Here is a 47,327-nt window from a genome sequence, read left to right as displayed (position 1 = left end):
CCCGTGTGAAAGTAGGTCATCGCCAGACACCTTATGCAGACCCCCGAGACCGCAAGGCTCGGGGGTTTTTGCTTTGGCGCCGCGCGGTGGGGCGGCGATACCGCAGGTGTTCATCCACGCTCGATGCCGTGCGGCTCAGCCCACCACATCCTTGGGTTTGAAGCGGGCGTTGACGCGTTCCCAGGCGGCCTGGGCGGCGCGCTGGCCACCGTCCTGCCATTCCACCCCGGTGCCGCTCGCAAGATAGCGGGTGTGGAGTTCCGGTTCCCATTCGTCGAACGTGCGGCCGTCGTTCAGGCTGCCCGCCTCGTAGCCCAGCCGATAGGCCGGCTCGTAGTCGGTGTAGCGCTGGTCGGGCCGGGCGAAATCCTGATTGGCATGATGTTCCCGCCAGTATTCATCCTCGACCGACGGATCGAATGCCTGCGCCGTTTCCTTGCCGATCAGCCCGCCGGCAACGGCGCCGATGGCGGCTCCGGCCACGGCCCCCACCGGACCCAGGGTGGCGCCCGCCGCGCTGGCGGCGAGGATGCCGCCCAAGCCGGCCGCACCGCCGGTGGCGGCTCCCAGGGCCGTGGCGACGGCATGGTTGCCGGTGTTCTGGCGGCGATGCGATGAAGTGGTTCGATGTTGCATGATGCGCCTCCTTGAAAGGCTTGCTGTGCCGGCTGCGCTGCAAGCAACGTGCCATGCCTGGAACCCTTCTTGCTGCGAAATGGGCAATGCGGCCATTCGCCGCCCCATCAGGAGTTCGTCATGACCCAGCAGCAATCCCATCCGCCCCGGCCGGCTGCCGCGCATCGCCAGCCGGTTCCCGCCGAGAAGGAAACCGCCTCCAACGAAGCGGATCGCAGCAACTTCGAAGCCAACTATCCCGACGGCACCGCGCCCAGCAGCGGCCCACGCACGCCCAAAGGGCCGGGCAAGCTCTGAGCGTGCCGGTTTTACAGCGTACCGCGCAAAAAATGCACTGCGCCACGCCGCGCTCCGACATTGCATCGATGATTCGAAAGCGTCGTTTCCTTCGCAAGCGGCGTCCCAGACCGGAGGCCATGCCATGCCCGACCGCCTGACGTTCCCGTATCACAGCCCCCACCTTGCCGCGCCGGAGTCCCAGCCCGACGCCACGCCACCGTTACCGCCCGATCCCATTCCCGCGCCGGCGCCAGCGGAGCCACCGCGCCCCGGCCCCTTGGGGCCGCCAGTGGAAGAGCCGATCCAGGTGCCGCCGCATCGGCCGAACCTGCCGCCCACCGAGCCGGGCAACCCGCCCGCGCACGATCCCGAGCCCGACGTGGTGCCGGACCCGATCGATCCGCATCGCACCCCGCCACCGATCGAAGAACCCTCGCATCCGCCGATGACGCCGCCGTTCGATCCACCGCAGGACGCACCTTACTTTCAGGGCTCCGCCCGCCCTGCGCTACGGTGTAGACAGGGGCTGACCTTGCCCGCCAGCCGCTTTGCACGAAGCCGCGCCATGCCGTGCCGGACGGCGCGCGATTCGGCGCAGTGCCTCTGATCGCTACGGACAACAAGGAGCCCGCGGATGTTGAACAAACTCCAATGGTGGCAGGACGGCGTGGTGTACCAGATTTACCCGCGCAGCTTCATGGATGGCAACGGCGATGGCATCGGCGATCTCGCCGGCATTCGCCAGCGGCTGGATTACCTGGCGTGGCTGGGTGTGGACGCGATCTGGATTTCGCCGATCTATCCCTCGCCCATGGCCGATTTCGGCTACGACGTCTCCGATTACGTCGATATCCATCCCCTGTTCGGCACGCTGGCCGATTTCGATGCGCTGCTGGGCGAGGCCCATGCGCGTGGCATGCGGGTGATCCTGGATTTCGTGCCCAATCACACCTCGGATCAGCACGCCTGGTTTACCGAATCGCGTGCGTCGCGCGATAACGCCCGGCACGACTGGTATATCTGGCGCGATCCAGCGCCGGATGGCGGTCCGCCCAACAACTGGCTGTCCGCCTTCGGCGGCAGCGGCTGGGAGTACGATGCCGTGCGCGGTCAGTACTACTATCACGCCTTCCTCAAGGAACAGCCCGATCTCAACTGGCGTAACCCGGCGGTACAGGATGCCATGCTCGATGCCATGCGCTTCTGGCTGGATCGGGGCGTCGACGGGTTTCGTATCGACGTGATCTGGCACCTGATCAAGGACGAGGATTTCCGCGAGAACCCCGACAACCCCGAGTACCACGCGCAAATGGGCGAGCATCGTCGCCTGCTGTCCACCTACAACACCGACCGGCCCGAAGTGCACGATGTCATCGCGCGGATGCGCGAGCTGCTGGATGAATACGACGACCGCATGATGGTCGGTGAAATCTATCTGCCGGTGGAGCGGCTGGTCACCTACTACGGTACGGGCGGGCGGGGTGTGCACCTGCCGTTCAACTTCCAGTTGATCGGCATGGCGTGGGACCCGGCGCTGATCCGTACCGCCATCGATCAGTACGAAGCCGCGCTGCCGCCACATGGCTGGCCCAACTGGGTGCTGGGCAATCATGACAACCACCGCATTGCCAGCCGGATCGGCCCGGAACAGACGCGGCTGGCGGCGCTGCTGCTGCTGACGCTGCGCGGCACGCCCACCTTATACTACGGCGACGAACTCGGCATGTGCGACGTGCCGATCTCGCCCGACCAGGTGCAGGACCCGCTGGAAAAGAACATGCCGGGCCTGGGTCTGGGGCGCGATCCGGCACGCAGCCCGATGCAATGGGACGACGGAATCGGCGCTGGCTTCAGCCATGCCACGCCGTGGCTACCGCTGGGCGCGGATTACCCGAGGGTCAATGCAGAGGCGCTGGCGCGCGATCCGTATTCCCTGCTGCACCTGTACCGCAAGCTGATCCACCTGCGGGACGAATGGAGCGCGCTGGCGGTGGGCAGCTATCGCGGTTTCAGCGCCGGCCCCCGGCTGCTCGGCTATCTGCGGGAACGGGAAGGCCAGCGCCTGCTGGTACTGCTCAACTTCGACGCGGCCCAGCAGGTGGTGGATCTCGGCGGCATGCTGAGCGGCAAAATCCTGCTTTCCACCACCTTGAAGCGGGACGGAGAGCCGGTGGCCAGCACGCTGTTGCTCGACGGCTACGAAGGCGTGATCGTCTGCGCCGATTGCACCTGAAAGAACGCCGCCGCCGGGCGCTCATCCAGCGGCGGGGCCGGGCCGACCCGTCAGGATGGCGCCCTCGCCAGGGAGCAGCAGCAGGCTGTCGTCGATGTCCCGGCCTTCATCGCGGCCCAGCGTCGAGAGCAGCACCCGCCCCTGCAACCCGGGGATGCGGCGCGGCGTTTCGTTGAAGTTCAGCACCACCGTCAGGTAGCGCCCGTCGTGTTCGCGTTCATAGCGCAAGATGCCGGGCGGCGCGCCCTGGCCGGCGTACCGCCCCACCGCCAGCGCCGGCTCCGCGCGGCGTAGTTGCAGCAGGCGCCGGTACAGCGTGAGCAGCGATGCGTCGTCGGCGCGCTGGCCTGCCACATTCAATGCCTCGAACCCCGCCGCCACCGGCAGCCACGGCTGGCCAGGGCTGAACCCCGCGTTCGGGCTGTCGTCCCATTGCATCGGCGTGCGTTGCGGGTCGCGCCCGCGCCCCAGTCCCGGCATGTTCCGCTCGATCGGGTCCCGGATCGCCGCTGGCGGGATCTCGCCATCGCACATCCCCAGCTCATCGCCGTAATACAAGGTGGGCGTGCCGCGCAGCGTCAGCAGCAGCAGCGCCGCCAGGCGCGAATGGCCGGGCGGAACGCGGCCGGCGATGCGCGGCTTGTCGTGATTGCCCAGCGCCCAGTTGGGCCAGCCGAACACTGGCAGCAGCGCCTCGTAACGATCGGCCGCCGCGCCGATGCTGTCCGCGTCCCAGGGCGCGCCGATCAACAGTGCGTTCGCCGGCAGGTGGATGCCGTTGCCGGCGGTGCCGTAGTACGCCACCACGCGCTCGATCGGCAGATACAGCTCACCGATCAATACCCGGTCCGGATACTCATCGACCACTTGGCGCAGTTCGCATACCAGCCGCTGCACCTCCGGCCGGTCGCTGGTATACACATGGGCCAGCTTCTCGTGCTCCGGCAGCCCGGCGTGCCATGAGGGATCGGGCGGATTGTTGCGCAGGTGCTCGTCCTTGATCAGGTGCCACGTCGCATCCAGCCGCAGGCCATCGACACCGCGATCCAGCCAGAAGCGCATCACCTGCGCCATGGCCCGCGCCACCGCCGGGTTACGCCAGTTGAGATCGGGCTGTTCCTTGAGGAAGGCGTGCAGGTAGTACTGACCGGTGACCGGGTCCAGCGTCCAGGCCGGGCCGCCGAAATGCGAACGCCAGTTGTTCGGCGGGCCGCCATCGGCGGCGGGATCGGCCCACAGGTACCAGTCGCGATGCGCCGCGTCGCGGCCGCGCAGCGCATCCTGAAACCACGGGTGCATGTCGGACGTGTGGTTGGGCACGAAATCCAGGATCACCCGCAGGCCACGCTCGTGGGCTTCCGCCAGCAGGGCGTCGAACTCCGCCAGCGTGCCGAACAGTGGATCGATGGCACAGTGATCGGTGATGTCATAGCCGAAATCGGCCATGGGCGACGGGTAGATCGGCGGAATCCAGACCGCATCCACGCCCAGCCACGCCAGATAGTCCAGCCGCTGGTGGATGCCCGCCAGATCGCCGACCCCATCGCCGTCGCCATCCTGAAAACTGCGCGGGTAAAGCTGATAGATCACGCCGCGTTGCCACCAAGCGAAGTCCGCCATATCGGGCTTGCCTCTGTCATGTCGATGGCGTCTGGCAATGCAGGGACCATGCCAGGCACCGTCGCGGTCGGCGGCGGCTGGCGCGGCGCGGCGATGCGCAAACTTGCCGCGCGCAGTGTAAATCCTGCCTCCCGCGATGTCGCATGCCCGCGCCGGGCTCGGCCGTGCCAAGGCATGGATATTGCACCGGTGGGGCAGGGCGGCGTCATCCGGCGCCGCGATCCATCCAGGAGGCCGACATGCCGAATCCCTACCAGGAAGAAGACGAGCGCACCGTATTGCCGGACGACCCGGATTTCGATCCCGCGCTGCGGGAAGCCGACGCACCGCTCGACGAACAGATCGAGCGCGAAGACGCGCGCGATACCAATGTGGAGGCCCTGCGCCACGACGCGCCGCTGGCCGACAGCGCGCCCCCGCCGCTCGACCCCGACGCGGGCCTGCCCGATCCGACCGGGGCGCGGCCTGCCGCGCCCGACCCCAGTGTCAGTACCCAACACAGCGAACCACACGGTTGAGGGCCAACTATCCACATCCGCACCGGGCTCAATCCGCGCTATAACGTCAACCCTGTTCGACCGGGCCGCGCCACCGCCAAGGGGCCGGCCAGCAAAGATAGGGAGCAACGACATGGCATTGGCCCACCTCGACCGCGTGGAGCGGTTCTTCGACACCCTGTTCAACCGCGCCGCCAACTACGGCGTGGATCTGGTGGTCGCGCTGCTGATCCTGCTGATCGGCTTCTGGCTGGCACGGCGACTGGCGCAGGCGATGGAACGGCTCACCGTCCGCGCCGGTGGCGACCCCACCGCCGCGCCGTTGCTGGGTGCGGCGGTGCTGTGGGGCATCCGTATCCTCACCCTGGTGAACGTGTTGGGCCGGCTGGGGGTGCAGACCACCAGCATCGTCGCCGCGCTGGGTGCCGCTGGCCTCGCCATCGGGCTGGCCTTGCAGGGCACCTTGCAGAACATCGCGGCCGGGCTGATGTTGCTGCTGCTCAAGCCGTTCCGCGCCGGCGACTATATCGAAGGCGTCGGGGTGGTGGCGGGCACCGTGCGCGAGGTGGGGCTGTTTTCCACCCAGTTGGTCAAGAGTGACGGCGCCGCGCTGTATGTGCCCAACAGCCAGCTCTGGTCCAACGCCGTGACCAACTACACCCGCAATGCCACACGCCGGATCGACGTCAACTTCCAGGTGGCAACCAGCCAGGTGGAAGCCGGCCTGGCGCTGATGCGCGACGTGGTGGCCGCCGACACTCGCATCCTGGCCTCGCCCGCGCCGCTGATCGCGGTGGCGGAGTATACCGATGCCGGCGCCCGGTTGTCGGCGCAGGTCTGGGTGGACAACGCCGACTACACCGCCGTGAAAAGCGAACTGCTGCGCCGGCTGCGGCCCGAACTGGAACAACGGCTGGCGCCGCCCGCCTGAGGCACGCGCGTCTAGGAAAAGGCCGTGGCATCCGCCGCGGCCTTTGTTTTGCCCAGGCCACGCGGATCAGCCCAGCACGCAGAGCACGATCAGCGGCACCAGATTGAACAGCAGGATGCCGATCTTGTAGCAGGCCATGCCGCCGTAGTGCAGCGCGTCAAACGTCTCGGGCGCCAGCTTGAACCAGCGGCCATGCAGTCGGTAGAGCCAGCCGCGGGCCGCTATCAGCACGCCGAACCACACCAGCAGCACGATGTAATTGAGCACGGTGCTCCATAACAGGAAATCCTTCAGCTCGATGGCGTTCATTGCATTTCCTCCTCGACTCGTTTGTCCTTCCCGCTTCAACTATAAGCAGCCTTCCCGCCGGACGGTCGAGAGGCGCGGCCGTCCAGGCGGCCGGGTAGGGGCCAGCGCCGGCCTCGTTGAAGGCATCGCTGCCCACTGATGCACTTTCCCGGCCCTTCGCCCTGAGTCTCGATGCTGGTTTTTTCTTTTCCGGCCCGCCGTTTTCCGTCGGGCGGCCCCCCCGCATGACGACCGCCCATCCTGTTTTTTTATCGCGTTGTCGGGTGACGAATGCTGCACGTGCACATTGGCGGCCTCCGCTGAGGCGTCGCTGAACGCCGTTGGTCGTGTTGTTGCGCTTGATGAATGCCGAAGGTTATCGGCGTGCCGCCGGTAAATGTAGTTTTCATCAGAAAACTACTTACTAAAAACTGTCCAACTTTATGACAAAATGGTCGGAAATCACCCCGGTTACCCGGGTTTTTCCGCCATCTATCGGTATTGATGGGGTGGCTTGTAAGTTATAAATACATGCCTTTTCCACCATGTGATTTTAAATATCAGGATTTGATGATTTATTGGATTTGAAATGACGTTTAAATGGAAGCTTAATGTCGAATGGCTAGTCTGCTCGGGCGTGCTCCATGTGTTTTTAAGAAAAATTTCTTTATGATCATTGGGTTGTCAATAGATATGACAATTTAATACAAACATTGATGACTATTTTTCGGGGCGTGGATCACACCCCATACCCGGTGAGGTTCGGTTAAGATGCATGCCCTTTCAAAAGGGTGGCGAAAAGGTAATTTTGGCAATTGACGCTCTAGCGGTCGTTTGCCACCATTTTTCTCGTAAATTTCTATGCGAGTAAGTGATTTTGGTGTTTCTCAAGGGGAACTGGGTGCGCAACAGCAATGCGAAAGCTAAGCACCGGGCAGCTTGCAGGTCGGTGCCCGCCGTGATGCTGTGCGCAGCGATGCTGCCGGCCGCGCATGCGGCTTATGACGAAAGCGATGCCGTGGTCCTGGAGGCCAGATTGCGCTACCGCTACGACGACAACCTGTTCCGCCTGCCCGACGCGGCCGATGCCGGCGTCGTGCTGGGCGATACGCAACGCGGCGATCACCTGATCGAGCCGCGCGTCGGCGTCAAGGCGCAATGGCCGGTATCGCGCCAGTTGTTCACCTTCAACGGCGAAGTCTTCGCCCCGCATTACCTGCATTACGACGAACTCGATTACACGGGCTGGGATGGCGAGGCCGCGTGGCAATGGGCCGTGGGCAGCAACGTCGGCGGCCGCCTCAGCTATGGCGACCGCAAATCGCTGTCGTCCTTCGAAGACGTACTGGGCGGCATCAAGGATCTGTATCGCACCCGCACTGCCGAAGCCAGCGGCAACTGGCAGATCGGCCCGACCTGGTCGCTGGGCGCCAGCATCGGCGGCACCGAGGAGCGCCACGAAGCGCGCCAGTACCAGGATTACGACGAACACCACGTCGCGGTCGGCGTCACCGCCCAGACCGGCAAGGGCAGCACCTTCACCCTGCGCGGCACGATGTCCGAGCTGGAATACGTCGAGAACCTGGGCTTCATCAGCGCCGACCAGCGCGGCTACCGCCAGCACGGCGTGGATTTCGCCTGGCAGATACCGGTCACCGGACTGACCCGCTTTGGCGGCAGCATCGGCTGGGTGTCGTGGAAGGACAAGGCGGGCGGCGAGGCCACCGACAACTTCATCGGCGGCATCAATGCGCAGTGGCAGGCCACCGAGCGCACCAGCGTGGAGCTGGCGTACGAGCGCGCGTTCGACGACCCGGGCCAGAACCTGGTGCGTCGCATCACCGATACCTACCGCATTCGCGCCGACTGGCGCTACCACCCCAAGTGGATTTTCACCGGCGAAGTGCGCTACGAGGACCGCGAGATCGCCCGCGACACCCTGGGGGATATCCAGGACCAGACGCTTTACTGGCGCCTGGCCAGCACGTTTCGTCCCACCAACGCGATCGACCTGATCGCCTATGTGGAGCAACAGGGGCGCGATTCCAACGTGCCCAGCAACGAGTACGACAGCATGCAATACGGTCTGACTGCCAACTGGCGGTTCTAGGCCGCTGGGCCGCGCTGCCGAAAACGCCGCGCGGCACCCACGGAAGGCACTGGCTGATCCAGTCGAAATAACGCCGAGGCAAGCCCCACAAGGGCCTGGGAATCTGATTCGGACGCACGCCGGGTGGCGATGCGGTGGAGGTCGAACCACGGTGCGGTACCTACCGCCCGCGATCCGATGTCCGCGCGGCCCGCGTGGCCGCGCAGATCAGAAGCAGGTTCCGAGCTGAACCCGGCAGGAGTACACACGAATGAACGCGAACGTCGATTTTGTCCTGAACAGCGGCCACCAGGCCGAACCGCAGCGCGGCCCGGAGTTCGTCCAGTCCTCCCTGTCGAACGAACGCTTCGGCCAACTGGCGCACGCCGCGCCGCTGGCCAGCTTTTGCAAGAGCTTCCTCGACCCCATCGTCGTGGTCGTCGTGCTGTACCTGCTTGCCATCCCGTTCGAGATCGCCTGGAACGGTTACCTGCTGGTCTGGGCCGCGCTGGCCTTCCTGCTGTCCGCGCAGTTGCTCGACGGCACCTTCCTGTTCGTGCCGGGCGTCAGCCGCCCGCTGCTGGGCCTGGGCCGCTTTGTCGCCGGCTGGGGATGCGTGGTCGGCTTTCTCTGGCTGATCGGCCGGCTGTCCGGTTTCAACGCCTACTTCTACCCGCCGTTCCTCATCGCCTGGCATTTATCCGCGCCGCTGGTGCTGATCGGCGTGCATGCGCTGTTCCGCGCCATGCTGCTCAGCCCGCGCGACGCCCCGCTGGCGCGCGCCGTGGTGATCGGTGCCAACCAGGCCGGCACCGCCCTGGCCACTCGCATCCGCGAAAACCCCGAGCTGCGCCTGGAATTCGCCGGCTACTTCGACGACCGCCACGTCTCGCGCCTGGAAGGCATCGGCGAAGAAGAGCTGCTGGGCAAGCTGGCTACGCTGGCCGACTACGTCAAGGCCAACGGCATCGGCCACATCTATGTCTCGCTGCCGATGACCTCGCAGCCGCGCGTGCTGTCGCTGCTGGAAGACCTGAAGGACAGCACCGCCTCGATCTACTTCCTGCCCGATTTCTTCGTCTGCGACCTGATCCAGGCGCGCTTCGACCACGTGGGCGGCATCCCGGTGGTGGCGGTATGCGAAAGCCCGTTCGTGGGCATGTCCAGCGTGGTCAAGCGCGTGTCCGACATCGTGCTGGCGCTGTTGATCCTGGCGTTGATCTGGCCTGTGATGCTGGCGGTGGCGGCGGCGGTGAAGTTCACCTCGCCCGGCCCGGTGCTGTTCAAGCAGCGCCGCTATGGCGCCAACGGCGAAAGCATCCTGGTCTACAAGTTCCGCTCGATGACGGTGATGGAAGACGGCGACAAGGTGGTGCAGGCGCAGAAGAACGACCAGCGGCTGACCCCCATCGGCGGCTTCATCCGCCGCACCTCGCTGGACGAGCTGCCGCAGTTCATCAACGTGCTGGAAGGAAAGATGAGCATCGTCGGCCCGCGCCCGCACGCCAACGCCCACAACGAGATGTACCGCAAGCTGATCCGCGGCTACATGATCCGCCACAAAGTGAAACCCGGCATCACCGGCTGGGCGCAGGTCAACGGTTATCGCGGCGAGACCGACACCATCGACAAGATGCAGAAGCGCATCGAATACGACCTCGACTACCTGCGCAACTGGTCGCTCTGGCTCGACCTGAAGATCGTGATGCAGACGGCGACCAGCATGGCGCGGGATCGAAACGCCTATTAGGGACTGGCATGCAGCGACCGATGGCTCAGCCTGGGTGGCGTGCCGGGATTTGAAGGAAGGAATGTGAAGTACCGCATGAATTACCGAATGAATTGCACTGCTTGCTGAAAACAACCACGGGGCCTGACCACGGGCTCCGGTACCAACTCGAAAAACCACTGGAAAGGAATGCCATGCGCAACGTCCGACCCCTGCGATTCGGTTTCGTGCTGCTCGTGCTCGCGCTCGCCGCGTGCGGCGACAAGCAGGAGGCCAAGTCGCCCAGCCAGGTGCTGGCCCGCGTGAACGGCAAGGAAATCACCGTTCACCAACTCAACTTCGTCCTGGCGCGCCAGCCGCAACCGGTGACCGACGAAGCGAAGCAAAAGCTGGTCGAACAACTGGTCGATCAGGAACTGCTGGTGCAGAAGGCCGAGGAACTCAAGCTCGACCGCGATCCGCAGGTGTTGCAGGCGCTGGAGCAGAGCCGTCGGCAGTTGCTGGCGCAGGCCGCCGCCGAGCGTGTGATCGGCAAGCCCACCGAACCCACCGCCGATGCGCGCAGCAAGTTCTACAACGAGAACCCGGCGCTGTTCTCCGAACGCCGCGTCTACGACTTTGCCAGCTTCAGCGTGCCGGCCGCCGCCGCGTCCGACAAGGCGCTGCTGGCGTCGCTGCAAAACGTGCATACCGCCGCCGAGACCGAAGCCGCGCTCAAGGCCGCCAGCGTCGATTACAAGGCCGGCCGCACCCGCCGCGCCGCCGAGCAACTGCCGATGCCGCTGCTGGCGCGTGTGGCCACGATGCAGGTCGGCGATATCGTCAACCTGCCGGACGGCAACGGCCGCGCCGTGCTGCTGCAACTGGAGGAAAGCCGCCCGGCGCCGGTGAGCGAAGCCGATGCCGCCCCCGCGATCACCGCCTACCTGCGCAACGGCGAAACCGAGCGCGAAGCCCGCACCAAGCTGGCCGACCTGCGCGGCAAGGCCCAGGTCGAATACGTCAACGGCTTTGCGCCCACCGCGCAGGCCGCCGCGCCCGCGGCCGCTGTCGAGGCAACGGGGCAGGGCACGGCCGAGCATCTGAAGGCCGGCGTGAAGGGGCTGAAATGATGAAGGGCTGGATCCAACGCCTGGCCGCGCTGTGCGCTGTGGCCGTGCTCACGCTGAACCCGGCCCGCGCCGCCGACCCGCAGCCGCGCGACGCCGAGTACGTACTGGGGGCGGGCGACGTGGTGAAAGTGGCCGTCTACGACCACCCCGATCTCACCACCGAAATCCAGCTCACGCAGTCCGGCGAGATCAGCTTCCCGCTGATCGGCGCGGTGAAGTTGTCCGGCTTGTCGTTCTCGCAGGCCGAATCGCGCATCGCCGGCCTGTTGCAGCGCGGCGGCTTCGTCAACAAGCCCAACGTCAACGTCCTGATCACGCAATACCGCTCGCGGCGCGTGGCGGTGCTGGGCGAAGTATCCAACCCCGGCCGCTACGCGCTCGACAGTGCCTCGACGCTGATCGACGCGCTGGCGCTGGCCGGCGGCGTCAACCCCAACGGTGGCGACACCCTGGTGCTGACGCGCGGCAGCGAGCGCCGCGAGTTCTCGCTGGCCGCGCTGCTGGCGCAGGACGGCAGCGCCAAGGCCGATGAAGTGCAGGCCGGCGACGTGCTCTATATCCCGCGCGCGCAGCAGATCTACGTCTACGGCGAGGTCAACCGGCCCGGCGCGTTCCGCCTGGAACGCCACATGACCGTGATGCAGGCGCTGTCGGTGGCCGGTGGCTACAACCTGCGCGCCTCGCAAAAAGGCTTGCAGGTCCACCGCACCCGGCAGGACGGCGGCACCGACGTGCTGGACGTGAAGCCCACCGACGTGGTCCAGGCCAACGACGTGGTGTTCGTGCGCGAAGCACTCTTCTGATCGGGAAAGCGACATGAATCTCCAACAGTTCTTCCAGATCCTCCGGGCCCGCATCTGGGTGGCCCTGATGGTGTTCGCCCTGGTGGTGGTCGGCGCGATGGTCGTCAGCCTGGTACTGCCCAAGCAGTACACCGGCGAAGTGGTGCTCACCGTCGATGCCAAGCCGGTCGATCCCATCAACGGCCTGGCCGCGCCCAACGTGCTGGCGCCCGACTACATGACCACCCAGGCGCAGATCATCACCAGCCATAACACTGCGCTCAACGTGGTGGATGCGCTGGGCCTGGACAAGCTGCCGGAAACGCGCGAAGCGTTCATCGCCGACACCCAGGGCCACGGCAACATCCGCGACTGGCTGGCGAAATCGCTGCTGCGCTCGCTGGAGGTGGAGCCGGCGCGCGACAGCCGCATCATCAACCTGAGCTTCACCGCCGCCGACCCGCAGTTCGCCGCTGCCATCGCCAACGCGTTCTCCCAGGCCTACGTCAAGACGGTGAGCGACATCCGCAGCAACGCCGCGCAGCAGAATTCGGTGTTCTTCGAAACGCAGCTCAAGACCTTGCAGAAGAACCTGGAAACCGCGCAGCGCCGTTATTCCGACTATCAGCGCGAGCAGGGCATCGTCGCCACCGACGAGCGCCTGGACACCGAGACGCAGCGCCTGAACGACCTGTCGTCGCAAGTGGTGATGGCCCAGTCGCAGACCTACGACGCGCGCGCCCGCGCCCGGGGCGACAACGCGCCGGACGTGCTGAACAACCCGCTGATCCAGCAACTGAAAAGCCAGCTGGCGCAGCAGCAGGGCAAGTTCGACGAACTGGCGCAGCGCGTGGGCCCCAACCATCCGCACTACATCGCCGCCAAGGCCGAGCTGGATGCCACCCGCACCGAATTGGCCGAACTGACGCGCCAGTACGCCAGCGGCCTTTCCAGCGCCGCCAGCAGCTCGGCTTCGCGCCAGGCCTCGCTCACCGGCGCGCTGGCCGCGCAGAAAGAGCGCGTGCTCAAGCTCAAGGGCGACCGCGCCGAGCTGGATGTGCTGCAACGGCAGATGGAAAACGCCCAGCGCGCCTACGAAACCACGCTCGACCGCTACTCGCAGTCGATGATCGAAAGCCGTGCCGAGGCGACCAACATCTCCGTGCTGCAAGCCGCGCCGATCCCGCTCAAGCCGTCCAGCCCGCGCATGCTGCTCAACCTGGCGCTGGCGATCTTCACCGGCGGCCTGCTGGGCATCGGTTTCGCGCTGGTGTTCGAACTGCTGGATCGCCGCGTCCGCTCCGTGCGCGACATCGAGCACGGCCTCGGCCTGCCGGTGCTGGCCGAACTGGCGCTCGCACCCGCCCCGGTTTCCAAGAAGCGCCGCTGGCTGCCCGGCCGGTCGCGCCCGGCCAACCCTGCCCTGCAACCTGCTTGAGCACCTGTATGAACTCGTTGCAAATCAGCGATCGCCAGCCCCCGGCCCAGCCGGGCGCGGGGCGCCAGCGGGATGTCGGCGGCGCGGCTTCCCTGATCGATTCCACTCCTGCCGCACGAGCCTTGGGAATTGGTCATCGGCAGTTGCGGAGCGGGCAGCGGCTCTCCCCGATCGATTCCACTCCCCCCGCCCTCGCCGCCGCGAGGGGGCTTCGCTGCGTTCGGGGGGCTTCGATTCGGCGCTTTTCCACGCCTTGCCCACGTCAACATCAGCCACAAAGGACCGCGCCATGAAACAGGAATCCGTCGGCAGCATGCTGCCCCCCGAGGCCAGCCACATCGGCAAGGTGTTGCTGGAGATGGGCAAGCTCACGCCGCAACAGGCCGAGCACGTGCTGGATGTCCACCGGGAAGAAGGGCTGCGCTTCGGCGAGGCCGCGATCAAGCTCGGCTACGTGGCCGAGCCCGATCTGCGCCACGCACTGGCGCGGCAGTTCTCGTATTCGTACCTCGCCGCCAACGATATGTCGCTGGGCCGCGAGCTGATCGCCGCCTACCAGCCGTTCAGCCCCGCCGTCGAAGCGCTGCGCAGCCTGCGCAGCCAACTCGTGCTGCGCTGGATCGCCCAGGGCCACAAGACCATCGGCCTCGCCGGCTACGACAGTGGCGTGCCCACCGGCACCTTCGCCGCCAATCTCGCCATCGTGTTCTCGCAACTGGGCGAGCGCACGCTGCTGATCGACGCCAACCTGCGCCAGCCCACGCTGCACGACCTGTTCCGGCTGGACAACCGCCAGGGCCTGTCCGACCTGCTGGCCGGGCGCTGCGGCGACGAATGCATCACCGCCATCGAGGCGCTGGAAGGGCTGTCGCTGTTGCCGGCCGGCACGCTGCCGCCCAACCCGCAGGAACTGCTGTCGCGCGCCAACTTCCCCGCGCTGTTGCAGCGCGTGGTCGAGCACTACGACGTGGTGATCGTCAACACCCCGCCAGCCACCGACGCGGCCGACCAGCAACTGATCGCGGCGCGCGTGCGCGGCATGCTGCTGGTGACCGAACGCCACCGCTCGCGGCTGCGCGAGCTGGCGCAACTGCGCCAGCAGCTCGAAGCCACCGGCGCGCGCGTGATCGGTGCCGTGCTGAACGAAGGGAGCCGCTGACATGACGGCGCGCAGCGAAGCCGCGACGCCGATCGGTCTGGCGGACCTGGGCGGCCTGCTGTGGCGCAACGCACTGCTGTGCGTCGCGCTGCTGGTGCTGGTCGTGCCCACCGTCTACGACCTGTCGCGCACGGTCTGGCAGACCGAGGAACTGGGCCACGGCCCCATCGTGCTGGCGCTGGTGCTGTGGCTGTTCTGGCTGCGGCGCGACGTGCTGGCCGCATTGCCGGATAACCGCGCGCCGGCCTGGGGCCTGCTGTTCGGTGTGCTGGGCGCGCTGTGCTACGCCTTCGGCCGCTCGCAGGCGATCCTGCTGCTGGAGATCGGCGCCTTCATCCCGTTCGCGATGGCGATCCTGCTGTCGGCCAAGGGCTGGGCCGGCGTGCGCGCGTGCAGCTTCGCGCTGTTCTTCCTGCTGTTCCTGGTGCCGTTGCCCGGCTTCGTCATCGACGCCATCACCGCCTCGCTCAAGCAGGAAGTGTCCGCCCTGGCCGAAGTCGCGCTGTACGCGGCCGGCTATCCCGTTGCGCGCAGCGGCGTGCTGCTCAATGTCGGCCCCTACCAGTTGCTGGTGGCCGATGCGTGCTCCGGCCTGAATTCGCTGTTCAGCCTGTCGGCCGTCGGCCTGCTCTATGTCTACCTCACCGGCCACCGCAGCGTGCTGCGCAACCTGCTGCTGATCGCCGCCATCCTGCCGCTGGCGTTCTTCGCCAACGTCCTGCGCGTGATCGTGCTGGTGCTGGTGACCTACCACTTCGGTGATGAGGCGGGGCAGGGCTTCGTGCACGGCGCCGCCGGCCTGTTCCTGTTCGCCGCCGCGCTGGGCTCGCTGTTCCTCTTCGACCGTGTGCTCGGGCTGTTCCTCGGCAAACGTTCTTCCGCAAAGGTGACCGCATGAACCGCTCCACCCGCTGGCAGATCCCGCTGGCGATCCTGATGCTGGCCGCCGCCACGCTGGCCTGGGCGATGAAGCCCACGCAATCGCTGGCCGACGCGCGCCGCGTCACGCTGGAAACGATGATTCCGCAACGCCTGGGCGACTGGCGCCTGGAGGCATCGCAGGATGTGGTGTCGCTGCCGCCCGAATTGCGGGCCAAGCTGGCGCAGCTCTACACCGAAACCCTGGGCCGCACCTACGTCAACAGCCGGGGCGAGCGCGTGATGCTGTCCATCGCCTATGGCCGCGACCAGAGCGACGGCCTGCGTGTGCACAAGCCGGATGTCTGCTACCCGGCGCAGGGCTTCGTGGTATCGCAGGCCACCGACGGCACGCTGGACGTTGCCGGCCGCACGCTGCCGGTGCGCCGCCTCGTCGCCACGCAGGGCGAGCGCAACGAGCCGATCACCTACTGGATGACGGTGGGCGACCGCATCACGCTCAACGGCACGCAGCACAAGATCGCACAACTGGCCTACGGCCTGCGCGGCGTGATCCCGGACGGCATGATCTTCCGCGTCTCCACCCTGGGCACCTCGCCGCAGGATGAATACGCCGTGCAGCAGCGCTTCCTCGGCGCGTTGTACGAAGGGCTGCCGCCGGCCAGCCGGCCGCTGTTCTTCGGCGCCACGGAGGCGTCATGATCAAGCGCTGGTTGAAAGGCCGGCTCGCCGCCAACGAGCGTCTGTTCGAGCACTACTGGCACGTCAAGCTGAAGCTGCGCTCCGCGCGCAAGCTGGTCTACCACTGGTACGACATCAGCCGCGTCGGCCGCCACATGTTCTGGGGCCGGATGCAGGGCCAGACGCCGACGCAGCTCCAGGCGCGCTTGCTGTTCTACTACCACAAGCTGGAAAAGGGCATGTGCATGCCCGGCGCCAAGCGCATGTTCGGCGCCGAGGCGGCCGACCACGTGATGCGCCTGCTCACCGCGTGGGAGGCCAAGGGCTTCGCCACCGACGACGCCATCTATCGCGGCGCGCTGGACAGCCTGCTGGCCTATCGCGATTGCCTGGTGGCGCTGAAGCTGGATCAGCAGGGCGCCGTGACGCAGCGCGTGACGCGCTTCCTGGCCGCGCCGCGCCTGCCGGATGCGCCCGACCTGACGGCGACGACGCCGCTGCGGCTCAGCCTGTCCGACATCGATTTCGCTCGCCATCGCCAGTCGCTGGACGAGCTGTACCGCATCCGCCGCAGCTTCCGCGATTTCGCGCCGCGCCCGGTGGAACGCACGGTCATCGACGAGGCGGTGCGCATCGCGCAGCTCAGCCCGTCCGCGTGCAACCGCCAGCCGTGCCGCGTGCACCTGGCCGAGGACCCGGCCACGCGCGATCGCCTGCTGGCCTACCAGAACGGCAATCGCGGCTTTGGCGATACCGCGCCGCTGGTGCTGATGGTCACCGCCGATATGCGTGGCTTTTTCGACGCCAGCGAGCGCAACCAGCCCTACGTCGATGGCGGCCTGTTCGCCATGAGCCTGCTGCTGGGCCTGCAAGCGCAGGGGCTGGTGAGCTGCTGCCTGAACTGGTGCGTGGCGCCGGCCTCCGACAAGGCGGTGCATCGCCACTTCGGCCTGGACGACGCCGAAGCCATCGTCATGCTGATCGCCGTCGGGTATCCCAAACCGGAAACGCTGGTACCGCTGTCGCACCGCAAGCACGTGCACGACGTGGTGCGTCGCCTGGAGACGGTGGCGTGATCGGTCGCGTGTTCTCCCTGCCCAGCCGCGCCACCTTGCAGATGGCGTTGCTGCTCTCGATGCTGGCCGGCTTCTCGCTGATCGCGGGCGCCGCCATCGGCCTGCTCGGCACCAAGGCGGCAGCCGGTGTGATCGGCGCCACCGCCATCGCCGTGCTGTTCTTCGTCCCGCCGCGCCTGCTGGTGTGGGCCATGCTCGGCATCGCCTTCATCATCGTCGGCCAGGCGATCTACTTCCTGCGCTTCGAACAGGCCAACTGGCTACCGGCGTTGCTGGGGCTGGTGCTGTACCTGCGCCTGCCGATGGAGGCGCTGATCCACGGCGACGAGCGCGCCACCCACGGCCAGGCGGTGCTGCCGGTGACATTGCTGCTGGGCTTCATCCTGGTGGGCGTGTTCTCCTCGGCGCTGTATTGGGCCGGGCTGTGGCAGTTCATGCTGGGCGGCAAGGATTACCTGTGGATCCTGTCGTTCTTCTTCTTCCTGCTGCTCACCCAGCGTGACCTCTCCCTGTACCAGCGCGCGCTGTCGCTGGTGCCCTGGGCCATGATCGGCCAGGTGCCGTTCGTGCTGTACCAGGCGCTGTTCATCGTGCCCAAGCGTACCGTCGGCGCGCGCTGGGATTCGGTGGTGGGCGCGTTCGGCGGCGATCCGCAAGGCGGCGGCGCCAGCGGGGCGATGGCGATCTTCCTGCTGATCGGCTTCTTCGCCTGCCTGGGCCTGTATCGCCAGGGCCGCATGTCGCGCACGCTGTTCTGGGCGGCCACGCTGTCGGCGCTGCTGTGCATCGGCCTGGCCGAAGTGAAGGTGGTGTTCATGCTGACGCCGCTGCTGGCGCTCTATCTCTACGCCGACGTGCTGTTCCGCCGCCCGCTGCAATTCGCCATCGGCGCCATCGTGCTGCTGTTGCTGCTGTGGGGTGGCCTGACCGTCTACTTCAAGCAGTTCGGCGAGAACCAGGTGCAGCACGACCTGCCGTCGTACATCGAGCACACCATCGAGCTGACCGTCGATCCCACCATGATCAACCGCGAAACCGGCGAGATGGGCCGGGTGGCGGCGATCGCGCTGTGGGCCGACCGGCACTTCGGCCGCGATGTCCACGGCACGCTGTTCGGCCATGGCGTCGGCTCGGTCAAGACCGCCAAGACCATGATCGGCAGCGAGGCGCGGCGCTATTACCCGCAGTTCCGCCTGGCGCGCTCGTCGCTGGCCATCCTGCTGTGGGAAACCGGCGTGGTCGGCACCGCGCTGCTGTGCGGCTTCTTCCTGGTGCTGGGGCAGCGCGCGCGCCGCCTTGCTGCGCGGCTGGGCGATACCTCGTTCCACGCGCCGTGGCTGCGTGCCACCTCGGCGGCCATGCTCTCGGCGGTGCTGCTGCTGATCTACAACACCGATGTGATGTCGGTGCCGGTGATGCAGGTGTTCCTGCTGTTCCTGGCGTCGTACGCGGTACTGGCCGGTGGCCAGGCCACACAGGGCGAGCCCGGCCGGCGCGGGGAGGCGTACGCATCGTGAGCGCGCATCCCTATACCGCCACCCGCGCCAAGCGCAGCATCGTCACCTTCCTTACCGGCAAGGCGGCGTCGGCCGGCATGACCTTCGCCGCGCTGGTGCTGCTGGCGCGGCTGCTGGAGCCCGCCGAGTACGGCCTGTATGTGGCGATCTTCGCCTTCGTCGAAATCTTCTATCTTTATACCGGCTTCGGGCTGTCCACCTTCGCGCAGAAATACATCACCGAACTGCGCGTGCAGGGCCGCATCGCCGCGCTGCACCGCGCGCTGTGGTGGAGCTGCGTGGCGCGGCAGGCATTGTCGCTGCTGTTCGCGCTGGCGGTGTTCCTGGCGTTCGACCGGCTGAGCGATGCCTTCGACCTGAAGTTCGACGCCGACCTGCTGCTGCTGTTCTCGATCCTGCTGGTGTTCGAGGCGGCGATGCGCTTTTTCACCGAAGTGTTCCCCGCGCTGCTGATGCAGGGCCACACCCAGTTCGTGTTCCTGGTGCGCTCGGCGCTGCGCATGGTGGCCTACGGCTGGCTGGCGTGGCAGGGCGACGCGGCGACGCTGTACGGCATCGTCGCCATCGACCTGCTGTCCACCGTGGCGGCGTGCCTCTACGGGCTGGTGGCGCTGGCGCTGTATACCTACCGCGAACGCGCCGGCGCCTCGGTCGGCCCGGTGCGCGGCGGCCGGCGCGCGATGCTGTCGGTGTGCTTCCAGTTCTACATCAGCCAGGTGATCGGGCAGGTGTACGGCAACAACGTGCTGCGGCTGCTGGTCAGCAAGTTCTCCGGCCTGATCCAGGCGGCGTACTACGGCTTTGCGCAGGCGCTGTCCGACATGCTGCGCAACTACCTGCCGGGCTACCTGCTGCTGGGGGTGATCCGCCCCATGTTCGTGGCGCGCTACGCCGCCAGCGGCAGTCAGCAGGTGCTGGACGAGATGTTCAACTTCGTCGTGAAGATGAATTACTTCACGCTGTTTCCGCTGCTGATCTTCTTCGTCTATGCCGGCGAGCCGTTCCTCGACCTGATCAGCCACGGCAAGTATGGCGGCGCCTACCCGATCATGCTGGTGATGATCCTGGTGGTGTCGATGCAGTGCGTCCATACCGCGTTCGCCATGATCAACATGTCCACCGGCTCGCCCAACATCAGCCTGGCGGCCACGCTGGCGGCACTGTCCGGCCTGCCGGTGGCCCTGCTCGGCGGCCACTGGTACGGCGGGCAGGGTGTGGTGTGCGGCGCGCTGGTCAGCGAGGTGCTGTGGTGCGCCGTGTGCTGGTACGGCCTGAAACGCAGCGGCGCGCCCATTGCCATCGACTTCCGTGGCTTCGGCAAGATGCTGGGCACCACGCTGGCGCTGGTCGCGGGCGTGTTCGTCGTTCCCCACGCCACCCCGCTGGCCGCCTACGGCACCGGCTTCCTCGCCATGGCGCTGTATGCCCTGGTCCTGCACTGGCTGCGCCCCTTCAGCGACAACGAACGCGACTGGGTCAACCGCGTCGCCCCCGGCCGCCTGGGCCGGCTGTTTGTCTGGTGAGTGCCGAGATGAACCTGCAATCTTCCGCCATGGCCGGGCAGCATCGTGCCCCCGGCATCGCCGGGCGCACTGCGGCGGCGGTACACGGGTTTCGGCACTCCCTGATCGATTCCACTCCCCCCGTCCTCGCCACCGCGAGGGAGCCGCGCGAGGCGCGTGCCGTTGGGGGGCATGCAACACCCGATTCCAATTCCAGATCTGTGGACACAGAGCGCGCCGAGAACACAGAGCACCCACCGTCCGGTTTTCTCCTCTTGGGTTTTCTCCGTGTTCTCCGTGCGCTCGGTGTGCTCCGTGTCCACGGATTTTGCTTCCCCATTCCCAATCCCACTGAGAGAACACTGAAGTGAAGCATTTCTATCTGACCGGTCAGGACAATTTCGGCAATCGCGGTTGCGAGGCGCTGACGCGTTCCAATGCCTACCTGCTGCGCCAGGTGTTTCCCGGTTGCGAAGTGATGGTGCCGTCGTTCGATGCGGCGCGCGATAGCCGGCAATGGCCGGATGCGGCCGACGATGGCGTGCGGTTCGTGCCGGCGATTCCGCTGAAGTCGGCGCATCGCTGGTGGGGGCGGCTCAGCTCGCGCGCGCCGGTGTTCAAGTCGATGCAGTGGCCGATGACCGGCTATTCGCCCGCCCACAGCCGCGATCTGGAGCGCGCCGACGCGCTGATCTCCATCGGCGGCGACAACTACTCGCTCGACTACGGCCTGGTGTCGCTGTTCCACTTCGTGAACATCGCCGAGTACACGCTGCGCCAGGGCAAGCCCGCCACGCTGTGGGGCGCCTCGGTCGGCCCGTTCGACAAGGAGCCGCGCGTGGTGCCGCAGGTGATCGCCCACCTGGACCGCCTGTCGATGGTGTCGGTGCGCGAGAACGTCAGCTACGACTATCTGCGTCGCCACGGCCTGGCGCGCAACCTGCACAAGGTGGCCGACTCGGCGTTCTGGATGGTGCCGCAACCGGTTGATCTGACGCCGTTCTGGTCCAGGTCGGATCGCCCGGTGCTGGGGCTGAACCTCAGCTCGCTGATCCACCGCTACCGCCCGGCCGACGAGCCGCGCTCGGTGTTGCAGGAAGAGGCCGCCGCCTTCGTGCGGCAGGCAGTGGACGATGGCTACCACGTGATGCTGATCCCGCACGTGGCGTCGCTCGACGGCAACCCGGAACACAGCGACGAAGCCTACCTGAAGCAGTTGTTCGACCGGCTGGGCAGCCACCAGGCGCACGCCGGGCTGGTGCCGTCCGGCCTGAATGCGCCGCAGCTCAAGTACGTGATCTCGCAATGCCGCTTCTTTATCGGCGCGCGTACCCACGCCACCATCGCCGCGATGTCCACCCGCGTACCCACATGCTCCATCGCCTACAGCGTCAAGGCCAAGGGCATCAACGACGATCTGTTCGGTCACACCGACTACGTGCTGGAAACCCCGCTGGTCAGCACCGCCACGCTGAGCGCGATGCTGCGGCGGCTGGAGGCCGACGAGGGCCGTATCAAGGCGCAACTGGACGAGCGTGTCCCGCTGCTCAAGGAACAGGCGCTGGAAGGCGTGCGCCGGCTGGCGACCCTGCTATGAGCGGTGCGCAGTCCACCCCGTTGCTGTCGGTGCTGATCAAGGCGCTCAACGAAGAGACGCATATCGCCGCGTGCATCGAGGCGCTGCTGCGTGAAACGAGCGGTATCGATTGCGAGATCGTGCTCGCCGACAGCCTGTCCACCGACCGTACCGTCGAGATCGCCAGCCGCTACCCGGTGAAGATCGTGCAACTGCGCCGCATCGAGGATCGCGGCGCGGGGGCGGCGGCGCAACTGGCCTACCAGTTCGCACGTGGCAGATACGTGTACCTGATCGATGGCGACATGGTGGTGCAGCCGGGCTTTCTCGGCGCCGCGCTGGACGAGCTGGAACGCCGGCCCGGGCTGGGTGGCGTCGGCGGCCTGCTGATCGATACCTGCGTGCGCAACATGTTCGACCGGGGCAGGGTGAAGAAAAAGCCGTCGGCCACGCCGGGCGTGGTGCCCTGGCTGAACGGCGGCGGCGTCTACCGCAAGGCGGCGGTGGATGAAGCGGGTTACCTCGCGCATCGTTTCCTGCCCGCCTACGAAGAAGCCGAACTGGGCATGCGGCTGCGCGGCAAGGGCTACCAGATGGTGCGCCTGCCGGTGCCGGCGGTGCAGCACACCGGCCACGCGCTGAGCACGGGCGCCATGCTGGTGCGGCACTGGCGCAACGGCTACGCGCGCTCCGAAGGCATGCTGCTGAAATCCGGCCTGCGCCACGGCTACGCCAAGGGCGCGCTGGGCATCAGCAAGCAGCCGCTGCTGCTGTTCGGGCTGCTGGCGCTGGCGCTGGCCGGGCTGGCGTGGTGGCCGCTGGCCGCCGCCGCTGGCGCGCTCTGGCTGCTGGTGTTCCTGGCGCTGCTGGGCAAGAAGCGCAACCCGGTCGATGCCGCGTTCTCGTATTTCCACTGGCATTACCGCCTGGTGGCGGTGGCCAACGGCCTGCTGCACCGGCTGGATTCGCCCTATGAGCGCATCGATGCGGTATGCCTGGAACCCGGCGCGCGCGCCGACGCCGGGCGCGAGCGCGTGGCGGAGGTGGCTCGATGAGCGCGCGGCGTCAGGTCGTGATGGTGGGGCCGTCGCCGCTGGCGCATGGCGGCATGGCGTTCTGGGCCAAGTCGGCCGGCGAATCGGGCCTGCTGGCGGCGCTGCGCATCCGCTATCTGTCCAGCCATGTGGAGGCCGGCCGCCTGCGCAAGTTCTTCGTGGCGCTGGGCGTATGGCTGCAACTGCTGGGCATGCTGCTGCGCGGCCGCGTGGCGCTGCTGCATGTCCACGTGGCCACCCGCGCCAGCCTGTGGCGCAAGCTGGGTTTCGTCTGGCTGGCGCGCGCGTTCGGTCGTCCCTACGTGGTGCACCTGCATGGCGGCATGTTCCCCATCTATTACCAGCGCAACCAGCACAAGCTGATTGGCCGCTGGCTGGTGGACATGCTGCGCCACGCCCACACGGTGGTGGTACTCAGCCCGGAATGGCGCACCTGGGTGGACCAACTGGCGCCGGGTGCGCCGGTGGCGGTGATCCCGAACGCGGTGATCTGCCCCGATGAGGTGGAGGCCCGCGCCGATCCGATGTCGCTGCTGTACCTGGGCCGCATCGAGGCCGCCAAGGGCATCGAGGAACTGCTGTCCGCCGTGCGCCGCCTGCGCGACGATGGCGCCCAGCCGCGGCTGACCGTGGCCGGCAGCGGCCAGATGCCGTGGTTCTGGGAGAAAGTGCGGGAATACGACGTGGCCGACGTGGTGAACTTCGTCGGCTGGGTGACCGGGCCGCAGAAAGAGGCGCTGCTGCGCGAATGCGGCGTGTTCGTGCTGCCGTCGCACCAGGAGGCGCTGCCGTTCGGCGTGCTGGAGGCGATGGCCTACGGCCGCGTGATCGTCGCCACCCGCGTCGGCGGCATTCCGTTCGCGCTGGGCGACGGTGCGGCCGGCGTGCTGGTGGAACCCCGCGATGCCGAGGCGCTGTACCAGGCGCTGTCGCAACTGGCGCGCCACCCCGAGGACGGCCAGCGGCTGGCGTGCGATGCGCGCGAGCGGGCGCGGCGTTCGTTCTCGTTCCCGGCGATCCAGGTCCAGTTGCAGGAGCTGTACGATGGCCAGGGCTAGCACCCTCCACCCCCGTGCACCGGCCGGTACAGCGCTGCGAGGCGTGTCGCTGATCCTGGCGTTGCTGACCGCCGTGGCGGTGCCGGGCCGCGCCGACGAGGCGCAGGCCGAGCCGGCGCCCGCCACCGCGCAGCAGATCCTGCCGCCACCGGGGCTGGAGCTGTACCAGAACCCACCCTATATCGCGTGGCCGGCATCCGGGCCGGGGCGCTACCGCCTCACGCTGAGCGATGGCGCCGGCAAGGCGCTGCGCACGGTCGATACGCAGGAAAACAACTACATCGCACCGCAGCCGCTGGCGGCGGGCGACTACTGCTGGCGCGTCACGCCGCAAGGCGGCACCGCTGGCGCGTCCACGTGCTTCCGCATCGCGGCCGATAGCCCGAAGCTGGAGGATTTCGCGCAGGGGGGGCTGTTGCGCAGCGGCTTGCGCCGGCCGTTCCTGTTCGACGGCGGCGACTCGCGCGCCGGGCGCGGCCAGGCGTGGGCGATCAAGGAAGTGGAGGTCGCCTATCGCCGGCTGGACAAGGTATCCGCCGTGCGGATGAAACGCGCCGCCACGCTGGAAAGCGGCGCCGCGTCGCTCGACGCTTACCAGGAGGTCGAGCGCTGGTCCAACCGCCTGCTCTATGGCGCGATGCTGCATTACCACACCGGCCAGGCCGAGTACCTGGCCGATATCCGCGAAGTGCTGGCGGAACTGGGCGACGACGACGATTTCAGCCCGTCCTACCGGCAAAGCCCGCGCGCGGCGCGGCAGCGGCTGTGGACGCTGGCCTATGTCTACGACGTGACGGGCGGCGACCTGCCGGCGCCAGAGCGCGAGCGGTTGCGTCGCCGTATCGAGGCCGGCATCACCGACGCGCAGCGCAGCATCAATCTGGACAGCTACCGGCTGCGGCCGACCAACGCCATTCATTTCGACGGCGTGGGCACCATGCTGGCGGCGGCCGCGCTGATCGCGCCCGAATCGCCGCTGGCGCGCGAGACGCTGGAGCGGCATCTGCGCTGGTTCGTCTACGCCGGCCATCCCTACGGCGCGCAGGACGGCGGCTACTTCGGTAGCGGCGCCTACCAGCAATGGAGCCTGATGACGGCGTTGCCGGCGTGGGACGCGATCCGCATCGTCACGCGCTTCGACCCCTATCAGCACATCTGGCTGCGCAACGTGCCGCGCTTCTTCGCCTATGCCCTGCCGCCCGGGGCGCCGGAAAGCCTGTTCGGCGATGGCCACGAGACGGCGGTCAACCCGGTGTACGCGCTGGCGGCGATGGACCGGGTGCGCTCGCCGTATTCGGCGTGGTACGCCGCGCAGTTCAAGCCATCCGACCGCAAGGCGGCGGTGGTGCTGGCGAATTCGGTACAGATTGCGGCGGATGCGCGCGGCGATTTTCCGGCCAAGGCCAACGCTGCGTTGTTCCCCGATACCGGCATCGCCGCGCTGCATCAGGCGGCGGGCGGCAACGGCGTATCGATCTACCTCAAGGCCGATCCGCGCGGCAGCGCGATCAACCATGCGCACGCCGACCAGGGCGCGTTCCTGATCCACGCGAACGACAAGATCCTGGCCGGCAGCAGCGGCGCCTACGACTGGTATGGCTCGCCGCACTGGAAGAACTGGTACCGCAACACCGTGGCGCACAACGCCATCACCTTCGACGGCGGCCAGGGCCAGCCGCTGGGGCGCGCCGCGCCGGGCGTGCGTTTCATCGACTTCAAGACCGGCGCCAACGATACGGCGGCCGCTGACCTGACCGGCGCGTATGGCGGCGCGCTCAAGCGCCACGTGCGGGCGTGGGCCTATCTGCGGCCCAACCTGCTGCTGGTGCGCGACCAGCTCGCCTCGGCGACGGCGCGCCGCTGGGAATGGAACCTGCACAGCACCACCGGCTGGCGCGCCGCGCGCGACGGTTACCAGCAGATGGGCGAGGGCGCGCGTTCGCTGTGCGTCCGGCAGGTCGGTGGCCCGGCCAGCGACTTCATCCAGGACGACGACCAGCGGTGGCCGCTGGAACGCGGCAAGCGCGACGCGGTGCCGTGGCACGCGCGCTTCGTCGCCCGCGCGCCCAGCACCACCGCCGACTACCTGTTCGTGCTGGACATCGGCTGTCGCTCGCTGCCCGCCGCCACGCTGGAGCAGGGGCGGCTGACGATCGATCGCTATCGCATCGAGGTCGGGGCCGACGGGTTGTTGAGCATGGGCTAGGTATGCCGACGAGCCCGGTGAGCGACCAGGGTGCCTTGGCTGGCGGGCCTGGCCCGCTGGCTAGGCGTGCGAAACGAAGACGGTGCAAGCGGTACGGCAAATGAGCACAACGCTGGCAAGGCCACCGGGCAACAGCCCGCTGGCAAGGCGTGCGAAACGAAGACAGTACAAGTGGTACGGCAAGTGAGCACAACGCCGCCAGCGGGCTGTTGCCCGGTGGCGACCAACAAAAGAGGTACACGACATGAGCAGACTGAACATACTGGGTTGCGACGTAGACAATCTTTCCATGCAGGAAACGCTGGGCCGCATCGGTGAATTCATCGCCTCGGGCCGCCCGCACCAGCACGTGGTGATCAACGCCGACAAGGTGGTCAAGGCGCATCGTGATCCGGCGCTCAAGCAGATCATCAACGAATGCGCGCTGATCAACGCCGATGGCATGCCGGTGGTGTGGGCGTCCAAATTGCTGGGCCGGCCGCTGAAAGAGCGCGTCACCGGCGTCGATCTGTTCGAGAACCTGATGCGCCACTCGGCCGAGCAAGGCTGGCGCGTGTTTCTGCTGGGCGCGCGCGAGGAAGTGGTGAGCGCGGTGGCGGACAAGTTCCAGGCGCAATATCCGGCGCTGCAACTGGCCGGCTACCGCAACGGCTACTGGAAGCCCGAGGAAGAGGCCGAGGTGGTGCGGCAGGTGGCCGAGGCACGGCCGGACATCCTGTTCGTCGCCATTACCTCGCCCAAGAAGGAACACTTCCTCGGCCGTTACCAGGAGCAGATGAAAGTGCCGTTCGCCATGGGCGTGGGCGGCACCTTCGACGTGATGGTGGGCAAGACCCGCCGCGCGCCGGTATGGATGCAGAAAACGGGCTTCGAGTGGTTCTACCGCTTCCTGCAGGAACCACGCCGCATGTTCAAGCGCTACTTCATCGACGACATGTACTTCTTCGTGATGCTGGCCAAGGCCATGGTGAAGCGGCCGTTCGTGCGGGAGCAGCGCGCATGAAAAAGGTGATGGTGGTTTTCGGCACCCGTCCCGAGGCAATCAAGATGGCGCCGGTGGTGGCCGCGTTGCAGGCCGACCCGCGTTTCGAGGCCAGGGTGTGCGTCACCGCGCAGCACCGGCAGATGCTGGACCAGGTGCTGGAGCTGTTCAGCCTCACGCCCGATTTCGACCTGGACCTGATGCAGCCCGGCCAGGATCTCACCGACATCACCGCGCGCGCGCTGACCGGCCTGCGCGGTGTGTTCGCCGAATGGCGGCCCGACATCGTGCTGGTGCACGGCGACACCACCACCACGATGGCGGCCAGCCTGGCGGCGTTCTACCAGCGGATTCCGGTCGGGCATGTGGAAGCCGGTCTGCGCACCGGCGACATCTATTCGCCGTGGCCCGAAGAAATGAACCGCAAGATCGCCGGCGCGGTGGCCGCGCTGCACTTCGCGCCCACCGATACCGCGCGCGACAACCTGCTGCGCGAAGGCGTGCGGCCGGACACGGTGCAGGTCACCGGCAACACCGTGATCGACGCGCTGCTGGACGTGGATCGCCGCTTGAAGCAGGACGCCACGCTGGCCGACCACATGGCGACGCGCTTTGCCTTCCTGGCGCCCGACCGGCGCCTGATCCTGGTGACCGGCCACCGCCGCGAGAACTTCGGCGGCGGCTTCGAGAACATCTGCGCCGCGCTGGCCGAACTGGCCAATCGCCGCGACGTGGAGATCGTCTACCCGGTGCACCTCAACCCCAATGTGCAGGAGCCGGTGCGCCGGCTGCTGGCCGGGCGCGACAACGTGCACCTGATCGACCCGCAGGACTATCTGCCCTTCGTCTACCTGATGGGCCGGGCCGACCTGATCCTGACCGACAGCGGCGGCGTGCAGGAAGAAGCGCCATCGCTGGGCAAGCCGGTGCTGGTGATGCGCAACACCACCGAGCGCCCCGAAGCGGTGGCGGCGGGCACGGTGAAGCTGGTCGGTACCGACCGCGCGCTGATCGTGGCCGAAGCCAACCGATTGCTGGACGACGCGGCCGCCTACCAGGCAATGAGCCGCGCGCATAACCCCTACGGCGACGGCCAGGCCGCGCGCCGTATCAACGACATCCTCGAAAACTGGAGTGCATGACATGTTCAAGTTCAATACGGTGGCCATGATCGGCCTGGGTTACATCGGCCTGCCCACGGCCACGGTGCTGGCCAGCCGCGGCGTCAAGGTGATCGGCGTCGATGTGAACCAGCACGCGGTGGACACCATCAACCGCGGCAAGGTGCATATCGTCGAGCCGGATCTGGATGGCCTGGTGCACCACGTGGTGAAAGAGGGCAACCTGGTCGCCCGCACCACGCCGCAGGAAGCGGACGCCTTCATCATTGCCGTGCCGACGCCGTTCATGGACGGCCACAAGCCCGATCTGTCGTACATCGAGGCGGCCGCGCGCGCCATCGCGCCGGTGCTGCGCCAGGGCAACCTGATCATCCTGGAGTCGACCTCGCCGGTAGGCGCCACCGAGCAACTGGCGGGCTGGCTGGCCGAATACCGCACCGACCTGTCGTTCCCGCAGCAGGCCGGCGACAGCGCCGACGTGCAACTGGCCTATTGCCCGGAGCGCGTGCTGCCCGGCCACGTGCTGCGCGAACTGGTCGAGAACGACCGCATCGTCGGCGGCATGACGACCAAGGCTGCCGAAATGGCCGCCGACCTGTACCAGATCTTCGTGCGCGGCGAATGCCTGCTCACCGACAGCCGCACCGCCGAAATGGCCAAGCTCACCGAGAACTCGTTCCGCGACGTGAACATCGCCTTCGCCAACGAGCTTTCGCTGATCAGCGACAAGCTGGGCATCAACGTGTGGGAGCTGATCGAGCTGGCCAACCGCCACCCGCGCGTGAACATCCTCAAGCCCGGCCCCGGTGTCGGCGGCCATTGCATCGCGGTGGACCCGTGGTTCATCGTCGATTCCGCGCCCAAGGAGGCACGCATCATCCGCACCGCGCGCGAGGTGAACGACAACAAGCCGCATCACGTGATCGAACAGGTGGCGCGGGCGGCCGACCGCTTCAAGAACCCGGTGATCGCGTGCCTGGGCCTGTCGTTCAAGGCCGATATCGACGATCTGCGCGAAAGCCCGGCGATGGATATCGTGGTGGATCTGGCCGGCCGCGATCTGGGCCGCGTGCTGGTGGTCGAGCCGCATATCGACAAGCTGCCGGCCAAGCTGGAAGGCAAGGTGGAGTTCGTTGCCGCCGACGAGGCCATCGAGCAGGCCGACATCGTGCTGCTGCTGGTCGATCACAAACAGTTCAAGCGGGTGCGCCGCGAAAAGCTGCAAACGCGCGTGGTGATCGATACCCGCGGCTTCTTCTGGTCGCGCTGAGGCGGCTGGCAGACCCCATACCTTGAACAAAACCCCATATCTTGAACCACGGAGGGTACGGCGGGCACAGCGGGAAAACGCAGAAAGACCAAAGCTTGAAGGTCTCTCTGCTTAACGCCGTGTTCTCACTGTGCTCTGTGATTCAAGGTGTGGGGTTTCGTTTTACCCTGCCGGCCATTATCGATAAAAGGCAAATCAGGTTTCGGTTATATCGATATCGCGCCGATGCGGGCCAATTGTCAAATGGGGTTCACAATTGCTTCATTCAATTTGCGCGAATTGTGCCGGCTGTCCACGATGGCAGGTATTGCCGGTGGATTGGTTGATTTAATTGGCCAAATGAATGTGCAAGGCGAAAAAAAGCCCCGGGTTTCCCCGGGGCTTTTCACTGCAAGGGGGCGTACACTGCGAAAGACTTATTGCGCCTTGTGCTTCTTGCGGCGCGCGGCGATCAGGCCGACCAGACCCAGACCCATCAGCGCATAGGTTTCGGGTTCCGGAACCGGAACCACGGCCGAGGCGATGGTGTATTGACCGCCCAGGACGCCGGTCAGCAGACCGCTCACCTTGTAGTAGTAATCGCCACCCGTGAGGTTGGCGAAGCTGTGGCTCAGGTTGCCGGTGGTGCCGTCGAAGATGTGGGTGCCCAGCAGGGTATCGGCCACGCCGTCGAAATAGCTGCCCGAGTACAGTTCGAGCTGGCCAGCGGAGATACGCAGCACGTTGCCCAGGTTGCTGGCGACGGTGTTGCTCCACAGGTGCGACGCGTTATCCAGGTGGAAGGTGAAGTAGTCGTTGAACACCAGACCCGTTTCCAGCTGGTTGTGGCGCACGGTGGCGCTTTCAACCACGTCGTGCACATCCCAGTCGATGACTTGGGCCTGGGCGCCGGCGGCGAGCAGCGAAAGACCTGCGATGAGCGACTTCATCTTGCTAAGTTGCATGGTGACACTCCTTTCGATTGAATTGCATTGATTACTGGCTGCCCATTCTGATGACGGGGTGGAACCAGCCTCCATATCTTATTGGACGTATTGGAAATGTGTGAATTGATTGATGTAAGACAGATGGACGGTGGTAATTGTCATGATAATTAGTAAGTTATCTTTCAATCTTGTTTGTCTGTAGTTTTTATTTGCCGCCTACTACCCAAAAATCAACCATTTGTTTCCAATTGAGCATTCAATCTGTTGTGTCCGTAGCAGGACAGATTCTTTAAATTTTATTGGATGATCCATTTCAATCACATTGCCGTATGCGGGCATTGGCACGAATCGGCCCGGGCGGTGCGTCATGGGGCGCGGGCGGCGTTCCGGGTAAGCTGGCGCCTTGACCGGCATCGGATGAGGGAATGGGGTTGGAAGCAACGGGTTTGAATGCGACGCGACCGCTGGCCTGGGATGTGTTCTGCCAGGTGGTCGACAACTATGGCGACATCGGCGTGTGCTGGCGTCTGGCGCGGCAACTGGCGGCGTTGTCCGGCCACACGGTGCGGCTGTGGGTGGACGATCTCCACAGCTTCGCCCCGCTGTTGCCCGCGCTGGATCCGGCGCAGCCGCGCCAGCGCCATGCCGGCGTCGATATCCTGCACTGGCGGGAGGCCGACGCCGATGCGCTGCCCGGCGACGTGGTGATCGAAGCCTTCGCCTGCGCCCTGCCGGCGGCGTGGCCGGCGCGGATGCGCGCCCGGCGGCCGTCGCCGCTGTGGATCAACCTGGAATACCTGTCCGCCGAGGACTGGGTGGCAGGCTGCCATGGCCTGATGTCGCCGCAACCGGGCGGCCTGGGCAAGTACTTCTTCTTTCCCGGCTTCACCGACGCAACCGGCGGGCTGCCGCGCGAGCGCGACCTGCTGTCCCGTCGCGCCGCCTGGGACGACACCGCCGCGCGTGGCTGGCTGGCTGCACGCCTGGGCGTGACCGTGCCGCCCGACGCGCTACGCATTTCGTTGTTCGCCTACCAGGACCCGCCGCTGGCGCCGCTGCTGGATGCCTGGGCCGCCAGCGCGCAGCCGGTGTGGCTGCTGGCACCGCAAGGCAAGGTCACCGCCACGCTGGCCAGCGAGCTGGGCGTGACGCCCGAGGCGCTGGCGCAGGGCGTGCAGCGTGGCGCGCTCACTGCACGGTCGATTCCTTTCGTCGAACAGGATGAATACGATCTGCTGCTCTGGAGCTGCCATCTCAACTTCGTGCGCGGCGAGGATAGCTTCGTGCGTGCGCAATGGGCCGGCGTGCCGCTGGTGTGGCACATCTACCCCCAGGAGGATGCGGCCCATCTCGACAAACTGGCCGCGTTCCTCGCGCTGTACCTTGCGGAACTGCCGGCGGAACCGGCGCGGGCATTGCGGGCGTTCTGGCTGGCCTGGAACGCGGGCGGCACCCCGGACTGGGCCGCGCTGGCGCCCGGATTGCCGGCGCTGCGCGATCACGCGGCGCGCTGGGCCGCCCATCTGGGCGGGCAACGCGACCTGGCCGCCAATCTGGTCAGCTTTGCGCGGGCCAAGCTAGAATAGCGAGTTTTTCTATTTTTCAATCGCAGTAACGGGAATTTTCATGAAAACCGCTCAAGAACTCCGTTCGGGCAATGTGATTCTGGTCGATGGCCAGCCGCTCGTGGTCCAAAAGACCGAATACAACAAGTCCGGCCGCAATGCTGCGGTCGTGAAGATGAAGATGAAGAACCTGCTGTCCGACGCGCCGTCGGAAGCGGTGTACAAGGCCGACGACAAGTTCGATGTGGTCGTGCTGGAAAAGCGCGAGTGCACCTACTCGTACTTTGCCGACCCGATGTACGTGTTCATGGACGCCGAGTACAACCAGTACGAAGTCGAAGCCGAGAACGTGGGCGACACCGTGGCCTTCATCGTCGATGGCATGGAAGACGCCTGCGAAGTCACCTTCTACGAAGGCAAGGCGATCTCCGTCGAACTGCCGACCACCATCGTGCGCGAAGTGGAATACACCGAGCCCGCCGTGCGTGGCGATACCTCCGGCAAGGTGATGAAGCCCGCCAAGCTGAAGGGCACCGACACCCAGATCCAGGTGGCGGCCTTCATCGAAATCGGTGATCGCATCGAAATCGACACCCGCACCGCCGAATTCAAGAAGCGTGCTTCCTGAGTTCATCGCTGCAAAAACAAAACGGCCGCAATCGCGGCCGTTTTGTTTTGGGGCGCCGGGGCGCTAACTGTTGCGCCGGATCAGCGAGACCACGAACAGCACCAGGAACACCACGAACAGAACCTTGGCGATCCAGGCGGCGGTACCGGCGATGCCGCCGAAACCCAGCACCCCGGCAATCAGGGCAACGATCAGAAATACGATGGCGTAGTGCAGCATGGCGACCTCCTCGGCGATGTTGTGCCTTCACTCTAAGGGGGCTAACTGCTTGTTCCACAGGGAATATTGCCGGATTTCCGGCTCGACGGCGGGCGCTGGCACGATGTTTTCCCACACCAGCGGCGCGTGTCCGGAAACGCTGTAGGCCAGAGGCTGAGGCAGTGTAGGAGGGGAGGTCGAGGGGAAGTCCGGGAGGGGAAAATCCGTAGATCCGGAGGGCACGAAAAAATCCGGAGAACACGGAGAAAAAACCCACGGGAGAGAAAGCAAATGGCTACTTGCGGCCGGTTTGTCCTGTGCCTGCCCCCTCACCCCTCACCCGAAGTGCCCCGCCTGGGCCAGCTCGCGAATCCGTCGTACCGTGTCGATGTCGTTCTGGCGATACGCTTCCTTGACGTAATCCACGTAGTAGCTGTCGTCGGTTTCGCTGGCGCCGGGGGTTTCGGGTAGCGGAGTGTCGTACACCACGCGCAGGAACAGCACGCCGGGGCTGGGCTGTTCGATGGTCATGGTCAGCGAGCCGCCGCCGTGTTCTTCGCTGGGCTGCGTGTCGTAGTGCACGCGCTCGCCGGGGGTGAAAGCGATGTGATCGACCACGCGCAGGTTGCCCATGCGCATTTCGCGTTCGACGTAATCATCCTCGCGGTGCAGCACCGCCACGTGCTCGACATGCGCCATGAAATCCTGCGGCGCCTCGGCCCGGTGCACCAGTCCGCGCCACAGTTGCTCCGGGCTGAGCGACACCGCCAGCGGGTTGGTGTCGTCGTTGATCTGGACCAGATGTTCGAAATGCATGGAAGCTCCTTTGCCGTCGTGGCAAGAGAAAAGGGCAGCCGCAGCCGCCCTTTCGTTCGATCCGTCCCCCGGCGGCAAGGCCGCCGGGCAACAGGCCGGGCCGGGTGTCGATGATCAGTGATGACGGCCGGTCGAGCGACGCGGGGGCATCGAGAACAGCGTGGAAACGGGCGTGTTCTCGTTGCTGGTCGGCTGGCGCTCATCCCACACCGACGCATCCTTGCCGCGATGCTCCACGTTGCCGCCACGGCTGGCATTGTTGCCGCGCTGCGCGCCGGCGCCGCCCTGGCCTTGCCCCTGGCCCTGACCTTGCCCCTGGCCTTGACCACGGCCCTTGCCCTGGGCGCGCGGCTGTTGACCTTGCCCCTGACCCTGGCCTTGACCCTGTTTGCGACCTTGCTGCTGCTGGCCACCGCGTTGACCCTGGCCTTGCCCTTGCCCTTGCCCCTGGTTCTGGCCTTGCCCCTGGCGCGGCTTGCGCGGTTGCTGCTGGCGTTGCCCGTCCTGGGCGCGCTCGCCCTGGCCTTGCTGCTGGCCGCGACGGCCTTCGCCGCCCTGGCGCTGACCGCCGCCACGCTGTTGCTGGCGCTGGCCGCTACGCAACTGGATCGGTTCGGGCTTGGCATGCGGATCGGGCTCGAAGCCTTCGATCACCTGCTTGGGCAGATCGCGCTTGATCAGTTTTTCGATGTCGGTCAGCAGCTTGAGTTCGTCCACGCAGACCAGCGAGATCGCCTCGCCCTCGGCGCCGGCGCGGCCGGTGCGGCCAATGCGGTGCACGTAGTCTTCGGGAACGTTGGGCAGCTCGTAGTTCACCACGTGCGGCAGTTCGTCGATATCGATACCGCGCGCGGCGATGTCGGTCGCCACCAGCACCTGCAGGGTACCGGCCTTGAATTCGGACAGCGCGCGGGTACGGGCGCCCTGGCTCTTGTTGCCGTGGATCGCCAGCGAGGGGATGTCTTCCTTGCACAGTTGCTCGGCCAGCCGGTTGGCGCCGTGCTTGGTGCGGGTGAAGACCAGCACCTGGAACCAGTTGTGCTGCTTGATCAGGTGCGCCAGCAACTGGCGCTTCTTGTCGCGATCCACCGGGTGGACCTTCTGCGCGATGTTCTCGGCGGTGGCGTTGCGGCGGGCCACTTCGATCAGCGCCGGGTTATCCAGCAGCTTATCGGCCAGGGCCTTGATGTCGTCGGAGAAGGTGGCCGAGAACAGCAGGTTCTGGCGTTTTTCCGGCAGTAGCGCCAGCACCTTCTTGATATCGTGGATAAAGCCCATGTCCAGCATGCGGTCGGCTTCGTCCAGCACCAGGATCTCGATGCCGGACAGATCCAGCGTGCCCTGCTGCGCGTGATCGAGCAGCCGACCCGGCGTGGCCACCAGGATATCGGGCTTTTTCTTCAGCTTTTCGATCTGCGGGTTGATCGCCACGCCGCCGAAGATCACCAGCGATTTCTGCTTTACGTGCTTGCCGTAGTTGCGCACCGATTCCTCCACCTGGGCCGCGAGTTCGCGGGTGGGGGTGAGGATCAGCGCGCGGATGCGCGGCGCGCCTTCGCGCGGGTTTTCGGTCAGGCGTTGCAGGATGGGCAGCGTGAAACCGGCGGTCTTGCCGGTGCCGGTCTGCGCGCCCGCCATCAGGTCGCCGCCGGAAAGAATGGCGGGGATGGCCTGGGTCTGGATCGGGGTGGGTTCGGTATAACCGAGTTCGGTGACGGCGCGGACAAGCGCCTCGCTCAAGCCGAGGGAAGCAAAGGACATTGGATATTCCGTGAAGACCGCCGCGATCCCCTACCGGGGCACCAGTCGAGCAGCGGTTCGACAATACAGGGACGGACTGGAAACGAGTACGGAAGCAGCGATCCTAGCGCCTGTCCACGCGATTCTCGCGGGGGCGCCGGGCCGGGAAAGGCCAGGCACCAGACGTGCGACGCAGGCGATCAACAGTTGTTTTCCAAGGCGCATCACGCAGTGCATGGAGCTTTTCCAGCCGGCCCTGTGGGTGCGGGGCACTGCCGGAATGCTGCTGCGTTGCCGGCCGCTTGTGGTGTCACACCACCGCGCGCCTCGCGCCTTGCCGCGCACCGGCTCTACCCCGAACGCTGCCGCGGACATCGCGTGGGCAGGCTCCGGGCCGGACGGGCCGGACATTGCATCGGATCGAGCAAAGTTCTCGCATTATACGTAATCGCGTTTCAGGCGCCAGAGGGTATGCGGCGGTATTTTGCAAATGCGGACGGCTCCCATTCGCGCAGGGCCACCAACAGCCCGTGGCCGCGTCGCTCGCCGACCGGCTGCGGCAGGCTGGCCTGGTGCTCCAGCGCGAACTCGCGCCGCAGTGTTGCCAGCAGGCCGATCAGGCGATCGCGCGCCGCAGGGGTCAGCATGCCGTGGCTGAAGGAAAAGCAGGCCTCGTCGGCGAAACCATGCGCCAGGAAATCGCCCTCGGCGTGCGTGCGGAAATAGCGGCGGATCGGGCCATCTTGCAGCCAGTCGAAATCGCGCGCCACCGCCAGCCGTATCCGGTTGCCCGGCAGCAGCGCGATCAGCCCGAGCCGGTCCAGCCTGACCAGCCGCAGGATCAGCGTCGGTTCGTCCAGCCGGTAATGCGCCAGCATATCGGCGGTCTGCCAGTGGTTGAGCGCGCAGACGGCCACCAGCAACAACAGCTCGTCCGCCACCAGCTCGGCCTCCTGCGCCGCGCTCAAGCGCGACACCTCGTGCCGCGCCTGCGCTGCCAGCGCCAGCTCGGCCAGCGTGATGTCGGCCAGGCGGCAGATTTCGCCCAGCCGATCCAGCGTGAAACGGCCACTGGCGAACAAGCGCTTGATGCTGGCTTCGGAAAGACCCAACGGTTCAGCCAGTGCGCGATAGGTGATGCCTTGCTCGCGCAGGTGGCGCTTGAGCGCCTGCAACAGTTCGTCGGCTTCCTGCATGGTTGTTCTCCCCCTGTTTAGTATCGAAATACGATACCACCGGGCGTGACTTTCGGCACTTCCGCCATGCAGATAGCGACTTTGGTGCACCAAACGCATCCTTGGGGTGTTCTCTTACTCACAAGGATGTACAAGATGGAAACCCTGGTCGTCGATCGCAACCCCTGGCGTGGCTGGCGCTGGTCGCTGACAACGCTGCTGGCGCTGGGCAGCGTGCTGTTGCTGTGGGCCTACGGCCCGATCCACCAGCTACCGCACTACCACGACTTTGTGGGGGATCGGGCGTGGTGGGGCGTGCCGGCAGCCGTCAATGTCTGGTCCAACCTGCCGTTCCTGCTGGTAGGGCTGTGGGGGCTGCGCGTGGTGGGCCGTCTGCCGCGTGTGCCCGGCGATACCGCCTGGGCCGGCTGGCGCCTGTTCTTCCTGGGCGTGACCCTGACCGGCGCCGGATCGGCGTTCTACCACTGGGCTCCCGACAACGCCCGTCTGGTGTGGGATCGCCTGCCGATCGCGCTGGCCGCCGCCGGCATGCTGGCGGCCGGATGGGCCGAAGGGGGCCACCGCGCCTGGGGGCGCGAAGCGGCTGCCCTGTGCGCCCTGCTCGCGGTGATCAGCGTGGCATGGTGGCATTTCACCGGGCTGGGCACCGCGGAGGGCGGCGACCTGCGCCCCTACCTGTGGCTGCAACTGGCGCCGCTGTTGCTGGTACCGTGCTGGCAGCATCGCGCCCAGGCGCCGTGGTCGGAACGGCTGGCGATCCTCCAGGCGGGGCTGTGCTACGGCCTGGCCAAAGTGGCGGAACTGGGCGACGCCGTGGTGTACGACCTGAGCGGCGGCTGGCTCAGTGGCCACCACCTCAAGCACCTGCTCGCCGCGCTGGCCTGCGCCTGGCTGGCCGCCATGCTGCGGCAGCGCTCGCCGGCGCAGCCCGCCATGCCCCAGCGCCCGAAGCGCGTGGCGCATTCGAGCACTTGATCCGACCACCACCGAACCGGCCCCCGCACGCAAAAGAAGCCTGGGTTCAATCGATCAGCAGCCCCGCGACATCGCGGGGTTTCCTCATGACGGCGGGGGAATGGCGTTACTGCCAAAAGCAGCCTGACACGCCGCAGTTCGATCAATCTGCGTACACGGATTGATCGGAGTCCGCCGCCAACTCCATGCCCCCACAGCGCGCTTTTCACGAACTTGCCGCGCCCCCTGATAGGCCCGGCAGCGCCCTATGCATCGGGTGCAGCTGAACGCCACCGGCAGCCCACCCCCGCTTGCAACCGCATCGAGCGCAGCGAGGCCCCCTCGCGGCGGCGAGGGCGGGGGGAGTGGAATCGATCAGGAAGCGCCGTTGCTGGCATCCCACAGATGTTTCGCACCCGGCTTTGCAGGCGCTTGCAGCTACTGGCTCATGGCAATACTAAAAGAGCAATCAAGGCGCGCCGGTCAGCAAAACCCCCGGCAATCACGCGTGCGCCCACCCGTGATACGTGGACAGCCGCGCCCACATGTCCTCGACATCGTGCTGGCGTGCCCGCTTGCCCAGATAGCGCTGGCAGCGCGCCATGCCATCATCCACCAGTTGCTGATCCAGCTTCATCGCCTGCTCCATGCAGCCCAGGCCGCGCTCATCGCCCGCATCCAGCAACAGCGAGGCCAGCAGGTAGCGCGCCTGTGCGTGCTCCGGCTGCTGCGCCAGCACGCGTTCCAGCAACGGTCGTGTTTCGGCGGCGCCCAGCCGCGAGTGCGACAGTTGCGCCAGCCGCCAGAGCTGATGGCTGTCCAGGGTATCCGGGCTGTGCATGCGCAGCGTTTCCAGCTCCGCTTCCTCCTGGCGCGCGGTACGGTAGCGCGTCTTCCAGGTCTGGCTGTTCAGCGCCAGCCAGTCGCGGTCGAACTCGCCCACCAGCTTGCCCAGCGTCACGCCCAGCCATTTCTCGCCCGCGCTTTGCCGGGGCCAGCCCACCGGCGAAGCGGCCTGGCCCAGCCGATCCAGTTGCTGCTTCAGGCTGGGGTGGGGATCGTCGTAGCTCGGGCGCTCGGCCAGCGCCTCCTTGAGCCAGCGGCTGGAGCGCCAGACGCGCTCACCCTGGCGAAAGCCCTCGGCCATCCCCGCATAGGGCGCCAGACCCGGCTCGGCGCGGGTATCGGCCTGCCGCCAGTAGGCGGTCCAGTAATGGTGCTCGAAGAAACGGCCGAACAGCGCCATCTTGATTGCCGCATGGGCAGCCGCCTGAGTGCCGATCACTTCGGCGGACCATTGCGTGGCGGCCATTTCCTGTTGCCGCGCCAATGCCAGGGTATAGGTCTGGAAGCGCGGGATGTACCACAGGTAAAAGCGCGCCACGAACTCGCTCAGCGCCCCGTGTTCGTCATGCAGGTGTGGATAGCGCGCGGCCCAGCGGCGGCGCAACTGGCAGATCCAGGTGGCCAGCCTGCCCTGGTCGCCATGCAGGCGACCGCATTCCTGCGCCAGCAGGGCCGCCAGTTCGGAGGACGACAGCGCCAGCAGTAACGGCAACCCCACGATCAGGTGACGCCGGCGGCGCTGCAACGGCAGCCGCGTCGGTTGCTCCACCAGCTCGACGGCAAAGCGCTCGCCGACCGATACCGAATCCGGTACCGCCGTGCCGGTCTTGCGCGCCAGCTTGTCCAGCAAGCGGAACAGATCCGGCGCCTCCGCCCGGTGCAGCGGTCGCCCGGTGGGCAGATCGTCGTTCTGCGTCAGACAGTTCAGCACCAGATAGACGCTGGTGACCGCGAAGGCGATGCCACTGATCGTGAGCAACACCCGTTCGGTATGCACCCCGATGAAAAAGATCAGCAGCCCGAACAGCACCAGCCCCACCACGGCCAGGTAGCCCGCCAGCGCCATCGCCGTGACGCGCAACTGGTAAAGCGTGGGGTTGGCGTGCGCATCGTTTTCCAGCGCGGCGACGCGCTGCGGATCGAGGATCGGTTGTTCGTTCATCAGCGTAACCTGAAGCAATCGATTAGGCGCACGTTGTAAGGCATGGCGAGCGGTACGACAAAGTGGGGCGACCGACTGTCGGTTATGGAGCCTGCGCGGCAACCGATGACCCTTGGCGCGGCCGATACCGGAACGGGAGGAACAGACAATGCGACACCTGATCGAGATGGCGGGCGTGCTCTGCCTGGCGCTGGCGGGCGAAGCCGCCGCCGACGTCTACAAATGCCTGAAGGATGGCCAGACGATCTACGCCGACCGCCCGTGCGACGGCAAACGGCTCGACTACAGCGGCGGCGCGGTCTCCAATGTCGATGCCTTTCCCGTCCCCGACCCGACCCCCGTGCCCGCCGTGGCACCCACGCCCGAACCCCAGGCCACGGCCCCCGACCCCGGCGAACCCACCCGCATCGACCCCGACCAGCGTGCCACGGACCTGTGCAATATCGACAACCCCGACCGCGACACGGTGTTCTGCTCCCCCGACAACCTGCGCCGCCTCTACGACTGGCGCAACCGCCCGAGGCCCCCGCAACCTGCCGGGGGCGGGATCAGGATACTGAAATGAGCTTGATCTGGCGGGTTGGCGAGCCACCTGGCCAGGATTCCGGGCCGCCGCCGCTCGCCCCAAGAACCCCCGGATCAGGGCTGTAAGGTTGGTGGATTTGGGTGGGGGGAATATTGGTTGATGAATCAATGTGTTGTAATTGGTGTGTTCCCCGCGTGAGCGGGGATGAACCGTTGTCCTACAGGCGTAATTATGTCATTTCTCCCGTGTTCCCCGCGTGAGCGGGGATGAACCGCCGGCTGCGTGCGTGTTAATGGGTGACGTGTGGTGTTCCCCGCGTGAGCGGGGATGAACCGCAACTGAATCTTCCGCAGCACATCTTTGTGTTGTGTTCCCCGCGTGAGCGGGGATGAACCGCCCATCGTCGAGAATGACGATATGCCGGTGGTCGTGTTCCCCGCGTGAGCGGGGATGAACCGGATTTGCCGAGGTTGAACGCGGTCACCGCTACGTGTTCCCCGCGTGAGCGGGGATGAACCGTCGCCGCAGGCTGGGCACTACATCTACGACGCGTGTTCCCCGCGTGAGCGGGGATGAACCGGCACGCTGGCGTGGTCGTTGACGCGCTCGTGGGTGTTCCCCGCGTGAGCGGGGATGAACCGCGCCAGGATTTGGATGGTAGGGTTGCCGAGCTGTGTTCCCCGCGTGAGCGGGGATGAACCGCACATTCCCGATTTGATGGAGCAATGGCATGCGTGTTCCCCGCGTGAGCGGGGATGAACCGCCGCTGCGCTGCGCCCATTCGGCCAGCCCCTTGGTGTTCCCCGCGTGAGCGGGGATGAACCGGTGTGGATGGTTCGAGTCCCGAAGGCATGGCAGTGTTCCCCACGTGAGCGGGGATGAACCTTGGGCGGCGGTAGGCCGGCCATCGACCAGCCCGTATTCCCCGCGCGATCAGGGTATGCCCCGAGCCGGCCCCCGCTCCGCGTGATCCGCCGCGCAGCCCCCGCCTACAGTGCCGGATTCGGGCTTCGTGCGTGGATGGCTTCGATTGCGGCGTCCAGTTCCGGGGTGATGGTGACCGCCAGGCTGCCGAGGTTTTCTTCCAGTTGCGCCATGGTCGTGGCGCCGATGATCACGCTGCCCATGTACCAGCGGCTGTTCAGCCAGGCCAGCGCCAGTTGCGCCGGGGTCAGGCCGTTGGCGCGGGCCAGGGCGGCGTAGTCGGCGATGGCGGCCTGGACATAGGGCTTGGCGTAGCGCGCGCCGAAGCCGGGGAACCGGGTCATGCGGCCGTCGCTGGCGGCGTCGTCCTGGTATTTGGCGGTCAGCAGGCCGAATGCCAGCGGGCTGTAGGCCAGCAGTGCCACCTGTTCGCGGTGGCAGACTTCGGTCAGGCCGTGCTCGAAGCCGCGATGCAGCAGGTTGCAGACGTTCTGGATCGTCACCGGGCGCGGCAGGTTGTTTTCGCGTGCCACGCGCAGGAACTCCATCACGCCCCATGGCGTTTCGTTCGACAGGCCCACATGGCGCACCTTGCCGGCGCGCACCAGTTGGTCCAGCGCTTCCAGTTGTTCGTAGACCGACGGCACCATGTCCGGCTCGCGGCTGGGGTCGAAGTAGGTCTCGCCGAACATCGGCACGTGCCGCGCTGGCCAGTGCAACTGGTACAGGTCCAGGTAATCGGTGCGCAATCGTGTCAGCGATGCCTCGCAGGCGGCGACGATCTGTTCGGCGGTGAACTGCGGGCCGCCGCGCATCCAGGCCATGCCGCGTTGCGGCCCCGCCACCTTGCTGGCCAGCACCACACTGTCGCGTGGCTGGCGTGCCAGCCAACTGCCGACGATGCGCTCGGTGGCGCCTTGGGTTTCCGCTTTGGCGGGCACCGGGTACATCTCGGCGGTGTCGATGAAGTTCACGCCGGCCGCCAGCGCCCGGTCCAGCTGGGCATGGCCTTCGGCCTCGGTGTTCTGTTCGCCGAAGGTCATGGTGCCCAGGCACAGTACGGATACGTTGAGGTCGGAGGCGGGTAGCAGTCGGTAACGCATGGGGTTCTCCAGGGTCTGGGCGCGATGCGGTGATGGTGTACCGCAACCGGCCCGGATGGGAAGAGGCAGTCCGGCCCGTTTTCGGGCGCAACAAAAAGCCGCTGGCTGGCAGCGGCTTTCTGGCGTGGTGTGACGCGGGACTACTTCTTTTTCTTTGCCTTGGCGGCGGGTACCACGTCGGCCGGCGTCACGGTGTAGCCGGCGGCGCGCAGGCGGGCGATCAGCCCATCCTTGCCGGGCAGGTGCAGTGCGCCGATGGCGAAGAAGGCGTGGGCCTTGGGCAGCACCTGGATGATGCGGTTGGCCAGGCGCTCGTTGCGTTCGGCCAGCAGCACGCGCTTGGTCCAGTCGGCGAAGTACGCGCGGTCGGCGGCGGAGAAGTCGCGGATCACCGGGTCGGAATCCGGCTGCGCCAGCTTCACCATGCCGGCGTAGTCGCGAGCCACGTAGCGGTCGATGATGGCCTTGATGCCGGCCTCCATGTCCTTCTGGTTGTCGATCAGCGTCTTGAGCAGCACCAGTTGCTTGTCGGCCGGGATATCCGAGAACACCGCCAGTTGTTCCTGCACCGTTTCGATGCCGTCATAGCCCTTGCCGGCGTCCACCGCGTTCTTGGTCAGCAGCAGGTCCAGCGGCAGTTCGCCATCGGGCTTCTTGGGCGCCATCAGGTACATCGCGGCGGCCCAGGGCTTGAGGCGGCGCACGGCGGCCTCGGGGTAGTGGCGTGCTTCCAGCTCCGGTACCAGCTTGGTGTAGTAGGCGGCGCCCAGCTTGTCCTTCAGGCTTTCGCCCTCGGGCAGCAGCACGGTATTGGCCTGTTCCATGAAGGCGCCGAAATCCAGCCGCACTTCGGTGGCCACGCGCTCGGACGAATCGAACGCGGCCTGCACGGCGGGCGAAAGCCGGGTCACCTTGGGATCGGAGACGTGAACCGTGCCGAACAGCCACGAGGTGGGCTCGTTCTTCTTTTCGATGCGCCACAGGTGCGAGCGCGGAAAATCCTTCACGTCGTCGCTGGCGGCGTGCGTGACGACCGGGGCCAGGAGGGCCGCGGTACACAGCCCGGCGAGCAGCGGGCGCATCAGATGGCGAAGGCGGGGCAACATCGAAATCTCCGTTCTAGGGGGCGACACAAGGCTGGCAAGTATAACGAGCCGCGTCGTGCGCTGGGCGACCGTTTTCGCGCGGGGTACGCGCGGGATCAAAGTCGGGTGGCGCAGCGCGCCGCACGCGGGCGGGGGACAGGCGATATCATGCCAGCCAGCCCCGCCGGACAGGGGCAAGGAGGAAGAACAATGTCGAGATACCTGTGGCTGCTGGGCCTGGCGTGCGGCGTGGTGCTGGCCGACGCGCCCGCCCCGGCGCAACCCGCCGATTTCGTCGGTACCTATTGGGCCAACCTGCATGGCGACCGCCACACGCGGGCGCTGTGGATCGATGCGCTGAACCAGGCTGGCGCCAACACCTTCACCGCACGCGGCCGCTTCGGCATCGCCTGCGCCGGTTTTCAACCGATCACGATCCAGGGCAAGCGCGAGGCGTTGGGCTGGCGGCTGGAGTTCGTGCTCGGCCCCAAGGTCACCGTCAGCGTGAATGGCGATCCGAAGCGGTTGCAGGGCGATTATCGCGGCGAATTCGGCACCGGTGTGCTGACGCTGGATCGCGGCGATGTCGCCACCACCTGCCCCGAGGCTGCGGCGGCGGTCGATGATGTGGGGTCGCAGTAACCCCAGGGCGAATCGACCTTCAAACGTGGGTGCGAAGGACGAAGGCCGGGCGCATTGCTGCGTTGTGCCTCGCTCGTGGGTATCACCCTACCAACGCACTCGCACCACGGCATTCCGCGCCGCGCAGGGTGACGTCGGCGTAGCCCAGGCGGATGCCCAGCGCGCCGAGTACCGGGTCGAGCGCCGCATCCAGCGGCGCCCCGAGCGCACCCAGGACCGGTCCCAGCAGGGGCACGCCGCCGAGCAGGCTGCTCACGTTCTGTTTGGCGCCGAGGGTCTTGGTCTGCGGCAGTGGGTGGCCGGGGTCCACGGTGAAGACCAGCGTACCGCTGCCGCGCGCGCAATTGCCGCTGGTGAGGCACGCCGCCGCGGTGCGCACGCCCACGGTCACCGTCATGCTGTCGCCGGTGCAATCGATGCTTTGCAGCCATGCTTCGCTGGGGGCAACGTTCACGTCCACCGGCACGGTGATCTTGAGCAGCGGCAGCAGCGTGGATATCGACAACCCCAGCGTGGTGTTGCTGCCCCGGTCCATGGTCTGCCACTGCCCGGCGCGGTTCAGCCCCGGCACGCCCGATGCCACCACCGGTGGGTTCACCACCGTGGCATTCACGGCGACCTTGGCCACCAGTGGCAGGTTGACCAGCGTGCCCAGTTCCGCCGCATGGGCGCGATTGGCCATCTGCAACCCCGCCAGCAGCAGCTCGCCGGCCGATACCCGGGTGGCTACGGCGGCGGCTGCATCGACCAGGGCCAGGTCGAGGATGCCGGTGCCGTCGTTATTGCCCACGCGGATGGTATTGCCGGGCACGGTGCTGGTCAGTGCCTGCAACACCGCGACATTGGCGGCGTCGCCCTGCGCCTGGAGCGCCTGGATCAGCGCCAGCCGCAAGCGGTCGTAGCTGACCTGGCTGTCGAGCAGTTGCTCGACGGTCCCGGCGTTCAGTCCGACCATCAGCGCCTGCAACGGCACGCTGGCATTGAGCAGGCCATTGTACGAGGCGGCGGTCAGGTTCACCGGTTTGCCCAGCAGGCCGGACAGCAGGGTGTTGGTGCCGCCGGCATTGAGCAGCCCCGTGCCCAGGCTGAACGTGGCATGGCTGCCGCTGCGGGCAATGGCGTGGGCGACGATGGTGGCGTCGTCCGGCAGGAAGAAGGTGGGGAAGGGCGCATGCCGCGCGGTGACGCGCACTGCGTTGGCGCTGTCGAATGTGCCGACGACGGTGAACTGGCCGTCGGTCTGCCAGTCGCCTGGTTCGACGGTGAGCAGCAGGCCCGCGCCGGCCGGGTCGAAGCCGTTGCTGAGCGCGCTGTTTTGCGCTGCGTTCACCGGCCCGTCGGTCAGCGCTTCGGCCGCTGCCAGCGCGCCCAGGTCGGCCACTTTCTGCAAGCGGCGTTTTTCGGCCATGACGCGGCCGACGTCGAGTACGGCGAGGGCGCCGAGGAGGAGCAGGAGGATGCCGAGCATGAGGATGGCGATGCTGCCGTGGTGGCGTTTCATGGGGGGCGCTCCTTCTTTTTTTGTGGGGTGCTCTGGTTGAGCGGGCCGCTACGGCGGGGCGGGGGGTGATTGCGGTGACCGTAGTTACGGCTGTTGCAACAGCCACGGCAACAGCCACTGCAACTGCAACTGCAACTGCAACTGCAACTTCAAAGGCTTTAAACGCAGAGCGCCTTGCGGCGCGGGTGATTGATGCCCTTAGCGGCCGGGCGGGCCGGTTCATTTCTTTTGCGCGGCCAAAAGAAACGAACCAAAGAAAAGGCCGCCCCGCATACGCGCCCCGGCAGGCCGGGGTTCCCTCGCTCCAGACAATCGAGCGGTGGCTGCGGAACTCGCTCGCTACGCTCACTCAGACAGTCCTCGCCGAATTCCCGCCCGCTTGTCTTCCTCTCGGCGCTGCTGAGGGGCCCCGGGCAAACCATCCTCACCCCCGGCCCCTCCCCTTGAAGGGAAGGGGTGACGTGTGCGAGTGCCTGCGGGTGAAAATTGGTGGTTTTGTTACCCAAGGGTACAAAGGCGTGGCTTTTGCCTTCTCACTTCCCTTGGCATTCAACGGCCTTTCCCCCCGTTACGCAGGCGCCGAGGAAGTGGAGGGAGACCTTAGGCTCCCGACCGACTGAGGGCACCCCGGAGGGGCGCAAAGCGCGGGTCGCCTTTTCTTTGGTTCGTTTCTTTTGGCGAAGCAAAAGAAATGAACCGGCCCGCCCGGCCGCTAAGGGCGTCAATCAGCCGCGCCGCAAGGCGCTCAGCCTTTAAAGCCTTTGAAGTCGCTGTTGCAGTTGCAGTCGCAACCACGACAACCGCTACGCGTCCGATCCTCATCACGCCACCCTCCGATTCGCTTCCAGCCGCACCCCATCGAACCGCGCCCCATACAGCAGCGCCCCCGTGCAATCGGCCTGCACCAGATTCGCCTCGCACAGATCGGCCTGACGCAGATCGGCGCGGCGCAGCAGGGCCTGGAAGAAATCCGCGCGGCGGGCGGAGACGCGCGGCAACAGCGCCTGCATCAGCAACGAGCGCGCGAAGACGGCGTCGGTGAGGATGGCATCGCTCAGATCGCACTCGCCCAGCTCGCAGCCGATCACCCGCGCGCCGGTGAAGTCGGCGCCGGCCAGCGTGGCACCATGCCAGCCGCAGGCACTGGCGTTCAGCCCACACAACAACGCGCCGGACCAATCCGCCTTACCGCCCAGCGCGCAAGCGTCCAGCGTGGCGCCGAGCCAGGCGCTGCCGACCAGCGTGGCGTCGAGCAGCACGGCTTTCACCAGCGAGGCACCGCCGAAGTCGGCACCGTTCAATTGCGCTTGCAACAGCACGGTCTTGTTCAGTTGCGCGCCGCGCCAGCGGCTGCCGTCGGCCGTGGCCTGCGTCAGCAAGGCGCCGTCGAGCACAGCGCCATCGAGGACGGCGGCGCTCAGGTCGATGCCGGGCGCGATGCCGTTTTGCAGCAGTGCGCCGGTCAGATCGGCCCCGCCCCATGCGGCGTTCATCGCGCTGACATTGCGCAGCGACGCCTGTTTGAAGACTGCGCCGCCGTGGCTGGCGCTGAAGTTGGCGCCGTCCAGCAGCGCGCCGCTGAAATCGGCGCCGTCCAGCGTGGCGGCGGTGAACACGGCGCCGGCAAGGTTGGCGCCGCTGAAGTTGGCGCCGCGCAGGTTGGCGTGTTCGAACAGCGTTTCGCGCAGGTCGGCGCCGGATAGATCGGCGCCGGCGAGGTCGATGCCGGCAAGGTCGCGCCCGGCCAGCACCGCGCCGCCGCGCAGCCCCGGCCCATCCCAGCGGCCTGATGGCCAACT

At 66.6% G+C, this 47,327-nt stretch carries 41 protein-coding genes and 1 CRISPR repeat array; of the genes, 28 read left to right on the top strand and 13 right to left on the bottom strand.

What is annotated here, in order from left to right:
• Positions 1-135: 135 nt before the first annotated feature.
• Entirely contained in the window at positions 136-636 is a 501-nt protein-coding gene (locus tag FAZ21_RS16025; protein ID WP_136774452.1) for a hypothetical protein, read from the bottom strand.
• A 120-nt stretch (positions 637-756) separates the two neighbouring features.
• Here FAZ21_RS16025 and FAZ21_RS20395 point away from each other — a divergent pair, with 120 nt between their 5' ends.
• The 3 genes from FAZ21_RS20395 to FAZ21_RS16015 all read left to right on the top strand — a co-directional run bounded on the left by FAZ21_RS20395 (position 757) and on the right by FAZ21_RS16015 (position 3,148).
• Positions 757-933 carry a hypothetical protein gene (locus FAZ21_RS20395; RefSeq protein ID WP_169307456.1) on the top strand — a complete coding sequence of 59 codons (177 nt, stop codon included), beginning with the start codon at positions 757-759 and terminating at the stop codon, positions 931-933.
• 124 nt (positions 934-1,057) lie between these two features.
• Positions 1,058-1,522: a hypothetical protein gene (locus tag FAZ21_RS16020; protein WP_136774451.1), complete on the top strand. Its 465-nt coding sequence runs from the start codon at positions 1,058-1,060 to the stop codon at positions 1,520-1,522.
• A 27-nt stretch (positions 1,523-1,549) separates the two neighbouring features.
• Positions 1,550-3,148: an alpha-amylase family glycosyl hydrolase gene (locus tag FAZ21_RS16015; protein WP_136774450.1), complete on the top strand. Its 1,599-nt coding sequence runs from the start codon at positions 1,550-1,552 to the stop codon at positions 3,146-3,148.
• A gap of 21 nt (positions 3,149-3,169) precedes the next feature.
• Here the strand turns inward: FAZ21_RS16015 and FAZ21_RS16010 are convergent, their stop codons facing one another.
• On the bottom strand, positions 3,170-4,768 hold the full coding sequence (locus tag FAZ21_RS16010) for an alpha-amylase family glycosyl hydrolase (RefSeq protein WP_136774449.1): 1,599 nt from the start codon (positions 4,766-4,768) through the stop codon (positions 3,170-3,172).
• A gap of 239 nt (positions 4,769-5,007) precedes the next feature.
• Between FAZ21_RS16010 and FAZ21_RS16005 the strand changes: the two genes are divergently transcribed.
• Together FAZ21_RS16005 and FAZ21_RS16000 are read left to right on the top strand one after the other, a co-directional pair.
• On the top strand, positions 5,008-5,286 hold the full coding sequence (locus tag FAZ21_RS16005) for a hypothetical protein (RefSeq protein ID WP_136774448.1): 279 nt from the start codon (positions 5,008-5,010) through the stop codon (positions 5,284-5,286).
• A gap of 112 nt (positions 5,287-5,398) precedes the next feature.
• Positions 5,399-6,196: a mechanosensitive ion channel family protein gene (locus FAZ21_RS16000; protein ID WP_136774447.1), complete on the top strand. Its 798-nt coding sequence runs from the start codon at positions 5,399-5,401 to the stop codon at positions 6,194-6,196.
• Between the two features lie 66 nt (positions 6,197-6,262).
• On the opposite strand, the gene FAZ21_RS15995 is transcribed toward FAZ21_RS16000, so the two are convergent.
• Positions 6,263-6,505: a DUF6868 family protein gene (locus FAZ21_RS15995; RefSeq protein WP_136774446.1), complete on the bottom strand. Its 243-nt coding sequence runs from the start codon at positions 6,503-6,505 to the stop codon at positions 6,263-6,265.
• 937 nt (positions 6,506-7,442) lie between these two features.
• On the opposite strand from FAZ21_RS15995, the gene FAZ21_RS15990 reads away from it, so the two are divergent.
• The 18 genes from FAZ21_RS15990 to wecC all read left to right on the top strand — a co-directional run bounded on the left by FAZ21_RS15990 (position 7,443) and on the right by wecC (position 29,716).
• Complete coding sequence (locus FAZ21_RS15990; RefSeq protein ID WP_136774445.1) at positions 7,443-8,594, top strand: porin family protein; 1,152 nt, start codon at positions 7,443-7,445, stop codon at positions 8,592-8,594.
• A gap of 250 nt (positions 8,595-8,844) precedes the next feature.
• The gene (locus FAZ21_RS15985; RefSeq protein WP_246038708.1) at positions 8,845-10,323 is read left to right on the top strand and encodes an undecaprenyl-phosphate glucose phosphotransferase; all 1,479 of its coding nucleotides are present in this window, start codon (positions 8,845-8,847) and stop codon (positions 10,321-10,323) included.
• A gap of 173 nt (positions 10,324-10,496) precedes the next feature.
• Entirely contained in the window at positions 10,497-11,414 is a 918-nt protein-coding gene (locus FAZ21_RS15980; RefSeq protein WP_136774444.1) for an EpsD family peptidyl-prolyl cis-trans isomerase, read from the top strand.
• The gene (epsE, locus tag FAZ21_RS15975) at positions 11,414-12,217 is read left to right on the top strand and encodes a polysaccharide export protein EpsE (protein ID WP_246038706.1); all 804 of its coding nucleotides are present in this window, start codon (positions 11,414-11,416) and stop codon (positions 12,215-12,217) included. The genes FAZ21_RS15980 and epsE overlap by 1 nt, the downstream gene beginning before the upstream one ends.
• A 13-nt stretch (positions 12,218-12,230) precedes the next feature.
• Positions 12,231-13,634, top strand: coding sequence for a chain length determinant protein EpsF (epsF, locus tag FAZ21_RS15970; RefSeq protein WP_136774442.1), 1,404 nt, complete (start codon positions 12,231-12,233; stop codon positions 13,632-13,634).
• Positions 13,635-13,923: 289 nt separating this feature from the next.
• Complete coding sequence (gene epsG / locus FAZ21_RS15965; RefSeq protein WP_136774441.1) at positions 13,924-14,793, top strand: chain length determinant protein tyrosine kinase EpsG; 870 nt, start codon at positions 13,924-13,926, stop codon at positions 14,791-14,793.
• Between the two features lies 1 nt (position 14,794).
• Positions 14,795-15,691: an exosortase B gene (gene xrtB / locus FAZ21_RS15960; protein ID WP_136774440.1), complete on the top strand. Its 897-nt coding sequence runs from the start codon at positions 14,795-14,797 to the stop codon at positions 15,689-15,691.
• Positions 15,688-16,374 carry an exosortase-associated protein EpsI, B-type gene (epsI, locus tag FAZ21_RS15955; protein WP_136774439.1) on the top strand — a complete coding sequence of 229 codons (687 nt, stop codon included), beginning with the start codon at positions 15,688-15,690 and terminating at the stop codon, positions 16,372-16,374. The genes xrtB and epsI overlap by 4 nt, the downstream gene beginning before the upstream one ends.
• Entirely contained in the window at positions 16,371-17,429 is a 1,059-nt protein-coding gene (locus FAZ21_RS15950; RefSeq protein ID WP_136774438.1) for a nitroreductase family protein, read from the top strand. The genes epsI and FAZ21_RS15950 overlap by 4 nt, the downstream gene beginning before the upstream one ends.
• Positions 17,426-18,946 carry a hypothetical protein gene (locus FAZ21_RS15945; RefSeq protein WP_136774437.1) on the top strand — a complete coding sequence of 507 codons (1,521 nt, stop codon included), beginning with the start codon at positions 17,426-17,428 and terminating at the stop codon, positions 18,944-18,946. The genes FAZ21_RS15950 and FAZ21_RS15945 overlap by 4 nt, the downstream gene beginning before the upstream one ends.
• Positions 18,943-20,469, top strand: a complete 1,527-nt coding sequence (locus tag FAZ21_RS15940) for a lipopolysaccharide biosynthesis protein (protein WP_136774436.1) — start codon at positions 18,943-18,945, stop codon at positions 20,467-20,469. Before FAZ21_RS15945 ends, FAZ21_RS15940 begins: the two co-directional genes overlap by 4 nt.
• Positions 20,470-20,815: 346 nt before the next feature.
• The gene (locus tag FAZ21_RS15935; protein WP_136774435.1) at positions 20,816-22,045 is read left to right on the top strand and encodes a polysaccharide pyruvyl transferase family protein; all 1,230 of its coding nucleotides are present in this window, start codon (positions 20,816-20,818) and stop codon (positions 22,043-22,045) included.
• The gene (locus FAZ21_RS15930; RefSeq protein WP_169307455.1) at positions 22,042-23,079 is read left to right on the top strand and encodes a glycosyltransferase family 2 protein; all 1,038 of its coding nucleotides are present in this window, start codon (positions 22,042-22,044) and stop codon (positions 23,077-23,079) included. Before FAZ21_RS15935 ends, FAZ21_RS15930 begins: the two co-directional genes overlap by 4 nt.
• Positions 23,076-24,137 (top strand): glycosyltransferase family 4 protein, encoded by a 1,062-nt coding sequence (locus tag FAZ21_RS15925; protein WP_169307454.1) that lies wholly within the window; start codon positions 23,076-23,078, stop codon positions 24,135-24,137. Before FAZ21_RS15930 ends, FAZ21_RS15925 begins: the two co-directional genes overlap by 4 nt.
• Positions 24,124-26,343 carry a heparinase II/III domain-containing protein gene (locus tag FAZ21_RS15920; protein ID WP_169307453.1) on the top strand — a complete coding sequence of 740 codons (2,220 nt, stop codon included), beginning with the start codon at positions 24,124-24,126 and terminating at the stop codon, positions 26,341-26,343. The genes FAZ21_RS15925 and FAZ21_RS15920 overlap by 14 nt, the downstream gene beginning before the upstream one ends.
• Positions 26,344-26,587: 244 nt before the next feature.
• Complete coding sequence (locus FAZ21_RS15915) at positions 26,588-27,346, top strand: WecB/TagA/CpsF family glycosyltransferase (protein ID WP_169307452.1); 759 nt, start codon at positions 26,588-26,590, stop codon at positions 27,344-27,346.
• Positions 27,343-28,467, top strand: a complete 1,125-nt coding sequence (gene wecB / locus FAZ21_RS15910) for a non-hydrolyzing UDP-N-acetylglucosamine 2-epimerase (protein ID WP_136774431.1) — start codon at positions 27,343-27,345, stop codon at positions 28,465-28,467. Before FAZ21_RS15915 ends, wecB begins: the two co-directional genes overlap by 4 nt.
• 1 nt (position 28,468) lies before the next feature.
• Entirely contained in the window at positions 28,469-29,716 is a 1,248-nt protein-coding gene (wecC, locus tag FAZ21_RS15905) for a UDP-N-acetyl-D-mannosamine dehydrogenase (protein ID WP_136774430.1), read from the top strand.
• Positions 29,717-30,132: 416 nt separating this feature from the next.
• Here the strand turns inward: wecC and FAZ21_RS15900 are convergent, their stop codons facing one another.
• Positions 30,133-30,645 (bottom strand): FxDxF family PEP-CTERM protein, encoded by a 513-nt coding sequence (locus FAZ21_RS15900; RefSeq protein ID WP_136774453.1) that lies wholly within the window; start codon positions 30,643-30,645, stop codon positions 30,133-30,135.
• A 443-nt stretch (positions 30,646-31,088) separates the two neighbouring features.
• Between FAZ21_RS15900 and earP the strand changes: the two genes are divergently transcribed.
• Together earP and efp are read left to right on the top strand one after the other, a co-directional pair.
• The gene (gene earP / locus FAZ21_RS15895) at positions 31,089-32,228 is read left to right on the top strand and encodes an elongation factor P maturation arginine rhamnosyltransferase EarP (RefSeq protein WP_246038705.1); all 1,140 of its coding nucleotides are present in this window, start codon (positions 31,089-31,091) and stop codon (positions 32,226-32,228) included.
• A 40-nt stretch (positions 32,229-32,268) separates the two neighbouring features.
• Entirely contained in the window at positions 32,269-32,835 is a 567-nt protein-coding gene (efp, locus tag FAZ21_RS15890) for an elongation factor P (protein WP_136774428.1), read from the top strand.
• A 63-nt stretch (positions 32,836-32,898) separates the two neighbouring features.
• Here efp and FAZ21_RS15885 read toward each other — a convergent pair whose 3' ends face one another.
• The 4 genes from FAZ21_RS15885 to FAZ21_RS15870 form a co-directional block, all read right to left on the bottom strand.
• Positions 32,899-33,054, bottom strand: a complete 156-nt coding sequence (locus FAZ21_RS15885) for a DUF1328 domain-containing protein (protein ID WP_136774427.1) — start codon at positions 33,052-33,054, stop codon at positions 32,899-32,901.
• Positions 33,055-33,369: 315 nt separating this feature from the next.
• Positions 33,370-33,849 (bottom strand): SRPBCC family protein, encoded by a 480-nt coding sequence (locus FAZ21_RS15880; RefSeq protein ID WP_136774426.1) that lies wholly within the window; start codon positions 33,847-33,849, stop codon positions 33,370-33,372.
• Between the two features lie 114 nt (positions 33,850-33,963).
• Positions 33,964-35,610, bottom strand: coding sequence for a DEAD/DEAH box helicase (locus FAZ21_RS15875; RefSeq protein ID WP_136774425.1), 1,647 nt, complete (start codon positions 35,608-35,610; stop codon positions 33,964-33,966).
• 434 nt (positions 35,611-36,044) lie between these two features.
• On the bottom strand, positions 36,045-36,785 hold the full coding sequence (locus FAZ21_RS15870; protein WP_136774424.1) for a helix-turn-helix domain-containing protein: 741 nt from the start codon (positions 36,783-36,785) through the stop codon (positions 36,045-36,047).
• A gap of 135 nt (positions 36,786-36,920) precedes the next feature.
• On the opposite strand from FAZ21_RS15870, the gene FAZ21_RS15865 reads away from it, so the two are divergent.
• Entirely contained in the window at positions 36,921-37,760 is an 840-nt protein-coding gene (locus FAZ21_RS15865) for an alkaline phytoceramidase (RefSeq protein WP_136774423.1), read from the top strand.
• A 481-nt stretch (positions 37,761-38,241) separates the two neighbouring features.
• Here FAZ21_RS15865 and FAZ21_RS15860 read toward each other — a convergent pair whose 3' ends face one another.
• On the bottom strand, positions 38,242-39,747 hold the full coding sequence (locus FAZ21_RS15860; RefSeq protein ID WP_136774422.1) for a M48 family metalloprotease: 1,506 nt from the start codon (positions 39,745-39,747) through the stop codon (positions 38,242-38,244).
• Between the two features lie 148 nt (positions 39,748-39,895).
• On the opposite strand from FAZ21_RS15860, the gene FAZ21_RS15855 reads away from it, so the two are divergent.
• Positions 39,896-40,312: a DUF4124 domain-containing protein gene (locus FAZ21_RS15855; protein WP_136774421.1), complete on the top strand. Its 417-nt coding sequence runs from the start codon at positions 39,896-39,898 to the stop codon at positions 40,310-40,312.
• 144 nt (positions 40,313-40,456) lie between these two features.
• Positions 40,457-41,159: direct repeats of the CRISPR family, unit length 29 nt; unit sequence GTGTTCCCCGCGTGAGCGGGGATGAACCG.
• A gap of 103 nt (positions 41,160-41,262) precedes the next feature.
• On the opposite strand, the gene FAZ21_RS15850 is transcribed toward FAZ21_RS15855, so the two are convergent.
• Together FAZ21_RS15850 and FAZ21_RS15845 are read right to left on the bottom strand one after the other, a co-directional pair.
• Positions 41,263-42,300 (bottom strand): aldo/keto reductase, encoded by a 1,038-nt coding sequence (locus tag FAZ21_RS15850; protein ID WP_136774420.1) that lies wholly within the window; start codon positions 42,298-42,300, stop codon positions 41,263-41,265.
• Between the two features lie 140 nt (positions 42,301-42,440).
• On the bottom strand, positions 42,441-43,406 hold the full coding sequence (locus FAZ21_RS15845; RefSeq protein ID WP_169307451.1) for a TraB/GumN family protein: 966 nt from the start codon (positions 43,404-43,406) through the stop codon (positions 42,441-42,443).
• Positions 43,407-43,595: 189 nt separating this feature from the next.
• Here FAZ21_RS15845 and FAZ21_RS15840 point away from each other — a divergent pair, with 189 nt between their 5' ends.
• Positions 43,596-44,027: a hypothetical protein gene (locus FAZ21_RS15840; RefSeq protein WP_136774418.1), complete on the top strand. Its 432-nt coding sequence runs from the start codon at positions 43,596-43,598 to the stop codon at positions 44,025-44,027.
• Between the two features lie 82 nt (positions 44,028-44,109).
• Here FAZ21_RS15840 and FAZ21_RS15835 read toward each other — a convergent pair whose 3' ends face one another.
• Positions 44,110-45,528, bottom strand: a complete 1,419-nt coding sequence (locus FAZ21_RS15835; RefSeq protein WP_136774417.1) for a pilus assembly protein TadG-related protein — start codon at positions 45,526-45,528, stop codon at positions 44,110-44,112.
• 821 nt (positions 45,529-46,349) lie between these two features.
• Positions 46,350-47,327: pentapeptide repeat-containing protein (locus tag FAZ21_RS15825; RefSeq protein ID WP_136774416.1), on the bottom strand; the 978-nt coding region annotated here is incomplete at its 5' end.

The organism is Chitiniphilus eburneus (genome assembly GCF_005048205.1).
GTDB classification, from domain to species: domain Bacteria; phylum Pseudomonadota; class Gammaproteobacteria; order Burkholderiales; family Chitinibacteraceae; genus Chitiniphilus; species Chitiniphilus eburneus.
This window is presented reverse-complemented; position numbering and strand designations above follow the sequence as displayed.

Coding starts and splice junctions, on each gene's coding strand:
- FAZ21_RS15930 (WP_169307455.1), top strand. CDS start 22,042: ATGAGCGGTGCGCAGTCCACCCCGTTGCTGTCGGTGCTGATCAAGGCG.
- FAZ21_RS16025 (WP_136774452.1), bottom strand. CDS start 636: ATGCAACATCGAACCACTTCATCGCATCGCCGCCAGAACACCGGCAAC.
- FAZ21_RS15925 (WP_169307454.1), top strand. CDS start 23,076: ATGAGCGCGCGGCGTCAGGTCGTGATGGTGGGGCCGTCGCCGCTGGCG.
- FAZ21_RS15920 (WP_169307453.1), top strand. CDS start 24,124: ATGGCCAGGGCTAGCACCCTCCACCCCCGTGCACCGGCCGGTACAGCG.
- FAZ21_RS15985 (WP_246038708.1), top strand. CDS start 8,845: ATGAACGCGAACGTCGATTTTGTCCTGAACAGCGGCCACCAGGCCGAA.
- FAZ21_RS15980 (WP_136774444.1), top strand. CDS start 10,497: ATGCGCAACGTCCGACCCCTGCGATTCGGTTTCGTGCTGCTCGTGCTC.
- FAZ21_RS15845 (WP_169307451.1), bottom strand. CDS start 43,406: ATGTTGCCCCGCCTTCGCCATCTGATGCGCCCGCTGCTCGCCGGGCTG.
- FAZ21_RS15995 (WP_136774446.1), bottom strand. CDS start 6,505: ATGAACGCCATCGAGCTGAAGGATTTCCTGTTATGGAGCACCGTGCTC.
- FAZ21_RS15865 (WP_136774423.1), top strand. CDS start 36,921: ATGGAAACCCTGGTCGTCGATCGCAACCCCTGGCGTGGCTGGCGCTGG.
- FAZ21_RS15870 (WP_136774424.1), bottom strand. CDS start 36,785: ATGCAGGAAGCCGACGAACTGTTGCAGGCGCTCAAGCGCCACCTGCGC.
- epsI (WP_136774439.1), top strand. CDS start 15,688: ATGAACCGCTCCACCCGCTGGCAGATCCCGCTGGCGATCCTGATGCTG.
- FAZ21_RS15875 (WP_136774425.1), bottom strand. CDS start 35,610: ATGTCCTTTGCTTCCCTCGGCTTGAGCGAGGCGCTTGTCCGCGCCGTC.
- FAZ21_RS15850 (WP_136774420.1), bottom strand. CDS start 42,300: ATGCGTTACCGACTGCTACCCGCCTCCGACCTCAACGTATCCGTACTG.
- FAZ21_RS15900 (WP_136774453.1), bottom strand. CDS start 30,645: ATGAAGTCGCTCATCGCAGGTCTTTCGCTGCTCGCCGCCGGCGCCCAG.
- wecC (WP_136774430.1), top strand. CDS start 28,469: ATGTTCAAGTTCAATACGGTGGCCATGATCGGCCTGGGTTACATCGGC.
- FAZ21_RS15835 (WP_136774417.1), bottom strand. CDS start 45,528: ATGAAACGCCACCACGGCAGCATCGCCATCCTCATGCTCGGCATCCTC.
- FAZ21_RS20395 (WP_169307456.1), top strand. CDS start 757: ATGACCCAGCAGCAATCCCATCCGCCCCGGCCGGCTGCCGCGCATCGC.
- FAZ21_RS16000 (WP_136774447.1), top strand. CDS start 5,399: ATGGCATTGGCCCACCTCGACCGCGTGGAGCGGTTCTTCGACACCCTG.
- xrtB (WP_136774440.1), top strand. CDS start 14,795: ATGACGGCGCGCAGCGAAGCCGCGACGCCGATCGGTCTGGCGGACCTG.
- epsE (WP_246038706.1), top strand. CDS start 11,414: ATGAAGGGCTGGATCCAACGCCTGGCCGCGCTGTGCGCTGTGGCCGTG.
- efp (WP_136774428.1), top strand. CDS start 32,269: ATGAAAACCGCTCAAGAACTCCGTTCGGGCAATGTGATTCTGGTCGAT.
- FAZ21_RS15840 (WP_136774418.1), top strand. CDS start 43,596: ATGTCGAGATACCTGTGGCTGCTGGGCCTGGCGTGCGGCGTGGTGCTG.
- FAZ21_RS15860 (WP_136774422.1), bottom strand. CDS start 39,747: ATGAACGAACAACCGATCCTCGATCCGCAGCGCGTCGCCGCGCTGGAA.
- FAZ21_RS15880 (WP_136774426.1), bottom strand. CDS start 33,849: ATGCATTTCGAACATCTGGTCCAGATCAACGACGACACCAACCCGCTG.
- epsG (WP_136774441.1), top strand. CDS start 13,924: ATGAAACAGGAATCCGTCGGCAGCATGCTGCCCCCCGAGGCCAGCCAC.
- FAZ21_RS15855 (WP_136774421.1), top strand. CDS start 39,896: ATGCGACACCTGATCGAGATGGCGGGCGTGCTCTGCCTGGCGCTGGCG.
- wecB (WP_136774431.1), top strand. CDS start 27,343: ATGAAAAAGGTGATGGTGGTTTTCGGCACCCGTCCCGAGGCAATCAAG.
- FAZ21_RS15885 (WP_136774427.1), bottom strand. CDS start 33,054: ATGCTGCACTACGCCATCGTATTTCTGATCGTTGCCCTGATTGCCGGG.
- FAZ21_RS16020 (WP_136774451.1), top strand. CDS start 1,058: ATGCCCGACCGCCTGACGTTCCCGTATCACAGCCCCCACCTTGCCGCG.
- FAZ21_RS16010 (WP_136774449.1), bottom strand. CDS start 4,768: ATGGCGGACTTCGCTTGGTGGCAACGCGGCGTGATCTATCAGCTTTAC.
- FAZ21_RS15950 (WP_136774438.1), top strand. CDS start 16,371: ATGATCAAGCGCTGGTTGAAAGGCCGGCTCGCCGCCAACGAGCGTCTG.
- FAZ21_RS16015 (WP_136774450.1), top strand. CDS start 1,550: ATGTTGAACAAACTCCAATGGTGGCAGGACGGCGTGGTGTACCAGATT.
- epsF (WP_136774442.1), top strand. CDS start 12,231: ATGAATCTCCAACAGTTCTTCCAGATCCTCCGGGCCCGCATCTGGGTG.
- FAZ21_RS16005 (WP_136774448.1), top strand. CDS start 5,008: ATGCCGAATCCCTACCAGGAAGAAGACGAGCGCACCGTATTGCCGGAC.
- FAZ21_RS15915 (WP_169307452.1), top strand. CDS start 26,588: ATGAGCAGACTGAACATACTGGGTTGCGACGTAGACAATCTTTCCATG.